Origin of the sequence: Pontibacillus chungwhensis BH030062 (assembly GCF_000770675.1) — a bacterium.
In the GTDB taxonomy this organism is placed as follows: domain Bacteria; phylum Bacillota; class Bacilli; order Bacillales; family BH030062; genus Pontibacillus; species Pontibacillus chungwhensis.
The window spans coordinates 230,686-288,356 of the sequence record NZ_AVBG01000001.1 but is presented as its reverse complement, the minus strand read 5'-3'; the positions used below and the strand labels follow the sequence as shown (position 1 = coordinate 288,356).

51 protein-coding genes and 1 pseudogene (2 of these 52 only partly in view) are annotated in these 57,671 nt (G+C 39.0%); 17 read left to right on the top strand and 35 right to left on the bottom strand.

What is annotated here, in order from left to right; all coding sequences use genetic code 11:
• From N780_RS01395 to N780_RS01380, 4 genes are all read left to right on the top strand, one after another.
• Window positions 1-577, top strand: partial view of an aldehyde dehydrogenase family protein gene (locus tag N780_RS01395; RefSeq protein ID WP_036779081.1) — the final stretch only. It extends 926 nt beyond the left edge of the window; the window shows 577 of its 1,503 coding nt (coding positions 927-1,503); the start codon falls outside the window, past its left edge; the stop codon is at window positions 575-577.
• A gap of 24 nt (window positions 578-601) precedes the next feature.
• The gene (locus tag N780_RS01390; protein ID WP_036779078.1) at window positions 602-1,774 is read left to right on the top strand and encodes a saccharopine dehydrogenase family protein; all 1,173 of its coding nucleotides are present in this window, start codon (window positions 602-604) and stop codon (window positions 1,772-1,774) included.
• Window positions 1,775-1,863: 89 nt separating this feature from the next.
• Window positions 1,864-2,622: an IclR family transcriptional regulator gene (locus tag N780_RS01385; RefSeq protein ID WP_036779075.1), complete on the top strand. Its 759-nt coding sequence runs from the start codon at window positions 1,864-1,866 to the stop codon at window positions 2,620-2,622.
• 18 nt (window positions 2,623-2,640) lie between these two features.
• Window positions 2,641-2,961 (top strand): DUF3870 domain-containing protein, encoded by a 321-nt coding sequence (locus tag N780_RS01380; RefSeq protein ID WP_036779073.1) that lies wholly within the window; start codon window positions 2,641-2,643, stop codon window positions 2,959-2,961.
• Between the two features lie 80 nt (window positions 2,962-3,041).
• Here the strand turns inward: N780_RS01380 and N780_RS01375 are convergent, their stop codons facing one another.
• Genes N780_RS01375 through N780_RS01365 form a run of 3 tightly spaced genes read right to left on the bottom strand, consistent with a single transcriptional unit; the run spans window position 3,042 to window position 6,903 of the window.
• Window positions 3,042-4,496, bottom strand: a complete 1,455-nt coding sequence (locus N780_RS01375; RefSeq protein ID WP_036779071.1) for an NAD-dependent succinate-semialdehyde dehydrogenase — start codon at window positions 4,494-4,496, stop codon at window positions 3,042-3,044.
• Window positions 4,497-4,508: 12 nt separating this feature from the next.
• Window positions 4,509-5,702 carry an acyl-CoA dehydrogenase family protein gene (locus tag N780_RS01370; RefSeq protein WP_036779069.1) on the bottom strand — a complete coding sequence of 398 codons (1,194 nt, stop codon included), beginning with the start codon at window positions 5,700-5,702 and terminating at the stop codon, window positions 4,509-4,511.
• Between the two features lie 13 nt (window positions 5,703-5,715).
• Entirely contained in the window at window positions 5,716-6,903 is a 1,188-nt protein-coding gene (locus N780_RS01365) for a CaiB/BaiF CoA transferase family protein (protein ID WP_036779067.1), read from the bottom strand.
• Window positions 6,904-7,261: 358 nt separating this feature from the next.
• On the opposite strand from N780_RS01365, the gene N780_RS01360 reads away from it, so the two are divergent.
• On the top strand, window positions 7,262-7,555 hold the full coding sequence (locus N780_RS01360) for a Dabb family protein (protein ID WP_036779064.1): 294 nt from the start codon (window positions 7,262-7,264) through the stop codon (window positions 7,553-7,555).
• A gap of 202 nt (window positions 7,556-7,757) precedes the next feature.
• The gene (locus tag N780_RS19130) at window positions 7,758-8,576 is read left to right on the top strand and encodes an LAGLIDADG family homing endonuclease (RefSeq protein ID WP_052114830.1); all 819 of its coding nucleotides are present in this window, start codon (window positions 7,758-7,760) and stop codon (window positions 8,574-8,576) included.
• 226 nt (window positions 8,577-8,802) lie between these two features.
• On the opposite strand, the gene N780_RS01350 is transcribed toward N780_RS19130, so the two are convergent.
• The 6 genes from N780_RS01350 to N780_RS01325 are packed head-to-tail and all read right to left on the bottom strand — an operon-like array spanning window position 8,803 to window position 14,711.
• On the bottom strand, window positions 8,803-9,792 hold the full coding sequence (locus N780_RS01350; protein WP_036779061.1) for a Gfo/Idh/MocA family protein: 990 nt from the start codon (window positions 9,790-9,792) through the stop codon (window positions 8,803-8,805).
• Between the two features lie 3 nt (window positions 9,793-9,795).
• Window positions 9,796-10,572 carry a sugar phosphate isomerase/epimerase family protein gene (locus N780_RS01345; protein ID WP_036779058.1) on the bottom strand — a complete coding sequence of 259 codons (777 nt, stop codon included), beginning with the start codon at window positions 10,570-10,572 and terminating at the stop codon, window positions 9,796-9,798.
• Window positions 10,573-10,586: 14 nt separating this feature from the next.
• Window positions 10,587-11,510 carry a helix-turn-helix domain-containing protein gene (locus N780_RS01340; protein ID WP_036779055.1) on the bottom strand — a complete coding sequence of 308 codons (924 nt, stop codon included), beginning with the start codon at window positions 11,508-11,510 and terminating at the stop codon, window positions 10,587-10,589.
• A 34-nt stretch (window positions 11,511-11,544) separates the two neighbouring features.
• Window positions 11,545-12,372, bottom strand: coding sequence for a carbohydrate ABC transporter permease (locus tag N780_RS01335; RefSeq protein WP_036779052.1), 828 nt, complete (start codon window positions 12,370-12,372; stop codon window positions 11,545-11,547).
• A gap of 23 nt (window positions 12,373-12,395) precedes the next feature.
• Window positions 12,396-13,343 (bottom strand): carbohydrate ABC transporter permease, encoded by a 948-nt coding sequence (locus tag N780_RS01330; protein WP_036779050.1) that lies wholly within the window; start codon window positions 13,341-13,343, stop codon window positions 12,396-12,398.
• A gap of 30 nt (window positions 13,344-13,373) precedes the next feature.
• The gene (locus tag N780_RS01325; RefSeq protein WP_036779047.1) at window positions 13,374-14,711 is read right to left on the bottom strand and encodes an ABC transporter substrate-binding protein; all 1,338 of its coding nucleotides are present in this window, start codon (window positions 14,709-14,711) and stop codon (window positions 13,374-13,376) included.
• 141 nt (window positions 14,712-14,852) lie between these two features.
• On the opposite strand from N780_RS01325, the gene N780_RS01320 reads away from it, so the two are divergent.
• Together N780_RS01320 and N780_RS19125 are read left to right on the top strand one after the other, a co-directional pair.
• Window positions 14,853-16,679 (top strand): sensor histidine kinase, encoded by a 1,827-nt coding sequence (locus N780_RS01320; RefSeq protein WP_036779045.1) that lies wholly within the window; start codon window positions 14,853-14,855, stop codon window positions 16,677-16,679.
• Between the two features lie 2 nt (window positions 16,680-16,681).
• Window positions 16,682-17,725, top strand: a complete 1,044-nt coding sequence (locus N780_RS19125) for a response regulator transcription factor (protein WP_052114829.1) — start codon at window positions 16,682-16,684, stop codon at window positions 17,723-17,725.
• A 38-nt stretch (window positions 17,726-17,763) separates the two neighbouring features.
• Here the strand turns inward: N780_RS19125 and N780_RS01310 are convergent, their stop codons facing one another.
• The 6 genes from N780_RS01310 to N780_RS01285 all read right to left on the bottom strand — a co-directional run bounded on the left by N780_RS01310 (window position 17,764) and on the right by N780_RS01285 (window position 26,939).
• A complete protein-coding gene (locus N780_RS01310) occupies window positions 17,764-20,544 on the bottom strand; it encodes a CBM96 family carbohydrate-binding protein (RefSeq protein WP_036779043.1) in 2,781 nt (926 codons plus the stop codon).
• Between the two features lie 124 nt (window positions 20,545-20,668).
• Window positions 20,669-22,690, bottom strand: coding sequence for an alginate lyase family protein (locus N780_RS01305; RefSeq protein WP_232299472.1), 2,022 nt, complete (start codon window positions 22,688-22,690; stop codon window positions 20,669-20,671).
• Window positions 22,691-22,714: 24 nt separating this feature from the next.
• Complete coding sequence (locus tag N780_RS01300; protein ID WP_036779039.1) at window positions 22,715-23,779, bottom strand: dihydrodipicolinate synthase family protein; 1,065 nt, start codon at window positions 23,777-23,779, stop codon at window positions 22,715-22,717.
• Complete coding sequence (locus tag N780_RS01295) at window positions 23,780-24,796, bottom strand: NAD-dependent epimerase/dehydratase family protein (protein ID WP_036779037.1); 1,017 nt, start codon at window positions 24,794-24,796, stop codon at window positions 23,780-23,782.
• 372 nt (window positions 24,797-25,168) lie between these two features.
• Window positions 25,169-25,741, bottom strand: coding sequence for a sugar O-acetyltransferase (locus tag N780_RS01290; RefSeq protein ID WP_036779035.1), 573 nt, complete (start codon window positions 25,739-25,741; stop codon window positions 25,169-25,171).
• A gap of 67 nt (window positions 25,742-25,808) precedes the next feature.
• The gene (locus N780_RS01285) at window positions 25,809-26,939 is read right to left on the bottom strand and encodes a glycosyltransferase family 4 protein (RefSeq protein WP_036779033.1); all 1,131 of its coding nucleotides are present in this window, start codon (window positions 26,937-26,939) and stop codon (window positions 25,809-25,811) included.
• A gap of 408 nt (window positions 26,940-27,347) precedes the next feature.
• Between N780_RS01285 and N780_RS01280 the strand changes: the two genes are divergently transcribed.
• The 4 genes from N780_RS01280 to N780_RS01265 all read left to right on the top strand — a co-directional run bounded on the left by N780_RS01280 (window position 27,348) and on the right by N780_RS01265 (window position 30,412).
• Complete coding sequence (locus tag N780_RS01280) at window positions 27,348-28,118, top strand: ABC transporter ATP-binding protein (RefSeq protein WP_036779030.1); 771 nt, start codon at window positions 27,348-27,350, stop codon at window positions 28,116-28,118.
• The gene (locus tag N780_RS01275) at window positions 28,115-28,867 is read left to right on the top strand and encodes an ABC transporter permease (protein ID WP_036779027.1); all 753 of its coding nucleotides are present in this window, start codon (window positions 28,115-28,117) and stop codon (window positions 28,865-28,867) included. The genes N780_RS01280 and N780_RS01275 overlap by 4 nt, the downstream gene beginning before the upstream one ends.
• A 28-nt stretch (window positions 28,868-28,895) precedes the next feature.
• The gene (locus N780_RS01270; protein ID WP_036779025.1) at window positions 28,896-29,885 is read left to right on the top strand and encodes an ABC transporter substrate-binding protein; all 990 of its coding nucleotides are present in this window, start codon (window positions 28,896-28,898) and stop codon (window positions 29,883-29,885) included.
• A gap of 146 nt (window positions 29,886-30,031) precedes the next feature.
• A complete protein-coding gene (locus N780_RS01265; protein WP_036779022.1) occupies window positions 30,032-30,412 on the top strand; it encodes a PadR family transcriptional regulator in 381 nt (126 codons plus the stop codon).
• 48 nt (window positions 30,413-30,460) lie between these two features.
• Here N780_RS01265 and N780_RS01260 read toward each other — a convergent pair whose 3' ends face one another.
• The 10 genes and pseudogenes from N780_RS01260 to N780_RS01215 form a co-directional block, all read right to left on the bottom strand.
• Entirely contained in the window at window positions 30,461-30,706 is a 246-nt protein-coding gene (locus N780_RS01260) for a hypothetical protein (protein ID WP_156969037.1), read from the bottom strand.
• A gap of 51 nt (window positions 30,707-30,757) precedes the next feature.
• Entirely contained in the window at window positions 30,758-32,242 is a 1,485-nt protein-coding gene (locus N780_RS01255; RefSeq protein WP_036779016.1) for a UDP-N-acetylmuramoyl-L-alanyl-D-glutamate--2,6-diaminopimelate ligase, read from the bottom strand.
• Between the two features lie 103 nt (window positions 32,243-32,345).
• Window positions 32,346-33,881 (bottom strand): acyl-CoA carboxylase subunit beta, encoded by a 1,536-nt coding sequence (locus N780_RS01250; RefSeq protein WP_036779014.1) that lies wholly within the window; start codon window positions 33,879-33,881, stop codon window positions 32,346-32,348.
• An 18-nt stretch (window positions 33,882-33,899) separates the two neighbouring features.
• Window positions 33,900-34,682, bottom strand: a complete 783-nt coding sequence (locus N780_RS01245) for an enoyl-CoA hydratase (protein ID WP_036779011.1) — start codon at window positions 34,680-34,682, stop codon at window positions 33,900-33,902.
• Window positions 34,679-35,590: a hydroxymethylglutaryl-CoA lyase gene (locus N780_RS01240; RefSeq protein ID WP_036779009.1), complete on the bottom strand. Its 912-nt coding sequence runs from the start codon at window positions 35,588-35,590 to the stop codon at window positions 34,679-34,681. The genes N780_RS01245 and N780_RS01240 overlap by 4 nt, the downstream gene beginning before the upstream one ends.
• Window positions 35,591-35,605: 15 nt before the next feature.
• Window positions 35,606-35,818, bottom strand: a complete 213-nt coding sequence (locus N780_RS01235; RefSeq protein ID WP_036779006.1) for an acetyl-CoA carboxylase biotin carboxyl carrier protein subunit — start codon at window positions 35,816-35,818, stop codon at window positions 35,606-35,608.
• Window positions 35,815-37,167 carry an acetyl-CoA carboxylase biotin carboxylase subunit gene (locus N780_RS01230; RefSeq protein WP_036779004.1) on the bottom strand — a complete coding sequence of 451 codons (1,353 nt, stop codon included), beginning with the start codon at window positions 37,165-37,167 and terminating at the stop codon, window positions 35,815-35,817. The genes N780_RS01235 and N780_RS01230 overlap by 4 nt, the downstream gene beginning before the upstream one ends.
• Before the next feature lie 20 nt (window positions 37,168-37,187).
• Window positions 37,188-38,730, bottom strand: a pseudogene (locus N780_RS01225) (AMP-binding protein).
• Window positions 38,731-38,764: 34 nt separating this feature from the next.
• Window positions 38,765-39,907 carry an acyl-CoA dehydrogenase gene (locus tag N780_RS01220; RefSeq protein ID WP_036779001.1) on the bottom strand — a complete coding sequence of 381 codons (1,143 nt, stop codon included), beginning with the start codon at window positions 39,905-39,907 and terminating at the stop codon, window positions 38,765-38,767.
• A gap of 95 nt (window positions 39,908-40,002) precedes the next feature.
• Complete coding sequence (locus tag N780_RS01215) at window positions 40,003-40,599, bottom strand: TetR/AcrR family transcriptional regulator (RefSeq protein ID WP_036778999.1); 597 nt, start codon at window positions 40,597-40,599, stop codon at window positions 40,003-40,005.
• Between the two features lie 225 nt (window positions 40,600-40,824).
• Between N780_RS01215 and N780_RS01210 the strand changes: the two genes are divergently transcribed.
• Window positions 40,825-41,799, top strand: a complete 975-nt coding sequence (locus N780_RS01210; protein ID WP_052114828.1) for a nucleoside hydrolase — start codon at window positions 40,825-40,827, stop codon at window positions 41,797-41,799.
• A 92-nt stretch (window positions 41,800-41,891) separates the two neighbouring features.
• Here the strand turns inward: N780_RS01210 and parC are convergent, their stop codons facing one another.
• From parC to N780_RS01180, 6 genes are all read right to left on the bottom strand, one after another.
• The gene (gene parC, locus N780_RS01205; RefSeq protein ID WP_036778996.1) at window positions 41,892-44,348 is read right to left on the bottom strand and encodes a DNA topoisomerase IV subunit A; all 2,457 of its coding nucleotides are present in this window, start codon (window positions 44,346-44,348) and stop codon (window positions 41,892-41,894) included.
• Window positions 44,349-44,365: 17 nt separating this feature from the next.
• Window positions 44,366-46,318 carry a DNA topoisomerase IV subunit B gene (parE, locus tag N780_RS01200; protein WP_036778993.1) on the bottom strand — a complete coding sequence of 651 codons (1,953 nt, stop codon included), beginning with the start codon at window positions 46,316-46,318 and terminating at the stop codon, window positions 44,366-44,368.
• A gap of 177 nt (window positions 46,319-46,495) precedes the next feature.
• Window positions 46,496-46,909: a CoA-binding protein gene (locus N780_RS01195; protein WP_036778991.1), complete on the bottom strand. Its 414-nt coding sequence runs from the start codon at window positions 46,907-46,909 to the stop codon at window positions 46,496-46,498.
• A gap of 18 nt (window positions 46,910-46,927) precedes the next feature.
• A complete protein-coding gene (locus N780_RS01190) occupies window positions 46,928-48,448 on the bottom strand; it encodes an ABC transporter permease/substrate-binding protein (RefSeq protein WP_036778989.1) in 1,521 nt (506 codons plus the stop codon).
• A complete protein-coding gene (locus N780_RS01185; protein ID WP_036778987.1) occupies window positions 48,445-49,500 on the bottom strand; it encodes an ABC transporter ATP-binding protein in 1,056 nt (351 codons plus the stop codon). The genes N780_RS01190 and N780_RS01185 overlap by 4 nt, the downstream gene beginning before the upstream one ends.
• Before the next feature lie 117 nt (window positions 49,501-49,617).
• Window positions 49,618-51,327 carry a glycosyl hydrolase family 18 protein gene (locus tag N780_RS01180; RefSeq protein ID WP_036778985.1) on the bottom strand — a complete coding sequence of 570 codons (1,710 nt, stop codon included), beginning with the start codon at window positions 51,325-51,327 and terminating at the stop codon, window positions 49,618-49,620.
• Between the two features lie 145 nt (window positions 51,328-51,472).
• Between N780_RS01180 and plsY the strand changes: the two genes are divergently transcribed.
• Entirely contained in the window at window positions 51,473-52,054 is a 582-nt protein-coding gene (gene plsY, locus N780_RS01175) for a glycerol-3-phosphate 1-O-acyltransferase PlsY (protein WP_036778982.1), read from the top strand.
• A gap of 302 nt (window positions 52,055-52,356) precedes the next feature.
• Here the strand turns inward: plsY and N780_RS01170 are convergent, their stop codons facing one another.
• Window positions 52,357-52,545, bottom strand: a complete 189-nt coding sequence (locus tag N780_RS01170; protein ID WP_036778979.1) for a protein YkzT — start codon at window positions 52,543-52,545, stop codon at window positions 52,357-52,359.
• A gap of 290 nt (window positions 52,546-52,835) precedes the next feature.
• Here N780_RS01170 and folE2 point away from each other — a divergent pair, with 290 nt between their 5' ends.
• The 3 genes from folE2 to N780_RS01150 all read left to right on the top strand — a co-directional run bounded on the left by folE2 (window position 52,836) and on the right by N780_RS01150 (window position 54,838).
• Window positions 52,836-53,762, top strand: coding sequence for a GTP cyclohydrolase FolE2 (gene folE2, locus N780_RS01165; RefSeq protein WP_036778976.1), 927 nt, complete (start codon window positions 52,836-52,838; stop codon window positions 53,760-53,762).
• Between the two features lie 21 nt (window positions 53,763-53,783).
• The gene (gene yidD / locus N780_RS01160) at window positions 53,784-54,014 is read left to right on the top strand and encodes a membrane protein insertion efficiency factor YidD (protein ID WP_036778973.1); all 231 of its coding nucleotides are present in this window, start codon (window positions 53,784-53,786) and stop codon (window positions 54,012-54,014) included.
• Window positions 54,015-54,535: 521 nt separating this feature from the next.
• Window positions 54,536-54,838 (top strand): HesB/YadR/YfhF family protein, encoded by a 303-nt coding sequence (locus tag N780_RS01150; protein WP_036778968.1) that lies wholly within the window; start codon window positions 54,536-54,538, stop codon window positions 54,836-54,838.
• 116 nt (window positions 54,839-54,954) lie between these two features.
• Here N780_RS01150 and N780_RS01145 read toward each other — a convergent pair whose 3' ends face one another.
• The 3 genes in view from N780_RS01145 to N780_RS01135 are tightly spaced (at most 1 nt apart) and all read right to left on the bottom strand, a layout consistent with a single transcriptional unit that may run on beyond the window.
• Window positions 54,955-55,254: a hypothetical protein gene (locus N780_RS01145; RefSeq protein WP_036778965.1), complete on the bottom strand. Its 300-nt coding sequence runs from the start codon at window positions 55,252-55,254 to the stop codon at window positions 54,955-54,957.
• 1 nt (window position 55,255) lies between these two features.
• The gene (locus N780_RS01140; protein WP_036778962.1) at window positions 55,256-55,678 is read right to left on the bottom strand and encodes an acyl-CoA thioesterase; all 423 of its coding nucleotides are present in this window, start codon (window positions 55,676-55,678) and stop codon (window positions 55,256-55,258) included.
• Window positions 55,675-57,671: the 3' portion of an AAA family ATPase gene (locus tag N780_RS01135; protein ID WP_036778959.1), read on the bottom strand. The gene runs 304 nt beyond the window's last position; 1,997 of the gene's 2,301 nt are visible here — the last part of the coding sequence; its start codon lies beyond the right edge, outside the window; its stop codon occupies window positions 55,675-55,677. The genes N780_RS01140 and N780_RS01135 overlap by 4 nt, the downstream gene beginning before the upstream one ends.

The following is a 57,671-nucleotide window of genomic DNA, read 5'->3' as shown; positions in this document are numbered from 1 at the left end:
CCTTTCTGAAATGGAGAAACTTACAATTGGAAATGGATTAGATGAGACAAATAAAGTTGGTCCGATTATTAATAAAGGTGGCCTTGAAAAGATACAGCAGTATATTAAGATTGGCCAAGAAGAAGGCGCAAAATTACTTGCGGGTGGATATGTATTAGATGGTGAAGAATACGCCAATGGAAATTATTTTGCTCCTACGCTGTTCACGGATGCGACACCTGACATGAAGATTGCTCAAGAAGAGATATTCGGACCTGTCGTATCTTTAATACCTGTTAAGAGCTTTGAAGAAGCAATTGAAGTAAATAACGGTGTTGAATATGGTTTATCTAGTTCTGTTTTCACCCGCGATGTGAACCGAGTATTTGCTGCTCAAAGGGATCTAGATACAGGCATTGTATATGTAAATGCCGGAACGACTGGGGCTGAAATTCATTTACCATTTGGAGGAACGAAAGGAACAGGGAATGGACATCGCGATTCAGGTGTAGCAGCTCTTGATGTGTTTACAGAATGGAAAGCTGTTTATGTTGACTACAGTGGTAAACTGCAACGAGCACAAATCGATGTTGATTAATTCTTAAAAGGGGGACTTGATCTTATGAAAATAGGTGTACTAGGCTCAGGTTTAATGGGGAAAGAAGCGGCGCGTGACTTAACTCAAAATCCAGCAGTCGTAGAAGTTGGGCTGGCTGATATTGATTTAGGGCGAGCGGAATCAGTATGTCGAATCCTGAACTCTTCTAAACTTAAAGCGTACCAAGTTGATGCAGGGAACCCTGTAGAATTAAAAGCGTATATAAGACAATTCGATGTCATCATTAATGCGTTGTTCTACTCCTTTAACGAACGAGTTGCTAAGGCAGCGATTGAGGTTGGCGTAAGCTCGGTTGACTTAGGAGGTCATATCGGAAGCGTTACAGACAACGTTCTTCGTATGCACGATGACGCAGATGTAGCTAATGTAACCATAATACCTGACCTTGGTGTTGCCCCTGGTATGATTAACATTTTATCAGGTTATGGGGTTAGCAAACTAGATCAGCCTGAGTCGATTCGTTTATTTGTTGGAGGGATCCCTGTAAAACCAGAAGCACCCCTTGAATATAATCATGTTTTCTCCATGGAAGGATTACTTGACCACTATACAGATCCATCTACCATTATACGGAATGGGTCAAGGCAACAAGTAGCTTCCTTAACGGAAGTTGAACGTCTTTATTTTGATAAATTTGGTCCCCTTGAGGCGTTCCATACCTCTGGAGGCACCTCAACGTTGCTTCATTCTTTCCCTAATATTCATGATCTTGAGTATAAAACAATACGATATCCAGGTCATGCGGAGAAAATGAAGCTGTTAGTAGATCTTAATCTTACAAGTAATGACTATGAAGTAGAGATAAACGGGGTTAAGGTTAAGCCTCGCGAAGTCCTTCTTAAAACCCTTGATCCAATTGTTGATCTGAAGGATAAAGATGATGCGGTACTCTTACGTGTTCAAGTTAGCGGGCTAAAAAATGGTCAGAAAACAACTTATGAATATGAAATGGTTACGTTTAAAGACCGTTCGAGCAACGTCACCGCAATGGCACGCGCAACTGCTAATACGATTTCAGTTGTTTCACAATTAATTGGCAGTGGACAAATAACAAAAAGAGGCGTACACCCGCCTGAAAAAATTGTGCCAGGAGATATCTATATTAAAGAAATGGCGAAACGAGGGGTTGAGATAAAAGAAAAGATGACGATTCATCCATCGCATGTTCAAATTTAACAATCCTAAAGGAGGGATCAATAGATCTCTCCTTTTTATAAACAATTGGAAGGAATAAATGAGGGCACGTTAAACAAAGGAGACCAAAGATGAATCAGAGTGTCATTAAAGCTTTGAAACTACTGAACTACTTTACAGAAGAGACACCGGAACTTACCCTCAGAGACATCACAATAAAATCGAACCTCCCAAAAGCAACTGCTTATCGTCTTCTTTCATCTCTCGAACAAGAAGGCTTTCTCGTGAAATCAAAGGAATCTGAGTATAATAGTCGTTACCGTTTAGGCATTAAGCTAATGGAACTCGGGTTTCGGGTTGCAGATCAGATTGAGATACGCCGTATTGCAAAGCCATTCATGGAGGGTCTAGCTCATGAGATAAACGAGGTCATTCACCTCGCAATAGTCAATGATGATAAAGCGACCTATATTGAGAAAGTTGATTCGAACCGGGCGCTTCGTTTGTATACTAAGATTGGTAAAACCGTACCTCTTTATTTAGGTTCGGGTCCTAAACTTCTTCTATCATTTTTAAAGTCAGATAAACAAATGAGCATTTTAAAATCATTATCGTTTTCTTCCACTGATGAGTCTACCCAAATCGATTCAGAAAATCTGAAGCTTGAATTAGACATGATTAGAAAGCAAGGGTATTCAATCAGTGAGGGTGAGCAAGACTATGATACAACAGGAATCTCCTTCCCAATCTTTAATCATAAAAGTGAAGTTATTGCAGCATTAGCTGTAAGCGGATTGTCTAGTCATTTTGAAGGGGATAATTTGGAGATTATTAAGGACGCTGCATCTCGGTCTGCGCATCAAATATCTATAAGTATTGGTTATCGATAATACTAATGGGGGGATTATGTGAGGACGTATTTCGTTGCTGGTCATGCTAGATTGCCCGCCGGAATGGCTGCACACAATATGTACGATGTCTTAACGATTACAGCAGAAGTGGACTGTAACTATGGCGTCATCCTTGAGGCTAACTGTACTTTGGCAACAGAACATGGGCGTCAGTTTATTAGTCAACTTCTTAAGGGGTATAGTTTGAGGCATTCTATTGATGAACCTATAGAAGCTATACGACAGCATTACTTAGGGAAAGCGGGAAATGCTCTTGTATCCGCTTTAAGGGATCTACACAAACAGTACGAACTACAATACGAGGCCAAGCATTCATAGAGATTCCTATGGATGCTTTTATTTTTATAAACAAAAACTCTCTCAGGAATGAACGAGTCATTCAAAAGAGAGTCATGTCTTTATTCATCAATTACCGTCGATATATATTTTAAGTTTACATACTCATGAATCCCTTGTGATCCTCCTTCTTTTCCAATTCCCGATTGCTTCACACCTCCGAATGGAGCTTCCGGAACAGCAGGAAACACATCATTCACTCCTACTATCCCATATTCAAGAGCTTCTGATACTCTCGTAGCACGACTTAGATTATCAGTAAACAAGTAGGCTGCTAGACCATAATCTGTATCATTGGCTTTATGAATGACGTCAGCTTCTTCTGTAAAAGACTGAAGCGGAAGAAGGGGACCAAACGTTTCTTCTCGCATTACTTTCATATCCTTAGTGGCCTGTGTCAGAAGTGTGGGGGAATAGAAGTAACCCCTTAATCCCGTTTGGAGGGGAGCACCTCCGTTTAAAACGTTCGCTCCTTTTTGAATAGCATCCTTTAAGTGAGATTGCACTTTATCAAGTGATTGGCGATTAATAAGCGGGCCCAAATCAATCCCTTTTTCTAACCCGTTTCCGGCTTTTAGAAGAGAGATCTTTTCATGCAACAAGTTGGCGAAACGTTCTTTAACATTTTCATGTACATAAACGCGATTAGCACATATACACGTTTGGCCACTATTACGAAATTTGCTAGCTAAGGTTTGACTAGCAGCCCGCTCTAGATTTGCATCCTCAAACACAAGTATTGGCGCATGACCACCAAGTTCGAGTGAAAGTTTCTTAACGGTATTTGCACTACCTTTCATCAATAGTTTTCCAACTTCTGTAGAGCCAGTGAAAGTAATGAGACGTACGTCTCTACTCTCCATAAAAGCTGAACCTATTTCTTCAGCATCTCCTGTAACTAAATTAACGACTCCATCAGGAACTCCTGCTTCTGTTAAAATGGATACAAGTTCTATAGCAGATAAAGGCGTTTCAGGCGCAGGTTTTAAGATAACTGTACAACCGGCAGCAAGCGCTGGAGCGAGTTTTCTAGCAATCATGGAAGAAGGGAAGTTCCAAGGCGTAATGGCTGCAATTACTCCAATAGGTTCCGGCTTTACAAGTAATCGTTTCCCTGGAATAGAAGAAGGGATCCACTCTCCGTATAAACGATTCGCTTCCTCAGCATACCAAAGAAAAAAGTTTGCAGCGGAACGGATTTCACCCTTCGCTTCGGCTAATGGCTTGCCTTGTTCCATTGTTAAAATTGTAGATAGGCGCTCCACACGTTCTAATAATAACTCGTGTGTTTTATATAAGATTTTTGAACGTTCCCGCGCGGTTTTCCTGGACCATTCCGGGAAGGCGAGGGAAGCGGATTGGATTGCGTGCTCTGTTTCTGTTCGACCTGCCCATGATACATCCGTCAGTTTCTCAAGCGTGGCGGGATTGATGACACTTTCTGTTCTTCCTGAATCAGCACTTATCCACTTTCCATTTATAAAAAGGGAGTCTAAGCTTTTATCCCATGTAATCATAAATTACTCCTCCTAATCTTCAAATGGCCATTCAGGGAGCATTTGATCAAGAGCTTTGTCTTTACGGTAACCCAGAACATAATCAGCTTGCATGATTGTATGAATTTCTCTAGTTCCTTCATAAATGACTGGAGCTTTAGAGTTACGCAGGTAGCGCTCAACAGGATATTCATTTGAATACCCATATGCGCCATGGATTTGAACAGCATCATCCGCTGCTTTGTTTGCAAAGTCACACGCCTGCCATTTAGCTAAAGAGGTTTCTCGGGTATTCCGTTTCCCACTATTTTTTAACTCACCAGCTTTCCAAACCAATAAGCGGCTCATTTGAAGACCAGCTTCCATATTCGCAATCATTTGTTTTACTAATTGATGTTTTCCGATTTCTTTTCCAAACGTTTTTCGTTCGTGACAGTAATCTACGCTCGCTTCAAGACACGCCATAATTTGCCCACATGCTCCAGCAGCTACTGTGAATCGACCGTTGTCGAGTGCAGCCATGGCAATTTTAAAGCCATCGCCTTCTTTTCCAAGCAGATTTTCCTTTGGTACACGTACATCATCAAAAAATAATTCTCCCGTGTTGCCTGCTCGGATACCAAGTTTCCCTTTCGTCGCTTTAGAAGAGAATCCAGGCATGGTGCGTTCGACGATAAAACATGAAATTCCATGGTGGCTTTTTTCCTTATCCGTATAGGCAAATACAAGGAAGTGATCTGCCGTGTCACAAAGGGAGATCCATGTTTTCTGACCATTTAAAATATAATCATCACCATCTCGCTTCGCTGTCGACTGTAAAGATGCCACATCAGATCCAGCACCAGGTTCTGTTAATCCGAATGCCCCAACCTTTTCACCTTTAGCCTGAGGGACTAAGTATTTTTCCTTCTGACCTTCATTTCCCCATTGAAGTAATGTCATGCTGTTTAAACCTGTATGCACGGATACAGCTGTTCTAAATGCAGTATCTCCACGTTCTAACTCTTCACATACGATAGCTAAAGAGTTATAATCCATCCCACTACCACCGTATTTAGAAGGGATACATACACCCATTAGTCCAAGTTTTGAAATTTTTTTCAACGTATCCGTGTCAAAGTGACCTTTAGCATCCCATTCACCAATATGGGGCATAATTTCATGGTCAACAAAGTCACGGACTGTTTTTCGAAGCATTTCTTGTTCTTCTGATAATTCAAAGTTCATCGTAAACATCTCCTTATATTGATTGATGGTCTTTCAATCTTTTGATTTCTTCTTCACTATATCCAAGAGCATCTAATATTTCTGATGTATGCTCTCCTGGTTCAGGAGGGTAGTGCGATAAGACGGTTGGAGTTCTTGATAGCTTCAAAGGGCTACCAATTAGTTTAATAGGTCCAGCTATTGGATGTTCTGTTTGTAAAAACATATTACGGGCTTGCAATTGAGGATCCTGAACAAGCTCATTTATTGTTTGAATAGGACCAAAGGGGACTCCTTCTTTATCACATAACTCTTTCCAATAAGCGGTTGATTGTTTCTGGAATGCTTTTTGTAATAGGGGTGTTAGTTGCTGGCGGTGAGCAACTCGATCAGGATTCGTTGTAAAACGAGGGTCCTGTGAGAGTTGAGGCTCACCTATCAGTCTGCAAAGGGAACGAAATTGCCTGTCATTACCAACCGCAATCACCATTTCACCATCAGACGAGTAAAAGGTCTGGTAAGGGACAATATTGGCATGTTGGTTTCCTAATCTCTCTGGAACGTTTCCAGACATAAGATAATTGCTACCAATATTAATAAGGGAGGACACAGCAGCGTCGTACAAAGAGAGATCCACCATTTGTCCTCTTCCAGATTTCTCTCGTTCAATAAGAGCGCTTTGTATCCCAATGCATGCATAAAGGCCTGTAAGGACATCAGTAATGGCGATTCCTAGCTTCTGAGGGCCTGATTGTTCATCGCCTGTAATGCTCATCAATCCGCTCATAGCTTGAATGATGAAGTCATAGCCTGGGAGATGTTTATAAGGACCTGTTTCCCCGAATCCTGTAATGGAACAATATACGATACGCGGGTTTAATTCGTTTAATGCCTTATAATCTAAACCAAGGCGTTCCATCGTTCCCGTTTTAAAATTATGCATGACTACATCGCTACTTTTGACTAACTTATGGATGATTTCTTTACCCTCTGAAGACTTTAAATCTACTGTCATGCTCTTCTTATTTCGATTCGCACAAAGGTAATACGCACTAACACCTTCTTGAAAGGGAGGACCCCATTTCCTCGTATCATCACTACCTCCCGGGGCTTCAACTTTAATCACTTCAGCACCGAGGTCACCAAGAATCATGGAGCAATACGGACCTGCTAAAACTCGAGTGAGGTCCAGTACTCGTATACCATCTAAAGAAGTGCTCACGTTTTATCACGCTCCTTATTCCGAATAAAAAAGCCAGTTTGAAATACACACATGTAAATGCGTGAATTCAAACTGGCTTTTGACCTGCTGAATCCTGCCTTGTAAGGAGACATGGAAGCAAGGTAAACAGTTATATTATATGAAAGTTTACAAAGGTGATCCGTCTGTAGCTGCCTGGGATGGGCTTGGAGACAAATTCATACCTTTATTCAATTTTAAAATATTCTGACAATAAAGTAAATGAATTCTTTAATATATACAAAAAAAGAGAGGTGTAAAACAAAGGCAGTTTGTAAAAAGGCAAGAAGTGATATAATATCAGAGAAAATCATGACTGAAAGAAAGGTAGTTGAGATCAGTGATTGAACATATTGTTTTATTCAAATTTGAAGAACAGACAACAGAAGCGCAGCAACAGGAAGCTATTAAGAGGTTAACCTCTCTTAAAGAAGAGATCCCAGGCATTATTGATATTCACGCTGGCTTGAATTTCTCAGATCGAAACAAAGGGTACGAAGTAGGATTAACAGTACGCTTTGAAGACAAGGAAGCTCTTGAGCAATACGGCCCACATGAGAAGCATCAGGAAGTGGTTGCATACTTAAAAGAAATAGGGCTTTCAGATATTTTAGTTGTGGATTTTGAAATGTAGATCTTCCTTACAATCTTGTTTGTTATTATAGAAAGAAATGCGCCTTACTTCATGTTAGGCGCATTCCTTTTTTACTCTCCGTTAGTTATATAGGCATCCCGAGTGATAAAACTCGACTCCTGAGAACATATGTTTTTATAATGGATATATACAAATATTTTCCTTTCGTTACCTAAATAACTAAAGAGGGAGTGGCGCTATTATGCCTCGTAAGCCTGGTATTACAGATCAGTACCTTATAGACTTATACAAGAAGGGGACACCTTTCAAAAAGATGTCAGTGCTCTCAGGACTATCTGATCGCGCAATACGTAATATTATGTATAAAAATAAAAGGTTAGGTATCTACGCAAATAAGTCAAGAACTGTTGGCTTTCCACATGTTCCAAAGGATTACTTATCTTCATTTATAAGAGGAGTAATTGATGGAGACGGTTGGGTAGATCGAGAAGGTTATGTTATGAATGTTACTTCTGCAAGTCTAAGCTTTGCAAAAGGAATTTTTGAAACATTCCAATCTTGGGAGCTTCGTTGCAATTTAACTCGACAGTTAAGCGCTTCTCAAAATGTGTATTATCGCGTATGGGTGAAAGGAAAAAGAGATTTATTAAAGCTATCAGATATTGTTTATCAACATGCCCTAGAAGACTGTGTTTATTCTAAAAGAGCGTTAATGAAAAACCCAGAATATAAAAGTACATCTAACAGAGTTAAATTTAGAACAAACGTGAGTAAGGAATTATTAGATAGCGTAAGACATGAAGCGAAGAAAAAAGGAAAGTATGGCAATTATATAATTGAGGAAGCATTGAAATCGATCTTTGATCATGCGGATATTGAACTTTTGGAGAAATCAAATCCACAGGATCGTATTCAATATAAAACCACTTATGACAAAAATTTATTAGAGCACGCTAAAATAATGGCTAAGCAATTAGATATGAGGGTGAACGAATTAATTGAGTTGAGCATTAGAGAATGGTTTATTCTAAATAAGATAGAAGGTAAAGAGAGGAGATGAGTAAACATCACTTCTTTTATTTTTAATTTCTAGTTAACATAATATATATTATCGGTAGTCATAACTGAATAAACAATCTCATCTCATAACCAAAGTATACTCTTGATATTGAGATGAGATTTAAATTTTTAATACGATAACTTATATCATTTATACCGTGAAAATTTATAAAATACTAATTAAGTTTCATTCACTTAAAATCATTCATCTAAAAGTTTAATCTATATTATAAATGATCATTATTCATAGTTAATCCTTTATTCTGATCATTCGATTCATAAATACGTTCAATCGTACGAACCAATAATTTCGCATAGTTCCCATTACTATCTTGGTCTCCATGAATAGTTCGAATCATATCTTTTAGCTGCAATACAAACGGATCAGGTAATTCTTGAACCTTTAACGCTGTATATTTTCCTTCCTTAGTAATAAATACTCCTTTTCCTATTTCAACTTTCACTATACCTTCTTCAAAAATGAATTCAGTTCGCTGTGTAGGCACAACAGAAAATCCAGACATTGATATCGTTACAGGCACCCCCGTGCTCGTTTCCAAATAAACCGTCCCACTCCCTTCTACATCTGTTTGTAAGATGGCTGTCGGGTAGTATAAATTCGCTTTCACAAAAGTAAAAGCTGAATTTGTGAGCCACTGAATCTTATCAATTGAATGAGTTCCAAGGTTCATAAAAATCCCCCCTCCTGCCTTTCGTTTTTCTAGGAACCATTTCGGTCGGTCAGGATTAAAATATGGAACGAACCTTGAATCATTGACCATCAATAGTGGTCCTAAATCATGAGTCTCTATATATTCTTTAGCCGTGATGTTTTCTGCTAGATAATGTTGAGTATGAGCAACCATAAGCTTTACACCGTTATCTTTTACACACCGCAGAATCTCATGGCATTCAGCACTGGTTAAAGCCATTGGTTTCTCTAACAAGATATGGCATCCTTCTTTCGCGGAGAAAAGTGCTGCTTCCTTATGGAGGAAATGAGGAAGAGTAATAATCACGAGGTCTGGTGTTTCTTTTACGATCATTTCTTTATATGATGTGTACCCTTTAACTTCGTTCTTTGCAGCTACATTCATGGCTTTATCAGAGTCGGTGTCTGCCACAGCTAACAATTGAGTACTAGTGATTTCTTTAATCGCTTTCAAATGGTGTTGCGCTATGATCCCAGCTCCAATGACACATATCGATAAGCTCATAAGCTATACTCCTAATTCCGAAGATAGATGACGTAATAGAGCATGATCTTCACTTGCATTCGTAAATACTTGATCCGTATTCTCAACTCTTGTTGCTACTCCTGCTGTAAATTCAATTGAATAGGAACCCGTAAACTGATGTTCATGTAATTTAGCTATACGCTTTCTCACAAACGTCTCTTCACTATTCAACCGATGAAACCGTTTGTTATTGTACAGACTGACATGAGCGTGTGTAATGGATGAACCTAAGTGTTGAAACCATTTCTCTATATTTACTTGATCATGAAAAGGGTGAATAATCGCCTTCACTCGATTAGAACCGATTTGGTCAAAAACCCGGTAAGCTGTTTCCGGGTCTTCCATAATCGTTCCGGGATGACATTCACACAGAAGCTGGCATGAGTCAGGCAATTGATTCAACATGGCTTTCACATGTGAAATATACATGTTTGTATGCTCCATTGAATGACCTAAGTTAAACTTAACTGCCATACATTTAAGCTCATGTACTAAATTTACGATTTTCTCTCTCTCATTTTCATACCCCTCTTCAAATTTTATATAGGAGTTAAATACATCAATAGGCAAATCACTATGCTTTAATTGAGCTCGCTCATAATCTGTTGCTTTTAGAGCATGATTTTGCCACAATTCTATCCCATCAAAACCCTTTTCCTTTATAGCGGGTATCCAATTACTAACTTGAATAGAAGGTATTTGGCCACCTTCCCAACGGTTTTTCTCCAATAAAACAGTATTTAAGAGAATCTTTGGCATGAACTCTCCCCTTTTTAATGATAGCTACAGTTAGAAAGGATCTCTTCTTGGAAAGGCTGCAAATCAATTCGGTATATAGCTCTTGGACGTCCTCGTTTATTTGATTGTTCCTCCCCGATCACTGTCGCAATTCGGTGATACTCAAGATTAGATAAGATTCTTCTTGCGCTCCGAAGGGTAATTGAGAACCCTTTGGCAAGTTCTGAAGCTGTAATGGTATTCTTCCCATTCGAATAACAGAGGCATTGGAGCCTGTGAAGTGTTTTGGTGCTTACCTTTAGATCTTGCATCAATTGAAAGGCAGAAGGGTTTTCCAACCGAATCTTTTCACTCGTTTCAACTTTTCCTTGGATTACATACTGTCTAACTTCTTCTGTCACATGATTCAAGGATTGTTTTATACATTTATGGGTCGGCACAATCAGATGTACAGGTATGCTCAAAGCCTCTAACTGACCTTTAATAAAGGGATCACAGGTGACGACACACTGAGCATGCCTTCTGTTCCATAGTTCAACATGATGCATTAATACTTGATCTCTCCCTCCCTCTTTGTATTCCGTGAAGATAATTCCTTTTCCGGAGAGCTCTTGAGATATACTAGAATGGGCAAGATTCATTGCGTCAACACTAATCGTATAATGACCTTTTTGTTCAGGTACGTATTCATAACTACATTTAAATAGACTCGAATAAAGAGTGCTTTCAGAGACCGCAAGTGTGAAGACTGGTATGTGTTCAATGGTTGTTAAAAGTTCTTTCGAAAACTTTAGAGGATTGGCAAGTACGATTGCGTGATATTCGTTTACGTCTTCTGAAAATGGCTGATTTGGCTGATCAATATACGGAACGAACGTAAATTGTTGATATAAGTGCTTAAACTCCATGACTTTATTAACGATTTCTTCACAACCAATCACCAATACAGTAAAATTCATTTTCCTTCACATCCTTCTTTCAGTACCTTCTAAGCTATTTAAGCCCAGAAGAGCTAGCTCCTTTCACAAAATATTTCTCAGCGAATAAGAAAACAATCAAGATTGGTAACAGAGACATTAGAGCTGCAGCAACTAAATACTGTTCTTGGCCAAACCAAGCTCCAGACATTGATAATATACCAATCGGTAACGTAAATTTATCTTCTGAAGAAAGGTAAATAACAGGCGCCATAATTTCGTTCCATTTTGTCATGAACGTGAAGATCGTAAGTGTGGCTAATTGTGGCTTACACATAGGCAAATAGACTTTCACAAACGTTTGGAACGGATTGCAACCATCCAGTTTGGCTGCTTCGTCATATTCTTTTGGAATAGCAAGAAAGGCTTGCCGCATTAAGAACACACCAAAGGGTTGGGCTAGCCATTCAAGAATCCATAAAGGCACAAGTGTGTCTACGAGTCCTAATTGATTAAAGATCATAAATTGCGGAATGATCATAACGACTGGAGGGATCATGAGTGTTCCAAGAACCATTACGAACAATGAATTTTTAAATGAAAACTCTAGTCTTGCAAATGCGTACGCCACCATGGAACAAGATAGTAACGCTCCTATAACCGATAAGACGGTTACTATGAAACTATTCCACGCATAGGTATCCATTGAAGTCATTTTCCATACTTCAATGTAATTCTGCCACTGAAAGGGATTTGGAATCCATTGTACTGGAATTGCCGTGTACTCTTTGTAGGACTTTAATGAATTTAGTGCTGCACTTACTAGTGGTGTTAGCATAAGTAGAGAACTAAACAGGATGACCGTGTAGCTAATTGCCTTTCTTTTTTTAGATCGATTAAACATGATCAACACCCCAACATAACAGACTATTTCTCATAGTAAACCCACTTTTTTTGCAACTTTAGTTGAATCATCGTGATGCCAAATAAGATGATAAACAACACCCATGCAATAGCGGATGCATACCCCATCTTTAAGAAGGAAAAGCCTTGTTGGAATAAATAGAGCATCAGTACCATACTCGCGTTATTCGGTCCTCCTGCAGAGGTTACATCACCTAAATGACTTGTCATGACATAGATTTGTTCAAAAGATTGAAAAGTTGTGATGGTTGTTAGGACTAATACGAGAAACGTAGTCCCTGAAATCAAAGGAACTGTTACGTGTCTGAATTTTTTCCACACCCCTGCCCCTTCTATTTCAGCTGCTTCATATAAATCCTCTGGTACATTTTGAAGGCCAGCTAAAAAGATAATCATCATGTAACCGACCCCTTTCCATACAGCGACAGCAACAAGAACAGGGATGATCAATGCTTCATCACCTAGCCATGCTTGCGGGTTGCTTCCTAATTTCGCAAGGATTGTATTTGCAAGCCCAAAGCGGGGATTTAAAATGGCATCTGCCACGTAAAGAACAACGGTCCAGGAACAAATAACAGGGATAAAGTGAGCAATTCTAAAAAACTTTAACCCTTTTAAACTCTGATTAAGCGCAACAGCAAGGACTAATGCGAGAATCGTTTGTGCCGGTACAAACAAAATCGTAAAGTAAAAGGTATTCCAAAGCGCTTTATGGAACACCGGATCTTGTATTAGGGTTGTATAGTTTTCAACTCCTATCCACTTAGGAGCATTTAGCATGTCGTATTTTGAGAAACTAAAATATAAGGACGCAGCTAGAGGAAAGGACAAGAAGACAACGAATTGAATAAGGTATGGGGACACCATAAGGAATCCCCATCTCCCTTCTGCTGATAATTTCTTTCGTCTACGATTTTTAAGAGGTTTAACTCGATCTACAAGTTTTGGCATCTAGGACACACTTTCTTCTTTAAATTTTGGTTATTCCTTATAAAAATCATCCAAAACTTTCGTCACTTCCTTGTCTGCTTGTTGCAATGCTTCTTCTATACTTGTTTCATTTAAGAAGGCTCTGTTTATGTTGTCGTTAAACTTTTGAAGCCACTCGGACCATACAGCATTTGTATCGAGTGTTCCTGCAAATTCAAAACTGTCTAAGAAGGCTTGCTTGTTAATCTTGTTATCACCAGAGTTTAAGAACAAATCAGAGTTGGCAACAGACTTCTTAACGGGTACCGCTTCACCTAATTCAGCCCATTCCTTTTGAACTTCATCTTCTGTAACCCAGAATTTAACCCATTCCCAAGCCGCTTCTGCTTTTTCATCTGAGCTATTATTATTTACAATCCAAGAGTTAGCAATGACAGGAGCGAACCGCTTCCCGTCTGGACCTTTAGGCAAAACTGTAACATCGTAATTAATACCAGTTTCATTTGCTGCTAGTACCCTCGCATATATTCCGATCCTCATTGCTGCAGTACCGCTTGGGAACGGTGACATTGGACTTTGGAAACTTTGAAGGTCAGATGGATCTGTTAAAACACCTTTCTGCATTCCTTCTACCATCCACTTCATAGCTTCTTTATTCTCTTTGGAATCAATCACAGAATTCTTTAACTCTTCATCCAAAACACCACCACCATAAGACTTCAATACTGGCATCCATCCTTCTGTGATGTTAAAGAACGTCATCCCATATTGATTGACTGCATCAGAATTAAAACCATCATCCGTTGCTCGCTTACCATTAGCATCAATGGTTAACCGTTCTGCTGTTTCTTGTAGTTGGTCCCACGTCCAAGTATCATCCGGGTAGTCTACACCCGCTTCATCAAACATATCCTTGTTATAAAACAAAGCTCCAATTTGAATACCTTGTGGAACAGCAAAGTACTTACCAGTAGCATCTTTATTAAAATCGAGTCCATAGTACTCATCTTTGTTTAAATCCCTTTCAATCCAATCCGTTACATCTTTAGCCGCTCCACGTTCAGCGTATTTTGATACAAGCACACCATCAGATAACCATACATCTGGAGCATTATTACCTGCAATTTGTGTATCTAACTTTTGAAAGAACTGAGAATAAGGGGCATTTTGTGTCGTAACTTTAATATTTGGGTGTTTCTCTTCAAATTGATCAATAAGCTCTTCCATCTTTTCATCAGCACTACCAGATGAGTAATATCCTAACTTAATCTCTACTTGCTCTCCTGAATTTTCACTGTCCGCATCCGATTCATTGCTACAGCCTGCCAGAGCAAAAGCTAAAATCAAAGAAAGTAAAAGTAAAAGGCCAAATTTCTGTGAATATTTCATTCCTTCTCCCCCTCTTTTGTTAACGCTTACACGGTTATCTTAGTAGTAAAGTCGAAATTACAGAATAGACATCGATTTGATTTGTTGTGTTTTTTTCAAAAATGTATCAATTATATATCACAATGAAAGGGTGAATAGCTCTTGAAGAATGATCTCTTTCATAGAAAGTCCATTCAATCTAAATTGTTATGGGTAATCATTATCTTTGTATGTACTCCCTTACTAGTATTCGGATACATTTGGTACGAAAGAACAACCACCGCTATACAAGATAATGCTGTTCATGCCAGTCAACAACTCCTTAACCAGACTAAGGAATACTTATCTTTTTATTTGGCTGACTTAAAAAAAGCCACGACTCCCCTTCTAAGTAGCACTTCTATACAGAACTATCTAAAATCAAATCATACCCCTGATACACGTTACGAACAGTATATGGAAACGAAAAGAATTCAAGAAGAAACATTTGGACAAATCCTAAACGCACGTTCTGATATATTTGGCCTGTCGTTAATCAGCAAAGATGGGAGGCAAGAACATAATTACACTCAGGTGAAGAGATTTATTGATATTGATGAAATAAAAATAAGAAATAGAGATTTGTGGATCAACCAGGAACAATTAGAGAGTTATGAATTACTAGATTTAAGCTTTTATGAATCTACTCCTATCCTGACAATTGTTCAAAAAATATATGATAAAAACACTTATGAAACGATTGGCTTACTCGTAGTAGACCTTCATCTTAACCAAATTGCTTCTATATTGAATGAGATAACAGATCATCATTTCAATGAGGTGTGGTTAGTAAATGAAGACGATACAATTGTCTATCATCCGCTTCGTAACCAATTAGGGCAACCGTTCCAATCTGATTATACGGAGGAGAACATTTCTTTTATTACTCAGCTTGATAAGGAAAAAACCTTACTAGTTCGAGAATCTCTCCCCGATGCCAATTGGATGATCATGGCTAGCGTTCCTTTAGAAGAGGCGATGACTAGGTTAGTGACACTTAGAAATTTCACCATTCTGGTAGGTTTAATTTTAATAGGACTTGCTATTCTTTTCGTAGGAGGCTTTTCGTTCACATTAACTTACTCCTTACAGCATCTGCAAAAACTCATGCGAGAGGTGGCTTCTGGAAAGTTCCCAACAGAAAAGCCTCGTCCCCTTGCCCTTTATCAAGAAGATGAAATTAGTGACTTATATAACAGTTTTTACAGTATGACGGAGAAACTTTCTGAGCTCATACAGCAGATCCGCTTGTCGAAATTAAAAGAACAAGAATTACACATTAAGACGAAAGAAGCGGAGTTACAAGCAATGCAGTCTCAAATCAATCCACACTTTCTATATAACACACTAGAGATTATTAATTCCTACGCCATAATTGAAGATCAAATGGAAATTAGTCGCATGACGACCTCTCTTGCTGACATGTTCCGCTACAATGTTAGTAATACAAAGAAGGTCGTCTCGCTAGAAGAAGAATTGCAGCATATTAATGCTTATTTTCAAATTCAACTAGAACGTTTTGAAGGGTTAAATGTTTCTGTTGAGGTAGATGAATCATTGACTGCACATATTTTGACACCAAGGTTAACGCTTCAACCTATAATTGAAAATGCATTCTCTCATGGTTATGAAGAACATTCCTTAGTTCCAACTTTTATTGGAATTTACGGGAAGAAAATCAATCGTGATTATCTTTTATACCTGGTTGACCACGGAAAAGGCATGGTAGCCGAAACCACAGAAGCATATAACTATGCCTTTATACACAATACAGAGCCACCCGAAGATTATAGAACGACGAAACGTATTGGACTCTTAAACGTTCATAAGAGAATTCACTCTGAGTTAGGGTTTCCTTATGGATTGTTTATCAAGAAGTCTAACCAATCTGGTACGGTTATTGAAATCCGTTTGCCTTTACGTATGGAAGATACAATAAAGGGGGCGTAATTGTGTTCAAAGTCATTACAGTGGATGATGAGAAATTAATTAAGCGGAGTATCTCAGCTTTAATTCATAAGAATGAAACAGGGTTTCAGATCGTAGGGGAAGCAAATAATGGTGAAGAAGCTATGGAGCTCGTATCTACGTACCATCCTCACTTAATCATTACGGATATACGAATGCCCAAACTAAATGGTTTAGATTTCATTCAAAAAGTAAGGTCTGTAGATCATCAAGTGAAGTTTATCGTCCTATCCGGGTATGATGAATTTATATATGCCCAACAAGCTTTAAGATATGGCGTAAGTGATTTTCTATTGAAACCCATTAAACCACATTTATTTCTCTCTACATTAGATACTGTTTATAAGGAGATCCAACAAGAGCACCCCTCCTATTTTGAGCGTCAGGAGCGCCTAGGGTTAATAAACTCATCTGCTAAAGAGATCAGCAATTTGGTGTGGATGCTTGAAGAGGAGAAACTTGTTGAGACAATCAGCGAAGTCCACAAAGTTTTACAAGATAAAGGGTTTGCCACTTCCCTCACAAAAGACTTTTATCAGGATTTATTCACTAATATTAAGACTAAATTAGAGAATCGCACCTCATACATTCTACCATCTCATACAGCATTTCCTATTGAGACAGATCTTCTTCCAGACCACCTGTCGACACATTGCAAACAGTGGATCAATTTTCTAAAGCAAAAAAGAAATATTGGTCATAAAGCAAATATCCTTTCTGCCGCTCGTTATATAGAGGCAAATTTCAAAGAAAGTACACTAACCCTAAATGAAGTAGCAAACATAGTGGATATGTCTCCTTCCTACTTCAGTATGGAGTTTAAAAAGGAGATGGGAGAGAGCTATAAGCAATTTGTAACAAAGTTACGTATAGATAAGGCCAAAATATTATTAAAGAATCCGATATATAAAACATATGAAATTGCAGATACCATTGGTTATGTCGATTACCCACATTTTACAAAGACCTTCAAAAAAATCACCGGATATACTCCAACTGAATACAGAAAACGTGTTGGAGTTGAATAACAAAAGGTTGCCTCTTTATTCAGGGGCAACCTTTGTTGTTACTTACGAATTTCTAATGTTGGCGCATTCGTATTCTCTTTACTTTGGATAGGGACTAACCGATCCATCAGTGCATCATCAGACAGGCGGAAGGTAAGCGAGTGAACGTTTTCTAAACTAGAAGCCCATTCTGTTAGATCGATTTGATACCACCCCTTGGCTGATACCCCTACCTCTCCCACTTTGCTAAAAGTTAATGAATCTGGTTGAGAATTCCACGTAATGTTCTCTTCATTCCATTCTTGGTTAACTGCTCCGTAAATGGAGAGCGGTACACTTGATACTTCAGAATCACTAATACCTCGATCGACATAAAATTTTAGTGTTACTCTAGCTAGATTATCAAGAGACGATGGATCTGAGGAGAATTGAATATATGCTTTTCGATCATAACTCTGAAAGGATTCTTCTAAACCTTTTACTTCTAAAATAGGGGAATCCCCGTAGTTTATATCTCCATAAGAATCACTTCGTATATAGGCATCCTCACTCTCGGACATCCTTTCAAACGCCCAGGTAGTCTGCAAATCATAAGAAACATCCTTTGAAGAAGCCCAGTAATACCCTGCTGCTGTTATTGCATTTATTTTGAACCCAATTTTCCCACTATGGGTGCCAAGAGTTTCTGAGGTGAAGGTAATCTGTCCTTGATCATTGGTGGTTCCATTTACGACTTTTCCACTTACAAATTCAAATCTTCCGCTTAGATTCGATTTTACAGGTAAGCCCGTTTTTAGATCAGAAACGGTTATAGTTACTTCTGCTTTCCCGTTAGAATAGATTATAGAAGCTTCTTCAACCTTTAAGGGCTTTAAGGAGGATTGGTTCGTGGTAGCTGATGCAACAGCAGATACTGGACCAATGTTTCCATTTACATCAACTGCTGCCACCTTATAATAATAGGTCGTATCTGCTAGTAAACCCTCATCCACATAGGATAATCCTCTAGATTCTCCGGCCAAATTGCTTTCATCTGGTGTAAAATCAGGTGTCAGCCCTCTGTAAATCGCATAATGTTCGACTTCACCATTATCGTATGCTCTACCATAATCAATGAAAATCGATTGATAACTCGTTGGTAAGGCTTTAGGCTGACGATCTACTTGCGTCGGAGCTTCAGTATCAAGTGGTGGCTCCCAGAATACGCCATCATCACTCCATTCTGATGGTAAATATCTCAATGTGTCATAGTGATGTAACGCGATTCCACCAAAAGAAGGGGATGAATTCATAGTTGCATAGACCTTATCAAGTTCTTGTTCCATATAGGTGCGCCCTTCTTCTCTAAATGAAATAAGTTCTGGGTCTCCTCCATCGGCAATGTCCTTTGTTTCTACCCCAATAACGACCGAGTTCGGTTTGTTAATGGTCACAGCATACTCTATTTCATCTAAAGCTCTCTCAATAATTCCATTTGAGCCTTCTGCAAAATCTCGATAATCCATGATCGAAATATAATCCAGTATGTCTTGTATGTGTTCCGATAACCACTTTGTTTCCCTTTCTCCATCATTCAAGTTGGGGCCCCATGTAATATTTTCAGCATATGGAGAGCTGTCATACCAGTTTGGGATAGCCGCTCCCATTGATAAACTAGAGTCAGAAACACGTTTCAGATCCATCATTTTCTCTAATAAATTAAGATATTGAATCTGTAAGGAAGGTTTCTCTGTTTTAAACTGAGAAGCTATATAAGGTTCGATATCTATATTCACACCATCAAATTGCTCTTCACTCCTTGAAGAGAGGTTATAATTGATGATATTTTCAACCTCTCTAAGAGCAATCTCATGATACCTGTCAAAAGCACCAAAATGAGGTGGTTTTGTTCCGCCTGCAATGAGAGCGTGGACCTTATATCCCTTTTGGTGTGCCCATGAAATGAAATTTCGAACCCGCTCTCTTTCATCCTCAAGCATATCAACTCCATAGTACCGATCCACTCCAAGGTAAAGAGTTGTAATGGCATCCTGGTTAAATGTAGTTGTATCTTTTGCAAAAGCATCCAGTACTTTTCTTGAACCCTCATTGTAGATTAAATTATAAGAAGCATTTTCCCATATCCACATGGCACGATCTTGTTTCTCTGGAGTTGTATCAACTGATCTTCCGTTTCCTGTTCTCACATATACTGTTTGGCTTAAACCTATATTTCCTAATGAATCCATAGCTTTTGCTTCTATGCTGTATGTTTTGTCTCGTTCAGAAAGAGTGACTAAGTGATAAGTATAGATGTCACTATTCTTTTTCGTAAGTGTCCATTCCCCTCCATTCACTCGAATGTATACCGCTTCTATATCATTTTTACCTGAAGCTGTTACCGTCACCTTTGTGTTTTTAGTGATACTGGTATCCGTTTTTGGGTCTTGAATCATAACTTTTGGAGTGTTGGCTTTATTATTATCCACTTCAAGAAGAAGCGGTTCAGACCAAGTGGAATATCGTGTGATCGTACTCGTGCCTTTTAGAACGATTTCTACACTTCCGTCAATCTCGTTGGTATCTAAATCATAAAACCATTCGCCAGATTCAGAAGAGTTGGGAACTAATTGAGCTTTATTCACTGTCTTAGCATCAATAATGACCTCAATATTCTTAACAGCTGAATAAGACCCGGAGATTCTAACAACATCAACAGGAAGGCGATCACCATTTTGATGCGAAGTAATTGTAAGAGATGACTCGGCATACCCAATATGAGGAGACACACCTTGGAAGAATAATAGAGGAATTAGCAGCACTAAGAAAACAATATGTCTACGTTGTATCCAATTTTTCATGAGAAGACCACCTTCTATTAAATTTTGAAATACAAATAACCATAAATCCACCACCTTTGTGATGAGTTTATGGTTATAAGATGATAAATAGACTGACCGTTATACGACCGTTAATAGAGTTGATTTAAACTTTAATAACCCATTTGTTTAGTTGATCTCCTTTTTTCTTAACGAGCAAAACATCTCCAGTCATGTGATGCTCTGCAAATTGAAAGCTGTTAGGTCCTGAATGAGATACAACCACCCAGTGCGTATCCATCCCTATATTTATTTCCATAGCGGTTACATCTTCATTTGAAAAATAATCACCGAACGTATTTCTTACTCCTATTTCTTTTATAACAACATCCTCAGTCACTGTTGAATGAAACGGGATGAGACCTGTAATCATTCTAGTCTTACCGGTAGCCTTATGATCGAATACAAGTTTAGAAGACGCGTGTTTCTCATTGTAATTTCGAGAGATCCAGCACTTATCCTTTGTTAGTTTAGCGGGAGTAATAGAATGAATGAAAAGTCCTTCCTTTTCATTTAAGTTACAAACAGCAACAGATCGATCAGGGTATGTTTGCACAGAGACGTTCTCACTTACATGAAAATGCTGAGCAAAATGGTGTGTCTCATTGGATTGAAACTCATCTATCACCAACCAATAGTATGGTTTAACAAATAGTATCTTGCGTAGTACCCCAACGGGATCTTTTAAATTGCGATAACCATCATGACCTGCCTCAGCATAGTCAAAAGATTCACATGTCTTCCAAAACGATTGAGTTGTCCTTGCAATGTCTCCCCATGTCCAGGAATCTTTAAACTCAGATATAGAAGTATGGTCTACGATCGTCGTATTATGTTGAAAGGATTCTTTAAAGTATCTTCGTTCTTCACCTTCCATGTATGTGTATCTCCCCGTGTCGATTAACAGATCCTTACCAAAGACATTTAAATCAAGATGTAAGAAATCATCATGTCCGTGCGCCTGGATAATATCCATATGACCACCGTCAAATAAACAATAATGGCTGCTTTCAGACCACCCACTCCTCATTATCGAATAACCACTCTCAGATAAATGGATGGATGTTGTTGAAGGTGGATGTGCAACAAGCTTATGAAACTCATCTATCCCTTCTTTTCCGTAGTACCAAGCACTCTCATAATCTAATTGGTCATAAGCCTGATGCTTCAAATCTCCTCGTTTGAATAAGACCGCACCTCGACATAGTATATCTCTTATATCCGTATCATCACTGTCACTAATCATAGGTTGAGAGCCAGTCGGTTTGACAAAGGCTAAGGAGGAGAGGAATAAGCGTTTTAAAGAGTCCTCACATATGGAAGGCAAAGGATGTTCGTTTTTCTTGGCTAGCCATACACACTCAAATAAACAATGGAGTACTTCGTGATGATACATCGGACTTTGCTCATTATGCATACCATCTTCAAAGATTTGCAACTCACACATGTTTACCAACCGGTCTACAGCAATAGACAGCCAACTCTTTGACTCAGCAAATTCCGGGAAAAGCATGGCGATTTGGAACAATCCATTTGTCTCTAAAAACCCCCAGTTACTTTGCCGATCATGCGGGGTGAAAGCAAATTTTAAATAAGTGCCATGAAGATGAACAGCCTCTTTAAAAAGCTGCTCATCTTCTCTCGTCCAATAATCTGATTCTCTTACACAGTGATACCCTTTTAACCAGTTTGTAATACGAATGCCGCTGTCCAATTTCCGCCATGTATCTTTCACATTATAATGTTGTTCCTTACTAGAAAGTATTTCATCTATTGATAGAGGATTCTGATTAATCCAGTCTTTTAATAGATTTATAAAAGAGGTTACGTACTTCTCATCACTTGTTAACCAATATGCTTGACCTAACTCAGACATAAATCTGCTCCGATTTAAGTTAACCGTCCACTCAAAATCCCCTTTGAATCGGTACGTCCAGTCGATCTTGTTATCAAATGTTACCGGAATTTCACACCTTTCCATATCCCACCGATGAGTAAAGATAAAGGTTTGCTTGGTTGCAAGATCTGCCCGATGGATGACTTCTCTTACTTCTTCTGGCCACGCTGTCTTACAAAAGTCTATAATCTCTCTTTGATCAGGAGTATGGTAAAAAAAAGATTTATTCAAAAGAATCCTCCTCTGACAAGTCCTCTATCTTCCCGAGAGCCACTTCTCTAAATTCTTACTTACAAAGAAATCATCAGTAAGGTGTGGGTATTGCTCATAAATTCGATCAATTTCTTCTGATTGCCCCGGACTTAACCGATCATGATCATTCAAACACGTGTTTTCAGCCAATAAACCTTGTCTTCTCAACACCTCATTAATACCTGCAATACAGCCTTTGTAGTGGTGAGCCGCGTCAAAGAGTGCCGCATTACTATCAGTAACATGAGTAGCAGTTGTAAGTATTTGGGGAGAGAGATTCTGACTCCCTCGCATATTCTTAGTGTCTTCAAATAGTTGAACCGCTTTGGACGTCCAAACAGCCCAATGGCCAAGGAGGCCACCTACAATTGGTTTCGAAACGTTTTTTCCATTGACGGTGAATTGGTAACTCGTAAGTAAATCAATGACGATATTATCGTCGTTCCCTGTATAAAGAGCAATTTCATCCACTCGACTGGAGTGACAAACAGCCCTAACTACGTCTAGGGTCTGGTAGCGGTTAAAGGGCGCCATTTTCACAGCACAAACACCTTCAATTTCAGCAAATTGTTCCCAGAACTCATAGGAAAAAGTTCTCCCACCTACTGAAGGTTGAAGATAGAATCCAAAGACCGGAATAATAGTTGCTATTTCCATAATTCGCTCCAGATGTTCTTTCTCCGTTAAGTGCAAACCTCCCATGCTGACAAGTCCCATATCATAGTTTAATTCTTTCGCAAGTGTTGCTTCTGTCAGAGCTTGGTCAGTTGGACCGCAGATTCCTGCTATTTTTAAGAAAGGCTTATTAAGACGAGCATGATTTACTTCCTCTGCAGTCAATCTTAATACAGTTTCATAAAGATTAATGCTTGGTTCACGTATTTCAAATTGAGTCGTATGGACGCCAACAGCAACCCCTCCCGCCCCACTCTCCATATAGTAACGCGTTAACGCTCGTTGTCTTCTCTCATCTAATTCTTTCTTTTTCGTTAGTGCTAGAGGATGCGCTGGAATAACAGTACCTTCGTGTAGCAACTTCCACTTTTCTATATTTATACGTGTATCCACTTAATACTTCCCCTCCCTCTCCTGGAAGTGGGTTGGTTTAGCAAGGACCTCACCGTCATGCTCCAACCATTCTGCCGTCCATTCGATCATTTCTCGCAAAGTTACTTTTGGGTATCCAAAGAGTTTATGGGATTTTGAAGCATTACTCAATAGAGCAGTATCTTGTTCTTCCCCTATAATGACTGGTGACCTGTTCATTAATTCACCAAACTGTTCAGCAGCCCAGCGTATCGACATTGTCTCAGGACCTGTAACATTAAGGAATTCAGGAGGAGAACTACAATATAATAAAGACCGAATCGCCATGTCGTTTGCATCACCTTGCCAGATCACATTAGCATGGCCCATCGTAACATCAACTGGCTTGCCTTCCTTTACAGATTTAGCTATTTCAAGGAGAACACCATAACGAAGATCTATCGCATAGTTTAAACGAAAATGAAGCTGAGGAATGTTATATTTGTGGGAATAATAAGTAAATACACGTTCACGGCCAAGGCAAGATTGTGCATATTCTCCGATTGGACCTGTAGGGTATTCTTCTGATACTCCGCCATTTTTAACTGGAGTAAGAGGATATACATTCCCCGTTGAGAACGATACAATTCGAGAGTTTTTAAATTTCTTTGCTATTAGACCAGGTAAGAAGGAATTCATGGCCCACGTAAAATGCTCATTTCCTGTAGTCCCAAATTTATGGCCGACCATATAAATGATATTTTTCACATCAGGTAAGTGATCTAATTGGTGTTCATCTAAAAGATCCGCTGCAATAGTCTTAATCCCAAACGCTTCAAGCTCACGTCGAAGAGAACCTTTCGAGAACCTCGAAACAGCATATACCTGTTTCTCCTGCTTAGCACAATCCACCGTATTCTTTGCCAGCTTAGCTAATGTGGGTCCCATTTTCCCGCCTACTCCTAAAATCATAATATCACCATCAAGTAAGGTGATATCTCGTACTAAACCAGCAGATGGTTCACACATTTTTTGTTCTAAATCACGGATATTTCTCAAGATTCAATGCCCCCTTCTCCACACTCATCGTTTCCTATCTATCTTCATCTTATGGTAAGGGAAACCTTAGAACAATGTCTTAAATAGGACCGTTATTAACTCACAGAGAAATAAAATAAAACTATCAAAAACGCATATTTATTCATATCCATTGTATATATTGATCAAATATACGGGGGTTCGATTCATTTTTTGTTTTATTTATGTAAAAATACCGCTATTTTCTCAGAGCGTATAATATTGCCTATTCGTGCAATATTTACTGTAAGTCGCCCTGTTTTAATTCTAGTAATCCTTCACAATCTTATTGTTTTCAATATCAAAAAAGATGAAGGAACGAATGGATATCCGTTTCTTCATCTTTTTCAAACTTTATGCTTCTGGGTTGAATTCCACTTCTTTGATTATTCGTGCAGGATTACCTCCAATAATTACATTATCCGGTACATCCTTTGTGACGACAGCTCCGGACCCAATAATTACATTATGACCGATGGTAACACCAGGGTTAATGATTGCATTGGCTCCAACCCATACATGATCTTTAAGTTTTACAGGCTTACCGTACTCAAGTCCTGAACTTCTTGTTGTGGGATCTACTGGATGAGTCGCTGTGAGAATACGGACGCCTGGAGCTAATAAGCAATGGTCACCAATTGTTACTGGACAGACATCTAGTATGATGCAGTCAAAATTTGCATAAAAATCCTCACCTACATGTATGTTATATCCATAATCGCATCTGAAAGTGGGTTCTACGGCAAGATTATTTCCGGTGGAGCCAAAAAGTGCTTTTAATATTTCTGTACGTCTATCATCTTCCGCTTCTGTTGTATTGTTATAAGCCCGTGTTAATTCCCTGGCATTAAGTCGGTCTTTAACTAATTCCTCATCACTTGCGTTATACAACTCCCCAGCTAACATCTTTCGCTTCTCCGAATACATTTTAATACCCCCCTATATGGATAAAAAGAAAAGCCTTAGGCATAATCTAAGGCTTTTCTTGGTGGTTTCAATTCGCTTGTTTCATTTTTATAGAACCTAACACTTGCTCGTAATACTCTAATAATTGTTCAGATGGTTTTGTCCAACTGAACTTTTCCGCTTCAGCTCTAGCATTTTCGCGTAGAGTTTGCATAAGCTCCGCATCTTCTATCTTCTCTACCGCTTCAATTAAGCTTTGAGTATCTTCATTTTCAAATAACAATCCTGTACGTCCATCTTCTACTTGTTCCATAGTAGGTCCACTCTTTGCTGCGATGACAGGTAAGCCTGAAGCCATAGCTTCTAAAATAACGAGTCCTAATGTTTCGGTTACAGAAGGAAAAATAAAGGCATCGGCTGAGGCAAATGCTTGATTTAACTCATCCCCATGTAAGAATCCTGTAAAAATCGCAGTTGTATCTTCAAATGTCTTCTCAACTTGTTCACGAGCTGGACCATCTCCAACAATGGCTAACCGAACATCATCTCGCTGTTCAAGAAGCGGCTTTAATTTGTGAATCTCCTTCTCAGCTGCAAGCCGACCGACAAACACCAGCAACTTCTTATGTGGTTCCCCTCCAGTAAGACGACTCCTCATCTCTTGGCTATAGTGCTCTGGAGAGTAGCGATCAACCGCTACACCCCGTTTCCAAACATGAACATTATAAAACCCTTCTTCATCTAGTTCATCTTTAACGGCTTGAGATGTACAAAGGTTCAAATCCGCTTGATTATGAAGTCGCTTAAAATGCCACCATAGAAGCGGTTTAAAAGCATATAACCTATAGTAATCCAAGTATTTTGGTACATGGGTGTGATAAGAAGCTAACAATGGAAGGTTCAACTCTTTAGCGTATTTTACCCCGGATACTCCCACAAGGGCAGGATTCACCACATGAACGATGTCTGGATTATGTTTTTGTAGCAAAGACTTCACTATTTTATTTGGCAATGAAAAGGGGCGATATTTGTAAAATGGTAACGTCGTTGTTTTTACACCTTCAACAATGGCTCCTTCATATTCATAAACACCTAAATCAGGAGCAATGACCACAACCTCATGTTGTTGACTCCTCAGGTATTTAATAGCTTCTTTAAGCCTTGTTACCACTCCGTCAGTAGAAGGTAAGAAGGTTTCCGTTACAATTGCGATCTTCAAGCTGCATACTCCTTTATTTCACTATTAATGTTTAAGATTTCCACAACAATTGGATTTTACTCTTATGTACATTTTTATTAAGTAAATCAATGTTTCTATTTGTTACGTCTGTCTCTAATCATATCAGTAATATAACGTCCTTTTCACTACATAAATCACATATTCATGTTAAGAATATGTGAGTTTCATGTACAAAACATTAATTACATAAGCCAATACCGCACATATTGTACCATATTTCTAAACATGAAACAGTTATCAAATAGTGAATCACCATTCCTCTATTAACGAATAGTAAAGATTTCATAAAATTCTAAAATAGGTTGACACGTTTTTTAACAGAATCGTATAATATAACGCATATAATTCCGATTATTCTTATAAGAATTAGAGAAAAGGGCTGAGCTAATGTACTTAGAATTAAACAATGTATCAAAATCTTTTCCACATGAAGAGCACGGAGCTTGGGAGGTGTTTTCTGACATCAATCTTTCTATAGAGGAACATAATTTTGTATCCATATTAGGTCCATCAGGATGCGGAAAATCAACGCTTCTCGCTATGATAGCAGGACTTGAGTCGATAACGAGCGGGGAGATCCTTTTAGAAGATCAGCCTGTAGCAAAACCCGGCCCTGACAGAGGTATGGTGTTTCAGCAACCAGCACTATTCCCTTGGTTAAATGTTTTAGAAAACGTTAAATTTCCTTTAAAGCACTTATCGAAGAAAGATCAAGTCACCACAGCTAAGAACTATTTGCAAATGGTGCACCTTAGCCGCTTCACACAATCTTATCCCCACGAACTTTCAGGTGGAATGCAACAACGTGTAGCGATAGCGAGGGCCCTTGCTATGGATCCAAAAGTGTTACTAATGGATGAACCGTTTGGGGCTTTAGATGAACAAACCAGGCATATCTTACACGACGAGTTGTTGCGGATTTGGTCAGAAGACCAGAAAACCATACTTTTTGTCACACATTCAATCTCTGAAGCTATTAAATTATCAGATCGCATTATCGTAATGGGAACACGTCCTGGGCGGATTATAGAGGATTTATCTATTACACTTCCTAGGCCCAGAGTAAGAACAGATGCTGATGTCATCGCTATGGAGCAACATGTAATGGGATTGTTAGAAGGCGAAATCAACAAAGTATTAAAGGAAGAATTACAATGAAAATCTTATTAAAACGAATTTTATTTCTTGTAGCGGTTATTGCTCTCTGGCAAGGTGTCTATTCAGCGGGAGTATTCCCAGAAATCGCATTCCCCCCTCCTGTTGATGTGTACTATGCTTTAGTCGAAGGGTTCGGAGACGGGACCTTAACGAAAGCCCTTTTGGCTAGTTTTAAGCATTTGTTATATGGTCTTCCAATCAGTATCATACTCGGCACATCAATTGGGGTTTTGTTAGCGAAATCTAAACAAGCGGATGAAACTGCCGGTATGTATTTAATAGCATTGCAAAGTATCCCCAGTATCGCTTGGGTGCCTCTCTCATTATTACTATTTGGCTTCAACGAAATGGCAGTCATTTTTGTGGTCGTAATCGGTGGAGTTTTTGTAATGGCTCTAAATACACGGACGGCTCTTCGAAACGTCCCTTCATCTTTCAAGAAAGCGGCAAGAACAATGGGTGTGAACGGTTTGGAGCTGTTCTTTAAGGTTGAAATCCCTGCTTCTATTCCTCATTTCATGACAGGAATTCGCCTTGCGTGGGCATTTAGCTGGCGTGCATTGATGGCAGGTGAATTATTAAGTAACGGACCAGGACTTGGCTATTCATTAACATACGCTTTTGACTTTGCAAGAGTAGATGTTGTTATGGCAATTATCCTAATTATTGGTGTGATCGGCTCAACTGTTGATCATCTAGTCTTTTCTAAGTTAGAGAAGACAGTAATGAAACGTTGGGGCCTACTATAATAAATACAAAAAAAGAGGTGGATGAATTATGAAAAAATTACTATATCTTTGCACGATTGCTCTTCTTGCCGTATTAACAGCTTGTGGAAGTAAATCTACATCTGGAGAAACACCGGAGGAGATTATAATTGGGTATTTCCCAAATATTAATCACGTAGCTGGAATGGTAGCAGAAGAAAAGAACTTTTACGAAGAAACGTTGCCAGATGGTACGGAAGTAAGTTATAAGTACTTTCCAGATGGTTCAAGTTTTATGACAGCAATTGAAACAGGTGAGATCCACGGTGGCCTTGTAGGTCCAGGACCAGCTATGAATCACTTTACAAACGGAGCGAAGATTAACATATTAGCCGCAGGATCTACAGGTGGCACGGTGATAATGGCCCGTAAAGATTCTGGCATCACTTCACCTGAGGACATCAAAGGGAAAACGTTTATCTCTCCTCGAGTTGGCTGTACACATGATGTGCAATTTGAAACGTTGATGATGCGCGAATTTGGAATGAAATCTGATCGTCTAAACGGGGATATGAAACATGTAACTGGTAAACCAGCAACATATGCTCAACAATTTGCGAATGGAAAAGTAGATGTTGCAACAGTCCCAGAACCTTGGGCTTCTTACATTGAAGAAGAAGGATATGGAGAGGTGCTTATTGACACGAAGAACGTAGCTTATGGTGAAACACTTCCTGCTGCCGTATTTGTAACCTCTAGTGATTTAGTCGAAAATGATTCGGAACTAGTTCAGAAATTAGTGGATGGACACATGAAGGCAACGGAATTTATTCAAGAAAATCCTGATGAATCAAAAACGATCGCGATTAACAAGATTAAAGATATTACAGAACAAGAGCTGTCTCGTAGCGTCATTGATAGTGCCTGGGAGCGTATAACGTTCACATATGAAATTAACCCAGATTATCTTCAAATGTTTGCTAACTCTTCATTTGATTTAGAATTCTTAAAAGAAAAACCAGATCTAGAAGGTTTAGTTGATAAAAGTTTTATAGAATAATAAGCCCCCTTGAGAATTGCAAAATTTGTTGTTCTCAAGGGTTTTATTATGCACATTCTGAGTTACTACTAAGTACAGAATATGGTATACTAGTAATGTAGATGTTGGCAACAAACTTATTTTCTACCAAAAGGGGTGTGATTTGGATGTCAAACAAGAATAATCCAAAGAAGTTTGCTTTGAATATGTCTGCCGCTCAGTTTACCAAGTTTTATATTTTACATTTGTTGCACAAGCGTACATCTCTGATCAGTGAACATTTTAAAGAGGAGTTTAGTAAGCTAACAGGGAACTGGCAGCCTGCTCCTTCAACATTACTCGATACCCTTCATGACATGACAGAAGAAGGGCTCTTACAACGCCGTGAAGACTACAAATCCCTTGAGAAAAAACGCCAAAAAGTGTACTGGTACCGTGTAACAGAACAAGGAACAGAAGAATTTGAAGTTATGAAAAAACATTATAAAATTCTTTTTGATGAACAAATTCATATTTTAAAAAGAATTATGAATGAAGTTTACCAATAAGAAAACCGCTCTCTATTAATAGGGAGCGGTTTTTCTGTTAACCAATAGTCATTTACCGTTTTGATCCACATTCTGATAATCATCATGGTGATTTGCACGAAGAAAAGCCACAAATGATAAGACAGTGATGATCGATCCCATTACTAACAAAATCGTTCCAGTGATAGGGCTTTGTTGAAGAGGAAGTAGATTGGTAACGTCGATTAAAAATAATTGCAATTCAGGTGAATTGCCAATGTTCATTCCGTAATCTTTAAAGAAATCAATCCCTTTTAACAGTAGATATAGCCCCAAAAAAAGTCCACAACCAAACACAATACGCCTCTTCATCTGGCTCGTTATGATTTACCCCTCCTTAATTGTTGATGTATGTTGATTCATAAACCTTTCAACTACATCAAAATCATTTAAAGAGCGCTTTGATCCTTTTACTTCCTGGTAGTTTTCATTTCCACGACCTGCGATAAGGACGATGTCACGCGGTTCTGCCATGCCTAGTGCACGATGAATCGCTTCTTCACGATCCTCAATAATTTCATAGTCACCAGGAGCTTGCATTCCTTCTTCTACATCAGAAAGAATGCTCGCTGGTTCTTCTGAACGCGGGTTATCTGTTGTGAGAATAACGTAATCACTCCATCTTGAAGCTATTTCTCCCATCACAGCCCGTTTGCCCCGGTCACGATCGCCACCGCAGCCAAATACAACAAATATATTGCCTTTCTTTATGGGTGATAGATTTAACAATACTTTCTCTAATGCATCAGGGGTATGAGCATAATCAACCATTACTGTAAACCCTTCAGGTGAATGGATCGTTTGCAAACGTCCATCCGGGCCTTTAACGTGCTTTAGCGCTTCTATAATATCTTCAATATCAAGCCCTAAATGAAGACAACAACTAATGGCTGCCAAAGAGTTCGAAACAGTAAATTCACCCGGAATCGGTACATATACATCGTTCTTGAATTCTTTATGATTAATCTGAAAAGCAACGCCCTTTTCATCCGTTTTTACTTGCGTTGCATTAAGATCAGCTTCCTGATTCTCGATTCCGTATGTTTCGTAAGAACCGTTTGTTGAACCGATAAATTCAGAAGCAAAAGGATCATCTACATTAATAATGGAATAAGGACACATAGGAAACAGTGACAGCTTGCTTTCTTTATAATCTTCAAAAGAACCATGATCGTCTAAATGCTCACTTGATAGATTTGTAAAGATTCCTACATCAAACTGACATTCCAAAACACGCTTGTTTTTTAGTCCCATTGAGGAAACTTCCATAATAACGTCCGTTACGCTTTGGTCACGCATCGCTGCAAAAGAAGCTTGCAGGTCTACTGTCTCAGGAGTAGTTGGAGTTGTACGATAAGCTTTAATATCCTTATCATTTATACGATTTCCAAGTGTACCTACAGTTCCAACTTTTCTACCGGTAAATTGAAGTATAGAAGAGATAAGATGAGATACAGACGTTTTACCGTTCGTGCCTGTGACACCTACTAAACGAAATGCTTGTGAAGGATGGCTATAGAACTGACTCGCAATAATTGGTAACGCATGCCTGGTATCATCAACCTGTATGACCGTCATATCTTCTGGAACAAACTCTAGGCCAACTTGTTTTTGAATCACGATCGCAACTGCGCCCTTCATAACCGCTTGGGCAATGTAATCATGTCCATCGCGTTTCGTTCCTTCAAGGCAAATGAACAGTGAATCCTGTTGTATTAACCCAGAATGGTATGCAACAGATTCAATGTTTACTTGAGCGTCCCCTTGTAGAATCGTGTAGTCTATTTTGTTTAATATTGATTGTAATTTCATTTGTAGAACCTCCATTAAGGGTAAGTTTACACTCTAGGAAGAGCCCTTGATATGCTTGTCAATTCTATCGCCATTAAATAGCTATTTGCAACAGAAAGCCGAACTAGACTGGGTACACCCCATGTTTACGTTCAGTAAATTGTAGACGTTTTGTTTCATAAGAGGCAAAGCGTGTGATCAGCTCTGCTCGCAACCGATCAGGGTCAACAATATCATCTACTACCATTTCAGAAGCCAAGCGATAGATATCGATATTCTCTTTATATTCTTCTTGCTTTTCCTTTATGAATTGAGGGCGCTCTTCTTCTGTTAGTTCAGCTATTTTGTTAGCATATACCGCATTAACAGCAGCTTCTGGCCCCATAACAGCTATTTGAGCGCTAGGAAGTGCAATACAGCAATCAGGCTCAAATGCTGGGCCTGCCATCGCATAAAGACCAGCACCGTATGCTTTACGGACAATAACAGAAATCTTTGGTACACTTGCTTCACTCATGGCTGATATCATCTTAGCCCCGTGACGAATGATCCCTGCTTTCTCTACACGTGTTCCAATCATAAATCCTGGGATGTCTGCTAAGAACAGAAGCGGTATATGGAACGCATCGCATAGGTTAATGAACTTGGCTGCTTTGTCTGCTGAATCGTGGAACAACACGCCACCTTTCATGCGTGGTTGGTTTGCGATAATTCCAACAGGTTTTCCGTTCATACGCGCTAGTCCAGTAATCAGTTCCCTTGCGAATAACTTCTTAATCTCACAAAATGAGTCTTCATCAATTAAATGGTCAATTAGTTGGTACATATCAAAAGGAGCATTTTGGTTTTCAGGTATTAAATCCTGAATCGTTTTATCATGAGGTTTTACAGGTAGCGGTTCTTTAGTTGGTGCAGCTATTCTGAAATTTTTCGGAAAGTAACTTAAATAGTTTCTTGCGTATTCTATGGCTTCTTGTTCGGTTTTTGCTAGTACATCTCCACAACCAGATTCAGAGCAATGCATCTTAGCTCCGCCCATTTCTTCAAGGCTAACTTTTTCGCCAATTACCTTCTCTGCCATTCGAGGAGAACCTAAATACATGGATGCATTTCCTTCTACCATAACAACAATGTCACAAAAAGCAGGGATGTAAGCGCCACCAGCAGCGGATGGACCAAAGAGCAAGCAAACTTGAGGAACTCGTCCTGAAAGTTTAACTTGATTATAGAAGATACGACCTGCTCCGCGTCTTCCTGGGAACATTTCAACTTGGTCGGTAATTCTTGCTCCTGCTGAATCAACTAAATATAGCATCGGTACTTCTAGTTTTTCAGCCGTTTCTTGTATACGGATAATTTTTTCAACAGTTCGAGCTCCCCAAGATCCTGCTTTAACAGTAGAATCATTAGCCATCACACAAACTGTCTCTCCGTTAATTTTGCCTATTCCAGTCACAACGCCATCTGCTGGGAGGCTACCATCCTGACAATTTGCAAAGAAAGCGTCTTCAACATCGATTCCATCATCAAATAACTGTTCTAAGCGATCACGAACAAACATTTTCCCTTTTTCCGCATTTTTTTGATGGTATTTTTCTGAACCACCTTGCTTAATTTCATCAACTTTATCTTGAAATGTTTGATCATATTTCGTAGTCATATAGATTCTCCTCCTTGGTTATCTCCCTTTATATTGTGGGGCTCGTTTCTCCTTGAAAGCGTTTAACCCTTCTAAACGATCTTCTGTTGGAATGGTTTGTTGATAGCAAAGAGATTCAATACACAGACCAGTATCTTTATCTGTGTTTATTCCTGTATCAATGGCTCGTTTTGCCTGCTTTAGTGCAATTGGTGCGTTCTTTGCAATAAGGCGAGCAAGCCCCCTCGTCTCTTCTAAAAGTTCAGATGCAGAAACAACCCTTTCTACTAAACCAATGTTCGCCGCTTCTTTTGAAGAGATTCGCATCGCGCTATAAATCATCTCCTTTGCTTTCCCTATTCCAACTAAGCGAGGCAAGCGCTGTGTACCGCCTGCTCCTGGTATTATCCCAAGGGAGGTTTCTGTCAAACCCATATTCGTATCATCCCTCGCTATACGAATGTCACAAGCAAGCGCAAGTTCGAGACCACCTCCAAAGGCCACACCATTAATAGAAGCAATCGTTGGGATTTCTAACGATTCAACTCTCTTTATGCATTGGCCGATTCTATGTACGGTTTCAATGACTTGTTGATTATTCATACCCTGCCGCTCCTTCAAATCTGCACCAGCGCAAAAGGCTTTTTCTCCAATCCCTTTGATAATCACACACCTTACATCTCTTGATGCTTCTACTTCATCTAAACAAACATTAAGATCATCCATCAGAGCATGTGAGAACGCATTTGCAGATTCAGGACGCGATAAAGTGATTTCGTATACATACCCCTCTAGTTGTTGTAATTCTACAGCTTTCTTCAAACTTGTATCCCTCCACTTCTAAGCATTTGCATGTGGTGACTTGGAAGTGGTTTTCCGACAACATGTTGGATCCACTCACCTGACTTCAAAAGTTTATGATGATCAACCCCAGTATGAATCCCCATTTCTTCAAGCATATAGAGAAGGTCGTCTGTAGCAAGGTTTCCTGAAGCCCCTTTAGCATAAGGGCATCCCCCCAACCCACCCAGTGAACTATCAAACGTCGTAAATCCTAGTTGTAAAGCAGTGACGACGTTCGCAAGGGCCGTCCCCCTTGTATTGTGAAAATGAAGGGCTAATTTATCTTTTGGAAAATGATTACTTAAAGTACTAAGCACTCGCTCAACTTGCAAAGGATTCGCAACACCAATGGTATCTCCTATTGAACATTCATCAATTCCCATTTCAAACAAGCGCTCACAGACAGATAGAGCTTGATCAACTTCGACGGTTCCATCATACGGACAACCAAATACAGTAGAAACATATGCCCGAACGGTTTTCCCTTCATTTTTAGCTGTCTGAACGACCGGTGACAAAACTGGGTATGTTTCTCTTATAGACTTGTTAATATTCTTTCGGTTATGAGCTTCAGAAGCGGACATGAAGATCGAAACCTCATCAATGTCAGCTTCTAGCGCACGTTCCAACCCTCTTTCATTAGGGACTAGGGCGGCATATGTGACCCCGGGTTTCCGATTGATTTGTTTAGCCACATCCACAGCATCACCTAATTGTGGGATCCATTTTGGATGCACAAATGAGGTGATTTCTATATAAGAAAGCCCTGACTCTGACAGCTGATTAATCCACTCAATTTTGTCAATAGTAGAGATATGTTCCTCTTCGTTTTGCAACCCATCTCTTGGTCCCACTTCTTTAACCGTAACTTTTGCCGGAAGGTTCATAAAGACCTCTCCTCCTTATTCAAGTATGGCAACAACATCTCCCTCATTTACGAAATCGCCTTCTTTTACCTTTAATTCTTTCACCGTACCGTCATCATCTGTAGCAATGGGGATCTCCATTTTCATTGATTCTAAAATTAATAGATCTTGACCAGATGTTACTTCGTCACCTTCTGTTACAACAATCTTCCATACACTTCCTGCCATATTAGCTTTTACTTCTGTCATTTTGCTTCCTCCTTTAGGTAGTGTTCTTCTACGAAACTGGTTGTGATATTCCCTTGTTTAAATATGTCATGATTAAGGACGGTTCTTAGCATAGGAAGGTTCGTTTTAATCCCTTCCACTTCATACTGGCTAAGGGCATAAGACATGCGTTCAATCGCGTCTTCCCTTGTCTCTCCCCACGTAATGCATTTTGCTATCATAGGATCGTAGAAAGGTGACACGAAGCTTTTCGAGTGAACAGCTAACTCATGTCTGATATGATCTCCAACTGGTAGTTGCATATCTGTCATTTGGCCAGGTGCCGGATAAAAGGTCTTAGGATCTTCTGCGTAAACTCGAACTTCAATAGCATGACCATGGATCGTTAATTCACTTTGTTTGTATCGTAACGTTTCTCCATGAGCAATGCGGAGCTGCTCTTCTACCAAATCGAATCCTGTTATTTCTTCTGTTACAGGATGTTCTACTTGAAGACGTGTGTTCATCTCCAAGAAGTAGAAATGTTGATTTTCATCTACCAAAAATTCTACTGTTCCTGCATTTTGATATCCAAGTGCTCGTACCGCCTTAAGAGCAGCTTCCCCCATTTTTTCTCTCGTTTGTTCTGAAATAAAAGGAGATGGAGCTTCTTCTACCACCTTTTGGTGTCTGCGTTGTACAGAACATTCCCTTTCAAAAAGATAAAGAGCATTTCCTTTTTGATCTGCCAGTACCTGAATTTCGATGTGGTGGGGGTTTATAATTTTCTTCTCTAAAAACATGGTCCCATCACCAAAAAACATTTGAGCTCGCTTTGCATTGCTTTCATAAGCTTTTCTTAATTCTTCGTCATTGTTCACGACTTGCATCCCAATGCCACCACCACCAGCTGAGGCTTTCAGCATTATCGGGTAACCAATATCAGATGCTGCCTCAATAGCAGCGTCTGCGTCTTTAGTTGATGAAGATGTGCCAGGTATTACAGGGACCCCAGCCCGTTTCATCGTACTTCTTGCTTCTACTTTACTTCCCATACTTCGAATAACATCACTTGTTGGTCCGACAAAGGTAATTCCTTCTGATTGAATACGCTCAGCAAAATCAGCATTTTCGCTTAATAGCCCGTAGCCAGGATGGATCGCATCCACATTTGCATTTTTAGCTATATCCAATACTTTATCTACTTGCAGATAACTTTCATGAACCCTAGACCCACCAAGGGGATAAGCTTCATCTGCTTCTTTAACATATGGACTATCCTCATCAGGTTCTGAATAAATGGCTACAGTTTGAATGTTTAAACGCTTACATGTACGGATAATACGAGAAGCGATTTCCCCACGATTTGCTATAAGTAGTTTCGAAAACATAGTGGCTTCCTCCTGACCAATTAAGTATTTTTTTGAATAAGATGGAGCGCGTTTTCTCTAAGTTTAAACTTCTGAATTTTTCCACTTGCAGTCATTGGATATTCCGAGACAAATTCAATATACCTTGGGATTTTATGGCGAGAAATTTTATTCTGACAAAATGCTTTCAGTTGATCTTTAGAAAGTTCTTTTCCTTCTTTCACAATAACCCACGCCATAAGTTCTTCTCCGTATTTCTCATCAGGAACACCAATTACTTGTACATCGAGAACGTCCGGATGCGTATATAGGAATTCTTCCACTTCTCTTGGATAAATGTTCTCACCTCCGCGTATAATCATGTCTTTTATACGGCCTGTAATCTCAACGTATCCCTCATCATCCATTACGGCTATATCTCCGGTATGAAGCCATCCTTCTTCATCAATAGCAGCATAAGTTGCTTCTTTATTTTTGTAATAACCTTCCATTACCAGGTATCCCCTAGTGCAAAGTTCTCCTGGCACTCCTGATTCGACTTCTTCATTTGTTGCCGGATCAATCACTTTCACCTCAACATGTGGATGAGCTTTTCCTACACTTCCAACTCTTCGCTCTATTGGATCATCTGTAGTGGTTTGAGTAATAACCGGGGATGATTCTGTTTGACCGTAAGCAATTGTGATTTCTGATGCTCCCATGTCATGAATGACCTTTTTCATTACTTCCATTGGGCATGTAGAACCTGCCATAATGCCAGTCCGTAAATGTGAGAATAGAAAGGTGGAAAACTCAGGATGATTGAGTTCAGCGATAAACATTGTCGGTACCCCATGCAATCCTGTACACTGCTCATTTTGAACAGCTTTCATTACAGTAACAGGGTCGAATTGTTCCAATATGACCATCGTTGTCCCTTTTGATACTGCCGCCATTGTCCCAAGCACACAACCAAAACAATGAAAAAATGGAACAGGAATACAGAGCCGATCTTCTTCAGTAAGCTTCATTGCATCAGATACTTGCTTGCCGTTATTCACTATATTGTAATGAGACAACATGACGCCTTTTGGAAAACCTGTTGTTCCAGATGTATATTGCATATTAATCACATCTTTATAAGACAACGTCTTCTTACGTTGAGAAAGCTGATTTAATGAGATATTCTTTCCTTCCTCAACGAGCTCTTCAAAGTTATACATGAAAGGATATTGCTGTTTACTAAGGACGATAATATTCTTCAAATATGGTAATGAGGGACAGTAGAGGTCACCTTTTTCCGAGCGTTCAAGTTCAGGGCATATTTCCTGTAGAATATCCAGGTAAGAGGTCCCTTTGTATTCTTCCGCCAACAATAGTGTTGTGGCATCAGATTGCTTTAACAAATATTCTAGTTCCCGAGCTTGGTTCTCCTTTTTGTATCCCTAAACTCATAAACCCTTTAGCTGCAGCATCTGTCCATTCATCAAATTCACGATATGTCTTGCGTAACCCAAGCTCCGGATAGACAAAAGCTTCATGATCTGGATGTGCTTTTGCTTTCTCTTCTAACAATTCTCCAACCGTCATTTCTAATAAGGACACTTTACATCTTCCTCCTTTTTAATCGAAATGAATACTAACAACCCAGCTGGCGACTGATTACCAAGCGTTGAATCTCCGAAGTTCCTTCTCCTATTTCTAATAGTTTTGCATCTCGCAAAAAGCGTTCTACTTCGTACTCTCGCATATATCCATATCCACCGTGTATTTGAATGGCTTGGTTGGCAGATCGGAAAGCGGTTTCAGATGCGAACAACTTGGCATATGCCGACTCCTTTGTGAACGGTTTTTTCTGATCTTTTAACCACGCCGCCTTTAAAACAATGTTCCGAGCTAACTCGACTTCCATAGCCATATCTGCTAATTTAAACTGAATTGCTTGAAAGTTTGAAATAGGTTGCCCAAATTGCTTTCGTTCTTTGGCATAAGCTAATGCCTTATCTAAGGAAGCTTGCGCAATACCCACAGCTAAAGCAGCAATTGAAATACGTCCTCCATCTAGAGTATATAAAAATTGCTTAAATCCCTTGGACGGATCACCTAAGATATTCTCTTTTGGGACGCGCACATCCTCTAAAATAATTTCCGAAGTATTTGATGCTCTGACTCCCATTTTGTCATAGTTACTAGATATTTTTAGCCCTGGAGTATCAGTAGGGACAAGAAAAGCAGATATAATATTTTTTCCTTTATCATCTTTACCAGATACCGCTGTTACCGTTAAAGTCTTAGCGTATCCTGCATTTGTAATCCAAGACTTTTCTCCATTAATAACAAATTCATCTCCATCTCTTACCGCTCTTGTTTGAGTGCCTCCAGCATCACTACCTGCATTCGGTTCTGTTAATCCAAAGGAAGCAAGTGCTTCACCCTTAGCTAATGGAACTAAAAATTCCTCTTTTTGCTCTTTTGTACCAAAGTAGTAAATTGGACTCGACCCTAGCGATACAGCCGCAGCATAGCTCAGGCCTGTTCCTCCACATACACGTCCAATTTCTTCTACAGCTAATGCATACGTAATTGTGTCCCCCCCAGATCCTCCGTATTGTTCTGGAAATGGAATGCCTAAAAGACCCAACTCTCCTATTTGATCAAAGATATCCTTGGGGAAGGTGGAAGTCTTATCTAATTCAACTGCTCTAGGAGCTATTACTTCTTGTGCAAAATCCCTCACCATTTTCTGTGTCATTTCTTGCTCTTTACTTAATTCAAAATTCATACCTTTCACTCCTTCTATCATTTATAAATTGACCGACCGCTTAGTCGGTACAACACAAATGTAAGCGCTTTAACAAAATGTATAAAAATAGTCTTTTATAAATGTAAAAGACGCTTCGTTGGTTCTTCTAATATAGAGTGTAAAATTAAATCAACATAAATATTTGCAATCTCTTCGATGCTCTTGCCTCCATCTTTTCTATACCATTTATAAGTCCAGTTCACCATTCCAAGAATAGACATACCAGTGATCACTACAGGTAGTTCGCGCCTGAAATCTCCAGTTTGCTGACCCTTATCAAGTACAGAAAATAAGAGCTCCTTAAACTCATTTCGCTTTTCTTTAATACGTTCTTCATACTGAGGCTTTAAATAAGTACTTTCTTGATAGAATACATAAATGTGTGGTTTGTATAGGTCAAATACTTTGACGAAGGATGTAATCATTGCTTGAAGTTGATCTGTGGGATGGCAGTAGGTTTCCTTCGCTACATGCGCTTTTTCTAAAACATATGTAATGAAGGTGTCATGTATCACATATAACAATTCATCTTTTGACTCAAAGTGATGGTAAAACCCACCCTTAGAAGCATGACAATGCTCTACAATCTGATTCACTGTTACACCATGATATCCATTGTTTTCAAATAAAATGAGTGCTGAATCTATAATTCTTTCTTTTAACTCTTTCATAGATCATCTACTTTCACTTTAATTTTTCCTTTACATCGTAGCACAAAATTCAGAATAATTAAAATTGTTTTTGGTTTCTTTTTTTTAAATTGATCGTTCGGAGTTACTACTAAGTTTCTATAAGAATACTCTTGTTTTTCTTTATACGAAACCCTCAACTAGCAGCAAAAACTAAGTGTTATAATGTATAAAATTTACCATATATTGTATACATGAGTGGAGGAGGTGCTTAAACTGGCCAAAAAAATATTATTCTTTGGAGATTTTGGAATTGACGATGTTATCGCTCTTTTATATGCAAGAATGGATCCCACGATAGAGATCATCGGACTTGTTACAGGCTATGGAAATATTTCAGAACATAACGCAGAAGACAATGCTCTATTTTTACGCGCGTTAACAAAGGCTGAGGCTTCCATTGATATAATAAGAGGTGCTTATAAGCCCTATACGGGAGCTTTTCCTCGGTACCCTGAAGAAATACATGGCAAGTTCGGCCTCGGCCCCCTTTCACCATATTCAGCAAATATTGACAATAAAAGAATTCACGACTATTCAAAGGCTGTAGACCTGATTAAAAGGCACCGTAATAAGATTACAGTTGTCAATGTAGGTAGGCTTTCCTCTTTGTCGTCCATGTTTGTCCTTTATCCTGAAGTAGCTGAAATGATTAAAGAGATATATGTAATGGGAGGTGCGTTTTTTACTCCAGGTAATGTAACACCTGTGGCAGAAGCAAATATATATGGGGACCCTTATGCTGCCAACTTAGTGTTTACTGTCCAGAAGAAAGTTAAGATTATTCCGCTAAATGTGACGAACTTTGCCATACTTACCAAGGATATGATTCAGATCATCACTACTCATTGCAAAGACCCTTCTGTAGGGCCAATCATTAAAGAAATATTTGATTATTACTTTGAATTCTATCAAGAAACAAACGCCACACATTCAAACATTGGCGCCCCTATACACGATTTATTAGCCCTTTGGGCAGCACTCCATCCAGAATATATGAATTACATAGAAGCTCCAGTTACAGTTGTTGTAGAAAAGGGAGATGCATATGGCCAGACCATCGCGGATGTAAGGATTAGTGATCAAAAGGAAGATTACCCGCTTCAACATATCGCTATGAAATTTAATTATCAGGCTTTTATTCAATCTATTTTTAACGCTTTTACTAATAAAAATGGATGAGTTTTTCAACTCCCTTTCCAAAAACAATAACCATGAATAAAGCAAAATACAAAAAGACTCTAAAGGGATTACCCTTAGAGCCTTTTTAATTACTATGATGGTTCTTCTTCACTATCAAAGACTTTTTCATAATCCGCTTCTCGCCATAAGGCAACGACTTCGCCAAACTCATCTTGGTCAATGACAAAAGAGCCATTACTGTATCTGTCACTTGCTTTGAATGAACCTGCATTTACTTCTTGTGTAGTTCCGTTCTCTGTCTCGAGGAACAGTATTTCTTTTCCTTGTGTTAGCTGTAATCCAACCACTCTGTGTGGGTTACTTTTCAGCTCTCTTAACATGACTACACCGCGTTTCGCACGCGTTGATTTCTCAAACTCTTTTAGCCTCATCCGCTTTACTGCTCCACGTTGTGTCACAAGAAGAATGGATGGATCACTCGTTTCATCAAATATTTTACCTGCCACAATCTCTTCATCATCTTTTAAAGCCATTGCTTTCACACCAGCTGCTCGTTGACCTATGATCTTCACTTCAGACTCATGATACCACAGCCCATATCCCGTATTCGTAGCAAGGAATATGTCCTGATGGCCATCTGTAACATGAACATCTACTACTTCATCTTCCCCTTTTACATTAATGGCTACGAGCGGCTTAGAATAGCGCTGAGCCTGGTAAAGGGATATTTCACTTCGTTTAATCATGCCCGCTTTCGTTATAAATAAGAAATATTTCGCTTCTGAGAAATCTCTAATTGGCACAGCTCTTATAATACGCTCATCTTTTTCAACAGTAATTAAATTCGCAATGTGTTGCCCTAGATCTTTCCAACGGATATCCGGTAAGCCATGAATAGGAAGGTACAAATAGTTACCTTTGTTTGTAAAAAGAAGGATTGTATCCGTAGTGTTTATCTCAAACAGCCCAAGAAGACGATCTCCTTCTTTCATAGCAAAGTCTTCCCCTCCTGAAGCAGCATAAGATCGAAGACTTGTTCGTTTAATATACCCCGCTTGTGTTACAGAAACAAGCACATCATCACTAGGAACGGTTACTTCAGGATTAATTTCTAGCTTCTCAATCTCATCCTCAATAACGGTTAAACGATCTGTATGATATTTCTTCTTCATAGAAGACAAGTCTTTTTTAATTACTTTAAGAAGTTTCTTCTCATCACTAAGTATGGCTTCTAATTCACTAATACGTTTATTTAATTCTTCCGCTTCCTTTTCTAAGGATGTAATATCTGTATTCGTTAAACGATATAATTGAAGGTTTACAATGGCTTCTGATTGAGGCTCAGTAAACCCGTACTGTTCCATCAACCTTCGTTTTGCATCCTGTTTATCGTTAGATGAACGGATGGTTGCAATCACTTCATCTAGAATAGAAATAGCTTTTATTAGGCCCTCTACAATATGAGCCCTTTCCTTAGCTTTTCTTAATTCATACTCGGACTGACGCGTTACTACATCCCTTTGGTGAGCAATATAGGCATCAAGAATCCCCTGCAGGCTCATTAACTTAGGCGTTTTATCGTGTATAGCAACCATATTAAAGTTGTAACTAATCTGCAGATCCGTTGCTTTATAAAGGTACTTTAAAATCCCTTCACTATCTACATCTTTTTTCAACTCGATTACAATACGTAAACCTGTACGGTCTGTCTCGTCACGAACTTCTGCTATACCTTCGACTTTCTTGTCAATTCGAAGTTCGTCCATTTTTTTTACAAGGTTCGCTTTGTTTACTTCATAAGGTATCTCATCGATTACAATCTGCTCACGGTTACCTCTGAGCTGTTCAATAGCAGCACGTCCACGAACAACAACTTTCCCTTTTCCTGTTTCGTAAGCTTTCTTGATTCCATCAACACCTTGAATAATTCCGCCTGTTGGGAAGTCGGGTCCTTTCATAACTGACATTAATTCATCAACAGTTACATCAGGACGATCAATTTTCATCATTACAGCATCGATTACTTCACTCAAATTATGAGGTGGGATTTCCGTTGCATACCCCGCTGATATCCCTGTCGAACCGTTAACAAGTAGATTTGGAAACTTTGCAGGTAATACAACCGGCTCAGCGATTGTGTCATCAAAGTTCGGAATATAATCTACTGTCTCCTGATCAATGTCACGTAGCAATTCAGAAGCCATACTAGATAGTCGTGCTTCTGTATAACGCATCGCTGCTGGAGGGTCCCCATCTACACTCCCGTTGTTCCCGTGCATTTCGACTAACAAATTCCTTAGCTTCCAGCCCTGACTAAGTCGCACCATTGCATCATAAACGGATGTATCGCCGTGAGGGTGATAGTTACCAATAACGGTACCAACCGTCTTAGCGGATTTACGATAAGGTTTATCATGCGTGTTTTTTTCCTGATGCATCGCATACAAAATACGACGCTGAACAGGCTTCAGTCCATCCCGTGCATCCGGAAGTGCACGGTCCTGAATAATATATTTACTATAACGACCAAATCGGTCACCTAATACTTCTTCTAATGGCAAATCCATATACTGTTCTGATTGAGACAAAAGGTGAACCTCCTACTCTATTGCAATTTATCATTTTCTAAGATATTACTTTGTTCTTCTAACCCAAAGGCTACGTGCGATTCAATCCACTTTCTACGGGGTTCTACTTTATCTCCCATAAGCGTGGTGATCCTACGTTCCGCCTGAGCTAAGTCATCTATTGTAACACGAATTAAGGTTCTTGATTCTGGATTCATAGTTGTTTCCCAAAGCTGATCAGCATTCATTTCACCAAGACCTTTATAGCGTTGAATTGTATAACCATTTTTAAACTCTTTTAAAACTTGTTGCATTTCATCTTCTTCCCAAGCATAGCGAGTCTTCTCTTTCTTCCCTTTACCTTTTGAAATTTTATATAGAGGCGGAAGAGCAATATAGATTTTACCTTCTTTAACGAGCTCTTGCATATAACGATAGAAAAACGTCAATAAAAGGACTTGAATGTGAGCCCCATCAGTATCGGCATCTGTCATTATAATAATTTTGTCGTACTGACAATCGTTGATATCAAAATCAGAGCCAACTCCTGCTCCAATGGTATGAATAATCGTTGAAATCTCTTCATTCTTAAGTATATCCTGAAGTTTCGCCTTCTCTGTATTTATCACTTTACCTCTTAGAGGAAGAATAGCTTGAAACCTACGGTCACGACCTTGCTTCGCAGAACCTCCTGCTGAATCACCCTCAACAAGATATAATTCGTTTTTCTGAGCATTTTTAGATTGTGCAGGGGTTAATTTACCGCTCAGTAATGTTTCTTTGCGCTTTTTCTTCTTGCCTGATCTTGCATCTTCCCTTGCTTTTCGAGCTGCTTCACGAGCTTCCTTTGCTTTAATGGCTTTTCGAATAAGCATAGTTGCAACATCAGGGTTCTCTTCTAAGAAATAAGATAATTTCTCAGCTACCACAGCATCAACAGCAGACCTTGCTTCAGAAGTCCCTAATTTACTCTTCGTCTGGCCTTCAAACTGAAGCTTCTCCTCAGGGATTCGGACAGAAACGACTGCTGTAAAGCCTTCTCTGATATCATTCCCATCAAGGTTCTTATCTTTCTCTTTTAAGAGGCCTGTTTTCCTTGCATGGTCATTAAATATTCTTGTAATGGCTGTTTTAGCCCCAGACTCGTGCGTTCCCCCGTCTCTAGTACGAACGTTGTTCACAAATGAGAGCATACTTTCAGCATAGCCATCATTGAACTGGAATCCAAAATCGATTTCAATCTCATCTTGTATACCCTCAAAGGCTACAACAGGATGAAGCGTATCTTTTTCTTCGTTCAGGTACGCTACAAACGATTCTAAGCCATCTGGATATTGGTAACTTTCCTTTTGGTCTTCTTGGCGTTTATCATCAAGGACAATCTCCATCCCTTTAAGTAAGAACGCAGCTTCTCGCAGTCGCTCTGACAGCGTTTCAAAGTTATACGTTGTCATGGAGAAAATTTCCGGGTCTGGTTTGAAATGAATTAGAGTCCCGCTTTTACGTGTTGCCCCCTTCTTCTCAAGAGACGTAACAGGTTTACCACCGTTCTCAAATCGTTGGTAATAAGTCTGTCCATCACGATAAATCGTCACTTCAAGCCATTCTGATAACGCATTCACAACAGAGGCTCCGACACCATGTAGTCCTCCACTTGTCTTATAACCACCTTGACCAAACTTACCCCCAGCATGAAGCACGGTAAGTATGACTTCAGGGGTGGGCTTTCCGAGTCGGTGCATCCCTGTAGGCATACCACGTCCTTCATCTCGTACTGATACACTTTGATCTTTATGAATGGTTACTGTAATCCGATTTCCATATCCCGCTAACGCTTCGTCAACGGCATTATCCACTATTTCATAAACGAGGTGATGAAGCCCGCGATGGTCTGTGCTTCCTATGTACATGCCAGGTCGCTTCCTAACAGCTTCTAATCCCTCTAACACTTGTATTGAATCATCATTATATTGAGTAGAATTCTTAACCAATCTGTTTGTACTCCTTTCAATGCTCTTATAACTATAATAGAACGGATGTTCGTTTTTGTAAATAAGAGCCCGGGCAAAGCGCCTGTCTTTTATTTTAGCGTTTTCTACAATTTAATCAAATAACCTTTTTCCACGAAAAGAAAAAAATCCCTGCAAGCACAGGGATTTTCTCTCGTATTACCTTCCTATTGTAACAGAATGTGCAACTTTAATACAGAGGTCCATAAGCACAGTCATGCCTTGATCCGTTAAATATTGATATGTGTTCTCATCCTGAACACCTTGTTGTGCCCAAAAAATTTTCGCTTCTGTATCAACTGCTTCTCTTGCCAAATCAGGTAAAAACTCAGAACGTCTAAAAACATTAATAAGATCAAAGGGCTCTGTAATCTCACTAAGGGATGAGACTGCTTTTTCCCCAAGTGATTCTTGGATGGTTGGATTAACAGGAATAATCTTATACCCTGCATCCTGCATAGCTTTTGAAACTTGGTAAGAAGTTCGTTCAGGTCGGTCAGATAAACCTACTACAGCAATGGTTTTGGTTTCCTTTAATATCTCTCTGATCTCTTCATTGGATGGGTTGCGCATCGATAGGATCCCCTTTCTCTAATCAATAAATCCATTTTCCTTTAAGAAATTACGAGCAACTTGGTAAGCGTCCTCATCCTCGAAGTCCACTTTATAGTTCATTTCTTGCATTTGTTGTTTAGTAATCTTTCCACCAAGTTGATTCAGAACATCGCCAATTTCAGGGTACTGATCTAATGTAGACTGCTTCACTAATGGAGCACCTTGATAAGGTGGAAAAATATTCTCAGGGTCTTCAAGCACTTTTAAATTATACGCTACCATATATCCAGCAGTCGCGTACGCATCAATAACTTGTACATCCCCCTCTTTAATCGCGGTTTGTCTAACACCAGGCTCCATCGTTTTAACAGTAAGGTCTAATCCATATTCTTCTTGCATACCTACATACCCGTCATAGCGATCATTAAACTCTAGGGTGAAACCAGCGGTCAATTGATCTTGTGCAACCTTAAGGTCTCCAATTGATTCAAGACCATATTGTTTGGCAACTTCCTGAGTTGTGGCAACAGCGTATGTGTTATTGTATTCCATCGGTTCCAGGAGAACCATATTTTCTGCTTCTTTAATACCATCGCGCGCTTGTTCATATACTTCCTGCTTCACATTGCTGTTGGCTTGTTCCCCTAAGAGTGTGGTAATAACTGTCCCAGTGAATTCGGGATATATATCTAAGTCCCCACCTTTTAGTGCCTCAAAAACATAATCAGTCTTACCGAAGTTTGGTTTAGTCTCAACGGTCAAGTCTGTTTCTTCCTCAATTAATACCTTGTACATATTCATCAGTATTGCTGGTTCAGCACCGAGCTTACCTCCAATGACAAGGTCCGCTTTGTCATTCCCATTAATCACGAAAGGAATGGTTACGATAAGTAAGGATGCAATAAGAATGGTTGCTAATGAGCGAAATCCGGATTTTGCTGAAGTTCTCTCAAATAATCGAAGAATGTTATCAAGTGCAATTGCTAAAAGGGCTGCAGGTATTGCGCCTAATAAGATCAGAGGAATATCTCCCCCACGGTTAATGCCAAGAAGGATCAATTCTCCTAACCCACCTGCACCTATTAAAGCAGCAATTGTCGCTGTTCCTACAATTAGAACCATAGACGTTCGTATACCGGCCATAATAACTGGCATCGCAAGAGGTAATTCGACTCTGGACAATCGCCTGAATGAACTCATCCCCATACCTTTTGCAGCTTCTATAAGTGCTCTATCAACCTCATTAATTCCTGTGTACGTATTCCTTAAAATAGGTAGTAAAGCATAAGCTGAGAGCGCATAAATTGCAGGTTTAAATCCTATTCCGACAATCGGGATAAGAAACGCTAAAATAGCTAAACTTGGAATGGTTTGTAAAATAGCTGTGATGGTAATAATTGGTTCAGCTACCTTTTTTGTTCTTGTCAGCAAAAGACCTAGCGGCACGGCGATTAAAATAGCAATAAGCAGCGAGATGATCGATAACTGTAAATGTTCCCATATACTTTGCCAAAACATATCTTGTCTATCTAGAAAAGTAGCTTTTAATTCACTCATTGATGGATCACCCCGTTTTCTAGCTTCGTCTGTCTTTGAAGATAAAGAACGATATCACGATACGTTAGGGTGCCTATCAACTTGTTGTTTTTCACAACAGGAAGAATGCTAGTTTCATGCTCATCAAATACTGTTGTAGCTTGGCGTAAATGGAGATCATTCCGTAAAGAAGGGAGACTGATAACTTTCCCGTTTTGAACAGCTCCGATGTATTGCTGTTGTTCACCCTCAATGATGTAAGTCCCAACTTCAGGATATGAGACGCCTTCTTTTACGATGTGTTGTTTCGTCGTGTCTACCATCACATCCACCGCTGTTTGCCAAGGTGATTTTCGTTCTCCTACAAAGTTCCTTACAAAATCCGTTTGAGGGTTTAGAATCAGTTCTTGTGGAGTTGAAATTTGTACGACTTCTCCCTCGTTCATTAAGCAAACTCTATCCCCTAAAGCTAGTGCTTCATCAATATCATGTGTAACGAAAACGATGGTTTTTTGAATTTCTTGTTGAAGTTTTTGGATGTCTGACTGAAGTTGCTCACGACTGATAGGATCAAGAGCACTGAACGGCTCATCCATTAAAATGATATCTGGGTCTGCAGCGAGAGCTCTAATGACACCGACTCTTTGCTGTTGACCTCCTGACAACTCGCTTGGCTTTCTCGTTTTATATGTATGTGGGTCCAAACCAACCATTTCCATCAATTCGTCTGTGCGCTTCCCTAGATCTTTCTTATTCCATTTCTTCATTTCTGGAACGACCGCTATATTCTCCTCAATAGTCATATGAGGGAACAAAGCAATCTCTTGCAATACATAGCCAATATTCCACCTTAATTCGTGAATATTATATTCTTTAATATCTTTATCGTTTATTTTAATGATCCCCGATGTCGGTTCAATTAGACGATTAATCATTTTCATAGATGTCGTTTTTCCGCATCCACTAGGCCCGATTAACGTAAGAAATTCCCCTTTTTCGACGCGAAAAGAAACCTGTTTTACAGCTTCTGTACCGTCTGGGAACTTCTTTTGAACCCCTTCAAATTCAATCATTCTTTTCCCCCTTGATCTTTTCCAATTATTATTTTATGAAAACGTATTTCTATCATATATGAAAAAAAGCAGGAACGCTAAAGATCCTGCTTGTTCAATGTGCTCATATTCAATTCATTATTCCTTTGTTGCGCGTTCATTTAACGTCTCATCAATCGTTCTAAATGCTTCTTCAGTGGCAAACGTTTGACTCCAAGTAGCAATTCCAGCAAGTTGATACTGATTCACTAATTCTACTCTTTTGCGCAGAGAGGAGCTGTTCTCAAGCCATATTCTATAAGTCACACTATCCTCACTTTGATATTCTACATAATCTTGCCCAGTCTCAGGATCATAAGTAGGTTGTAACTTTCTTTCTTTCATCCAATTCATAACCTCTTCCATGGACATTGATTCTGAACTTATCTCTTTAGACCCATTTTTCATGACTTCTTCTTTCCATAAGCGTGTATAAAGAGGAGCTCCAAGAATCAGTTGATCAGGAGGAACCTTTTCTATTATTTTTTCAAGGTTGCTCTTAACCCAAGGTAAGCTACTAACGCTTCCAGCGACTGGTGAACTTCCCCAATGTTCATCATAAGCCATAACCATGATGAAATCAGCCGCTTCAGCTAATTCTTCCCTTTCATAAAAGCCAGACCATTGAGCACTTCCTGATTGAAAGGTAACATCAACAGAAACCGTTAGCCCTTGTTGGTGGGCTAAAGGAGTAAGTTCTCTAATAAATTGGGTATAATGACTACCATCTTTTTCATAAACATTTTCAAAATCAATATTAAGACCTTCTAAACTATAAATCTCTGCAAAATATAGAAGTTGCTCAATCATAGACTTTCGTTTATCATAAGTTGCTAAAGCCTCTTCGGTAATATCGGGGTCAAAGCCATTTGAAAATAGAGCCCAAATCGAATACCCTTTATTCTCTGCATTTTGAACATAGCTTTTTGAAGCGATATTCCTAATATCCCCTTCTCCATTTTGAAGCTTGAACCATGTAGGCGATACAACCTGGACGCCTGGCAAAGAAGGCAACGGTTCATTTGAAGCTAATTGATCCCAAGTAACATGGACGGGGAGATCAACGGAGGGAACAAACGCACTCTTTTTATTTTCATCGACCTCTATTCGTTTTGAATTTGTTGACTTTAGGGTCGACTCTTTCACATAACCCCCTATCCCTTCATTTGTCCTAATAAAATAAAAGCCATTCTTTTCTTCCACTATAGTTACTATCTCATCGATCTCTAACTCATCCACATAAGATGAAGACAAACTCGGTGCAGTTCGAACCCTGCGTAAGTCCTCTTCTTCTACTTCTACAATACCTTGTTGCAAAATTTGATCTTCATCGTAGATCGAGACAATAGTCGATTCTTGATGATAGTGAACATAAAGGGGATAAATATCTTTTAACCAATCCGCTGAGATATAAATACTTTCTCCATCCGACTTAATTGGCGGAGATGATGCTTCGGTAGTCTTATTACTAATATAGTATTGTTTTGAACCAATAGGCATTTGGTAGACATTTTGTCGTGTCGTTACAATGAGTGAATCTGATGCCTTATCAAAAAATAGATCATCGTCAATTTCCTTGTTTAAAAACTCAAATGATATATAAACACCATCTTCATAAAGTATATCTCCTTCATACTTCTCCCCGTTAAATACTATTGGGTATTCTGTTTTATAGTAATCCGTTCTCTCATCTGATGGAAACGGATATAATAACCAAAAAACTATCGTTGTTAATAGGAAAAGAACCCCAACAAATCCTATAACCCATGTTCTTTTTTGTGGTTTTGTATTTATATTGATGTACGCCATTGCCTTTCCTCCTCATCCTTCTATAATATAAAAAGGAACAATAGATGAAAATAGTTTCAATAAAAATAGAATAGTTGTTCTTTCTACTCTTTGTTTCTGATAAAATATATAAAGCACTAGCAGCGAAAGATAAAGGAGTTTTCATATGAGTTATGTTTTGTTTGCAATCATTGCCTATATAGTTGGTTCTATTCCCTCAGGTCTAATTGTAGGCAAACTGGGGTATAACATTGACATCCGAGAGCATGGGAGCGGAAATTTAGGTGGTACAAACACATTCCGCGTGCTTGGCAAGAAAGCAGGACTCATTGTCACCATCTCAGATATACTAAAAGGGACCATTGCAGCACGCATTCCATGGATGTTCGATGCTGATGTTAACATTTTAATAGTTGGTATTTTCGCTGTAATTGGACATATGTACCCTATTTTTGCTAAGTTTAAAGGCGGAAAAGCTGTTGCCACATCCGGTGGCGTCATTTTAGCTGTAGAACCAATACTGTTTGGAGTAATGTTACTAACATTCTTTATCATGCTAAAGATCAGTAAATATGTTTCATTATCTTCAATCGTTACAGGAATTGTGACGGTTATAATGTCAATTATCCTTGGCCACATTGGACTTATCATTGTTACAAGTATATTAACCGCTTTTGTCATCTATCGCCATAGGTCGAACATTAAGCGAATTATGGATAAAACAGAACCTAAAATTAAATGGATGTAAAAAATCCTATTGTTAAATGTTAAAAGACGCCTGAGGAGGCGTCTTTTTTTCTTTATATATAGTGTTCGGAGTTACTACTAAGTAAGATTATTAATATCTTTTCAGCACATGCTAGTCATGATTACACCGCTTTGTATAGCATGTCGATTCCCTGAACTGTCTGGGTTCTGAAATAAGGGTTTTATAATATTATTTTGTTCGGAGTTACTACTAAGTATGTTATTGAACTCTCATATGAAGGACTGTGTAGTATGAAAACAATAAAACGGGCGCTTCCTTTTGGGAAGCACCCGTTTTATTGTTTAGTAGCCAAATGCCCAATCTACATCACTTGTAAACTGGACAGGAAACACATGTTCAATATTACCTGTCTTCTTGCATGCTTTCTCATATCCACCTTGCGCTTTCCAGTCGTCAAAGGTTTCTTTATTTATATCCTCAAGTACAATGACTTTTTCGTTTTGTGTTTGTAATACAGCAGTGCCTTTCATAGATGCCACCTTCTTTCGATCGAATCTTATTGCGAATCTATTTTATGTAATTTAATTCAGATTGCCAACAGGTGAGACCATATTTTAAATTTTTAGATTTTAGAAAACGCATTCCTTATTTCCCATCCCCTCCCCTTTTGTAGTAAAATAGAACTCATATGTAAAGAGTATAAATTAGAACGTTTCAAAGATGAGATTAAACACATTTGATGAGTATAAAAATTGAACTTATGAATTCGTTTCTTGTATACTTTGAATAGCTTATTATGAAGCTGAAAGGAGTCACTGCTATGAACCAGACCAATATTAACACACAAAAACAGCTACCTTCTAAAGAAGAACGTCATAAATTATTTGGTTCTGTGGACCCGGGTCCACGCACAAAACCCATAGAGAAAGATGAAATGGCAGACCTACAAAATTCTCGTGAAGATTTTTTATTTGATCTTGATGCCGTTGGGATCTCTAACGTTAAGCATCCAATCCGTATATATAGTTCTAAAAAACCAGAAATGCAAACCACTATAGGGACGTTCCGCTTTGCATCTAGTATTGGAAAAGGAAGCAAAGGAACAAACATGAGTCGCTTTACAGAACAGCTTGATCGCTATCATAATGACGGCTTCGCTGTTGATATCACAACTCTAAAAAAATTTACAAAAGAATTAGCTGACCGCTTAAAGCAAGAAGATGCAGAAGTGGAGGTCAGTTACCCATGGTTCTTCGAAAGAAGAGGTCCATTCTCTGATTTAGCGGGTATGAATCATGCAGATGCCACCATGAAAGTGTCTTACCATCAGCAAACTGGATATGATGTGGAAGTTTCTTTAACCGGAAAAATTACAACACTTTGTCCTTGTTCTAAAGAGATTAGCGAATATTCCGCACATAATCAACGCGGAAATGTAACAATGTCCGTTCGTTTAACGGAAGATTTTGATGAAAATGATATGGACTGGAAAGAAGCATTATTAGAAGCTGCTGAATCAAATGCATCAGCTCGCATCCATCCTGTACTTAAGCGTCCAGATGAAAAAGCAGTTACGGAACAAGCGTATGAAAACCCTCGCTTCGTCGAAGATATTGTTCGATTAGTTGCTGCTGATCTCTATGAACTTCCCTATGTAGAACGTTTTTACGTAGCATGCCGTAATGAAGAGTCTATCCATCTTCACGATGCCATTGCAGAAGTTACGTATGATAAGACTGAAGAATAGCTTTATAAGGATGAATATAGTATGAAAACCATTTTTTTATGGATGATTCGCTTTTATCAAAAAGCCATTTCCCCATTAAAACCAGCTCCTACATGTCGCTTTTATCCTACTTGTTCACAATACGGAATTGAAGCTATTTCAAGATTTGGAGCCTTTAAAGGTGGATGGTTAACCATCAAGCGAATTGTTAAATGCCAACCCTTTCATCCCGGTGGTTTTGATTATGTACCAGAAAAAAAACACAAAAAATAGACAAGTGTCCAGTGACACTTGTCTATTTTTGTCATGTTCACCTTTTCGTAGGGCTTAAGTAGAAGGATGTATAACCCTTACCTAAACCGCTTCAGGAACACAAAAATCCCTAAATTGAGAAGAAACACACTCATTCCAACCATGCTTAGTAGTGAGGAGCTATTATGAAGAGGGAATGATTATAGAGTACTACCCCTTTAAGGGCAGTCATCGCATGGTAAATAGGAGTGAAGAGTTGAAGGCTGTCACAAGTATACAACATTATACTGTAGGCATGGCGGTTATGTTTATGCTGTATGTAGCGACTTATAGTAAGGATGAAATTCGTACAAACATCTTTAGCAGACTTTGTGTAATGGGAGTATCACCATTCAATATGCTGGGCGATAAACTTCGATTAAATTCATTACTATGCCTCATTTCCTCTCGGATAAAAACCATTCCTAATACCGTTTATTTGAATCCCACACCTTATTGTATTACGATGGATATCAAGCCAATACCTGCAAGGAGTTGAAAAAATGATATTAAAAGTACAAGAAGAAGCAGCACAATGGTACAAGAACGAATTAGAATTAGAAGATAACGATTCCTTACGCTTTTTTGTTCGATATGGTGGTGTAGGAGGTCTTCAGCCTGGAATGTCTCTTGGTGTTCGACCAGATCAACCCGCTGAACCTTTTGCAGAAGACCAAAAACAAGGGATACGCTTTTACGTAGAACAAGAAGACGCTTGGTATTTTGACAATTACAACGTAACGGTCAAATATGACCCCGATACCCAAGAACCTGATTTCGATTACTATGAATCTGAAAATGAATGATACAAAAAAGGTGCCATGATGGACGTCCATCATGGCACCTTTTTAACGATTTAACCCTTTTACTAATGTTTTTAAATTCTAAAATCTAATCACAACAAAGAAAGTTTTCCTAAGAATTATAAGTTGAACCGTTCAATATGATCGTACAAGCCTTCTTGCTGAAGAATCTCTTTTTGCGTGTCTCCCATTAAATCAAAATGAGGGAAACGAGGATCGTTATGAATCCAGTTTGACTTCAAATTATATTGTTTTCCCCATTCTGCTAATTTATGAAGGTCAATGCATCCCACTTTAGTAACTGTCTTGATATCGGGGAACCGATCATCTACCCAAAAGTGGGTTAGAAACGCAATCTCACCTGAACGTACGCGCTGCTTCCATTCGTTTACCTCTTCTCGCTTTAATCCGAAAGCCACGTCAAGATTCTCCTTTAGCATTCATATAAGCCTCGTGCCAGTCAGGAAACACACGTCGGATAGAAACAGGTTTGAAGCTGTCCTTCTTCACGCAAACGTGCTTAGTCGTACCAGTCACGGCTACCTCACCTTTTGGTGTTAGAATTTCATACCCATAGGTGACTCTTATTCCATCATAATATTCTAACCATGTATTTACCGTTGCAGTTTGTCCGTAACGAAGAGGGGTTTTAAACTGAATATTCGCATCTACTACCGGTGAAACAACTCCACTACTTTCCATTTCATGGTATTGAAATCCTAACGATTCTATAAAAGCTGTACGCCCAAGTTCAAACCAAACAAGATAGTTGGCATGATAAACGACTCCCATCTGGTCCGTTTCCTGGTACCTTACTTTTACTTCAGTTGTCGTAATCATCATACTTCTCTCCCTTTTACAGCACTCCAGGCAAGCTCTAAGTCTTCTCTTGATAAAAGATCGTATTGACCTTCACCATCTTGCTCATCAATTCTGAGGGCTTGATATTGAATCGCTTCATCGATTAGGTTTTTAACATACCGACCATTACCATCAATTACGTTTGTTGTGTAAACATCCTCTAAATAATTCACACCTTCTTCTTCCAACTCATACTGATATAAGCTTGCCTGATACTTCGTCATTTCTACAAGTTCTTTTGCATCATAGTCTGGGAAGTGAAGAAACTTTTTGAATCTAGAAGATAATCCAGGATTACTTTGAATAAGTGATCTCATTTCATTCTTATAACCGGCTAATATGACTACCAAATTTTCATTGTGCTTTGTCATTTCATCAACAAGCGTATCTACTGCCTCTTTCCCAAAATCATTTGATCCAGATTGGAAAAGTGAATACGCCTCATCTATGAAAAGCACACCACCTAGCGCTTCTCGAATTTTCTTCTTTGTTTTAATTGAGGTCTGCCCCACATACCCAGCAACAAGGTCACTTCTTGAAGCTACAATCACATGTCCTCTTTTTAGGAGTCCACATTCTTTTAAAATGTCAGCATAAATGTGAGCAACGGTTGTTTTTCCTGTCCCAGGATTTCCTGAAAAAACAGCATGTAGCTGTATTGGCACAGATGGAAGACCTTTTTCTTCTCGTTTTCCTTGCAACCTAACAAACGAAGAAAGCTTTTTCACTTCATCTTTAACAGGCTTCAAACCAATCAATTGGTCTAACCGTTCCATAGGGGATTCTGAGTCATCTTGGCGATCCATCGTTGAAGCAAAATCTTTTTCCTCTAAACGCATCAAATCGAGCTTGGATTCATGATCAACTTGATCTGATTCGCTTGCCCCTTTTTGAAAAATCGTTTGAAGAACGATATTTCGAACAGCACGCGCATTGCCAAATGTATCATCTACCTGCTGTTTATCAATAGAGCGTTCAAGATTTTGTATAGCTTTTTCAGTAAAGAAATAATCGTTTTCAAGAGCAGTTTGTTCTCCAATTTCAATTAATTCAGGAATTGAATAATTGGGAAGATGAACATGGTTTTGTTCAGGGAATCGACTTCTCAGACCTGGATTTCCCCATAAAAACTGTCGCATCTCATCAGGATAACCAGCCAAAATAACTGCAAATTTATCCCCATATTCCTTGCTTGTCATAGCTGATACGAGCGTATCAATTACAGCTTGTCCATAATCATTACCTGTTTGACCTTCCCTTTGCAAACTATAGGCCTCATCTATAAAGAGAATTCCTCCAATGGCTTGCTGTACATAGTTCATTGTATTCTCTTCTGTTTGACCTACATAAGAACCTACTAGATGAGAACGATTGACTTCAATTACTTCTCTCGTATCAAGTAAACCAAGGTCATAATAAATATTGGCCAGTAACCTTGCAATTGTGGTTTTGCCCGTACCAGGATTACCTGTAATGATCATATGCAGTTCTGGTTCATCCACCATCTGGAAACCAATGTCTTTACGATATTGCTGATATTTTAAATAGTGGTAATAGCGATGGATATAGCCTTTCACTTCTGAGAGTCCTATCATCTCATCTAACTGCTTCAAGGGATCTTTCCCAAGTTGTTGGTCGACACTTCCGGGTAATAATTCTTCAAGCTCTACAGATAACTGGTCCAGCTCTCTTAATAAATGGTTAATGCGCCCCGTAGATACATGGTTAAATCCGTTCGTTTCATTACGTTTATGTGGTTCTGTCTCTTGTATTAACTCATCAAATAACCGTTGACCTTTTTCAAATAAAGTTTGGAAAGGGGTTACTTCACTACCTTTTGAATAGCTAAATTGATTAGACCAATTTTCTTCTAATGGTTCTACTATTTCTAAGATCTGTTGTAACTTCTTTCGCTTAACGGATTGATGATCTGTTTCATGTATTGCTAAATTTTTGTAAGTTTGACCTTTTAGCA

Coding starts and splice junctions, on each gene's coding strand:
- N780_RS01345 (WP_036779058.1), bottom strand. CDS start 10,572: ATGCCAAAGATTCTCTTAAATACTGTTTTATTGGAGAAAAACCGTTGG.
- N780_RS01310 (WP_036779043.1), bottom strand. CDS start 20,544: ATGAAAAATTGGATACAACGTAGACATATTGTTTTCTTAGTGCTGCTA.
- N780_RS01230 (WP_036779004.1), bottom strand. CDS start 37,167: ATGTTTTCGAAACTACTTATAGCAAATCGTGGGGAAATCGCTTCTCGT.
- N780_RS01220 (WP_036779001.1), bottom strand. CDS start 39,907: ATGAATTTTGAATTAAGTAAAGAGCAAGAAATGACACAGAAAATGGTG.
- N780_RS01325 (WP_036779047.1), bottom strand. CDS start 14,711: ATGAAATATTCACAGAAATTTGGCCTTTTACTTTTACTTTCTTTGATT.
- N780_RS01330 (WP_036779050.1), bottom strand. CDS start 13,343: ATGCCAAAACTTGTAGATCGAGTTAAACCTCTTAAAAATCGTAGACGA.
- N780_RS01255 (WP_036779016.1), bottom strand. CDS start 32,242: ATGAAATTACAATCAATATTAAACAAAATAGACTACACGATTCTACAA.
- N780_RS01185 (WP_036778987.1), bottom strand. CDS start 49,500: ATGATTGAATTTGAAGGGGTTCAAAAGAAGTTCCCAGACGGTACAGAA.
- N780_RS01140 (WP_036778962.1), bottom strand. CDS start 55,678: ATGATGATTACGACAACTGAAGTAAAAGTAAGGTACCAGGAAACGGAC.
- N780_RS01190 (WP_036778989.1), bottom strand. CDS start 48,448: ATGAGTGAATTAAAAGCTACTTTTCTAGATAGACAAGATATGTTTTGG.
- N780_RS01370 (WP_036779069.1), bottom strand. CDS start 5,702: ATGAACTTTGAATTATCAGAAGAACAAGAAATGCTTCGAAAAACAGTC.
- N780_RS01375 (WP_036779071.1), bottom strand. CDS start 4,496: ATGATTACATGGGATAAAAGCTTAGACTCCCTTTTTATAAATGGAAAG.
- plsY (WP_036778982.1), top strand. CDS start 51,473: ATGAGTTATGTTTTGTTTGCAATCATTGCCTATATAGTTGGTTCTATT.
- N780_RS01265 (WP_036779022.1), top strand. CDS start 30,032: ATGTCAAACAAGAATAATCCAAAGAAGTTTGCTTTGAATATGTCTGCC.
- N780_RS01195 (WP_036778991.1), bottom strand. CDS start 46,909: ATGCGCAACCCATCCAATGAAGAGATCAGAGAGATATTAAAGGAAACC.
- N780_RS01390 (WP_036779078.1), top strand. CDS start 602: ATGAAAATAGGTGTACTAGGCTCAGGTTTAATGGGGAAAGAAGCGGCG.
- N780_RS01350 (WP_036779061.1), bottom strand. CDS start 9,792: ATGAGCTTATCGATATGTGTCATTGGAGCTGGGATCATAGCGCAACAC.
- N780_RS19130 (WP_052114830.1), top strand. CDS start 7,758: ATGCCTCGTAAGCCTGGTATTACAGATCAGTACCTTATAGACTTATAC.
- N780_RS01290 (WP_036779035.1), bottom strand. CDS start 25,741: ATGTATTCGGAGAAGCGAAAGATGTTAGCTGGGGAGTTGTATAACGCA.
- N780_RS01215 (WP_036778999.1), bottom strand. CDS start 40,599: ATGAAAGAGTTAAAAGAAAGAATTATAGATTCAGCACTCATTTTATTT.
- N780_RS01250 (WP_036779014.1), bottom strand. CDS start 33,881: ATGACTACGAAATATGATCAAACATTTCAAGATAAAGTTGATGAAATT.
- yidD (WP_036778973.1), top strand. CDS start 53,784: ATGAAAACCATTTTTTTATGGATGATTCGCTTTTATCAAAAAGCCATT.
- N780_RS01180 (WP_036778985.1), bottom strand. CDS start 51,327: ATGGCGTACATCAATATAAATACAAAACCACAAAAAAGAACATGGGTT.
- N780_RS01280 (WP_036779030.1), top strand. CDS start 27,348: ATGTACTTAGAATTAAACAATGTATCAAAATCTTTTCCACATGAAGAG.
- N780_RS01235 (WP_036779006.1), bottom strand. CDS start 35,818: ATGACAGAAGTAAAAGCTAATATGGCAGGAAGTGTATGGAAGATTGTT.
- N780_RS01170 (WP_036778979.1), bottom strand. CDS start 52,545: ATGAAAGGCACTGCTGTATTACAAACACAAAACGAAAAAGTCATTGTA.
- N780_RS01385 (WP_036779075.1), top strand. CDS start 1,864: ATGAATCAGAGTGTCATTAAAGCTTTGAAACTACTGAACTACTTTACA.
- N780_RS01150 (WP_036778968.1), top strand. CDS start 54,536: ATGATATTAAAAGTACAAGAAGAAGCAGCACAATGGTACAAGAACGAA.
- N780_RS01340 (WP_036779055.1), bottom strand. CDS start 11,510: ATGAATTTTACTGTATTGGTGATTGGTTGTGAAGAAATCGTTAATAAA.
- N780_RS01240 (WP_036779009.1), bottom strand. CDS start 35,590: ATGAACCTTCCGGCAAAAGTTACGGTTAAAGAAGTGGGACCAAGAGAT.
- N780_RS01275 (WP_036779027.1), top strand. CDS start 28,115: ATGAAAATCTTATTAAAACGAATTTTATTTCTTGTAGCGGTTATTGCT.
- folE2 (WP_036778976.1), top strand. CDS start 52,836: ATGAACCAGACCAATATTAACACACAAAAACAGCTACCTTCTAAAGAA.
- N780_RS01335 (WP_036779052.1), bottom strand. CDS start 12,372: ATGTTTAATCGATCTAAAAAAAGAAAGGCAATTAGCTACACGGTCATC.
- N780_RS01270 (WP_036779025.1), top strand. CDS start 28,896: ATGAAAAAATTACTATATCTTTGCACGATTGCTCTTCTTGCCGTATTA.